The organism is Amycolatopsis speibonae, assembly GCF_042647925.1.
In the GTDB taxonomy this organism is placed as follows: domain Bacteria; phylum Actinomycetota; class Actinomycetes; order Mycobacteriales; family Pseudonocardiaceae; genus Amycolatopsis; species Amycolatopsis speibonae.
In genome coordinates this window covers 1-57,389 of sequence record NZ_JBHRWK010000058.1, presented here as the reverse complement: position 1 = coordinate 57,389, position 57,389 = coordinate 1, and the positions used below count along the sequence as shown (strand labels likewise).

The 57,389-nt window shown below is 69.0% G+C and carries 51 protein-coding genes and 1 riboswitch (1 of these 52 running past the window's edge); of the genes, 12 read left to right on the top strand and 39 right to left on the bottom strand.

All coding sequences use genetic code 11. The features are described from left to right. The 5 genes in view from ACFOSH_RS31050 to ACFOSH_RS31030 are tightly spaced (at most 38 nt apart) and all read right to left on the bottom strand, a layout consistent with a single transcriptional unit that may run on beyond the window. On the bottom strand, positions 1–643 hold the beginning of the coding sequence (locus ACFOSH_RS31050) for a sugar ABC transporter ATP-binding protein (RefSeq protein ID WP_378242922.1). The gene continues 878 nt to the left of window position 1, outside the view; only the first 643 of its 1,521 coding nucleotides appear in the window; the start codon lies at positions 641–643; its stop codon lies off the left edge, out of view. Beyond that, positions 640–1,683, bottom strand: coding sequence for a sugar ABC transporter substrate-binding protein (locus ACFOSH_RS31045; RefSeq protein ID WP_378242920.1), 1,044 nt, complete (start codon positions 1,681–1,683; stop codon positions 640–642). Before ACFOSH_RS31045 ends, ACFOSH_RS31050 begins: the two co-directional genes overlap by 4 nt. 38 nt (positions 1,684–1,721) lie before the next feature. Then, positions 1,722–2,480 (bottom strand): SDR family NAD(P)-dependent oxidoreductase, encoded by a 759-nt coding sequence (locus ACFOSH_RS31040; RefSeq protein WP_378242918.1) that lies wholly within the window; start codon positions 2,478–2,480, stop codon positions 1,722–1,724. Further along, positions 2,473–3,777 (bottom strand): enolase C-terminal domain-like protein, encoded by a 1,305-nt coding sequence (locus ACFOSH_RS31035; RefSeq protein ID WP_378242916.1) that lies wholly within the window; start codon positions 3,775–3,777, stop codon positions 2,473–2,475. The genes ACFOSH_RS31040 and ACFOSH_RS31035 overlap by 8 nt, the downstream gene beginning before the upstream one ends. Further along, complete coding sequence (locus ACFOSH_RS31030; protein ID WP_378242914.1) at positions 3,777–4,637, bottom strand: fumarylacetoacetate hydrolase family protein; 861 nt, start codon at positions 4,635–4,637, stop codon at positions 3,777–3,779. The genes ACFOSH_RS31035 and ACFOSH_RS31030 overlap by 1 nt, the downstream gene beginning before the upstream one ends. Positions 4,638–4,867: 230 nt before the next feature. On the opposite strand from ACFOSH_RS31030, the gene ACFOSH_RS31025 reads away from it, so the two are divergent. Next, complete coding sequence (locus ACFOSH_RS31025; protein WP_378242912.1) at positions 4,868–6,115, top strand: Bcr/CflA family multidrug efflux MFS transporter; 1,248 nt, start codon at positions 4,868–4,870, stop codon at positions 6,113–6,115. 74 nt (positions 6,116–6,189) lie between these two features. Here the strand turns inward: ACFOSH_RS31025 and ACFOSH_RS31020 are convergent, their stop codons facing one another. Continuing rightward, complete coding sequence (locus tag ACFOSH_RS31020; protein ID WP_378242910.1) at positions 6,190–7,413, bottom strand: NAD(P)/FAD-dependent oxidoreductase; 1,224 nt, start codon at positions 7,411–7,413, stop codon at positions 6,190–6,192. 195 nt (positions 7,414–7,608) lie between these two features. Between ACFOSH_RS31020 and ACFOSH_RS31015 the strand changes: the two genes are divergently transcribed. The 3 genes from ACFOSH_RS31015 (at position 7,609) to ACFOSH_RS31005 (ending at position 11,782) form a co-directional block, all read left to right on the top strand. Continuing rightward, complete coding sequence (locus ACFOSH_RS31015) at positions 7,609–7,827, top strand: hypothetical protein (RefSeq protein WP_039922712.1); 219 nt, start codon at positions 7,609–7,611, stop codon at positions 7,825–7,827. Between the two features lie 58 nt (positions 7,828–7,885). After that, positions 7,886–9,859 (top strand): SDR family oxidoreductase, encoded by a 1,974-nt coding sequence (locus tag ACFOSH_RS31010; RefSeq protein WP_378242908.1) that lies wholly within the window; start codon positions 7,886–7,888, stop codon positions 9,857–9,859. Between the two features lie 114 nt (positions 9,860–9,973). Beyond that, positions 9,974–11,782 (top strand): hypothetical protein, encoded by a 1,809-nt coding sequence (locus ACFOSH_RS31005; protein WP_378242906.1) that lies wholly within the window; start codon positions 9,974–9,976, stop codon positions 11,780–11,782. Between the two features lie 4 nt (positions 11,783–11,786). On the opposite strand, the gene ACFOSH_RS31000 is transcribed toward ACFOSH_RS31005, so the two are convergent. Beyond that, a complete protein-coding gene (locus ACFOSH_RS31000; protein ID WP_378242904.1) occupies positions 11,787–13,103 on the bottom strand; it encodes an aminotransferase-like domain-containing protein in 1,317 nt (438 codons plus the stop codon). A 142-nt stretch (positions 13,104–13,245) separates the two neighbouring features. On the opposite strand from ACFOSH_RS31000, the gene ACFOSH_RS30995 reads away from it, so the two are divergent. Further along, positions 13,246–14,073, top strand: a complete 828-nt coding sequence (locus tag ACFOSH_RS30995; RefSeq protein WP_378242903.1) for an ABC transporter ATP-binding protein — start codon at positions 13,246–13,248, stop codon at positions 14,071–14,073. 75 nt (positions 14,074–14,148) lie between these two features. Then, complete coding sequence (locus tag ACFOSH_RS30990; protein WP_378242901.1) at positions 14,149–14,805, top strand: O-methyltransferase; 657 nt, start codon at positions 14,149–14,151, stop codon at positions 14,803–14,805. 175 nt (positions 14,806–14,980) lie between these two features. On the opposite strand, the gene ACFOSH_RS30985 is transcribed toward ACFOSH_RS30990, so the two are convergent. From ACFOSH_RS30985 to ACFOSH_RS30930, 12 genes are all read right to left on the bottom strand, one after another. Then, the gene (locus tag ACFOSH_RS30985; protein WP_378242899.1) at positions 14,981–16,921 is read right to left on the bottom strand and encodes a transglycosylase domain-containing protein; all 1,941 of its coding nucleotides are present in this window, start codon (positions 16,919–16,921) and stop codon (positions 14,981–14,983) included. A 71-nt stretch (positions 16,922–16,992) separates the two neighbouring features. After that, entirely contained in the window at positions 16,993–17,703 is a 711-nt protein-coding gene (locus ACFOSH_RS30980; protein WP_378242897.1) for a FadR/GntR family transcriptional regulator, read from the bottom strand. Positions 17,704–17,792: 89 nt separating this feature from the next. Beyond that, the gene (locus tag ACFOSH_RS30975; RefSeq protein ID WP_378242895.1) at positions 17,793–19,166 is read right to left on the bottom strand and encodes an L-serine ammonia-lyase; all 1,374 of its coding nucleotides are present in this window, start codon (positions 19,164–19,166) and stop codon (positions 17,793–17,795) included. Positions 19,167–19,182: 16 nt separating this feature from the next. After that, positions 19,183–20,184 (bottom strand): lipoyl synthase, encoded by a 1,002-nt coding sequence (gene lipA, locus ACFOSH_RS30970; RefSeq protein ID WP_378242893.1) that lies wholly within the window; start codon positions 20,182–20,184, stop codon positions 19,183–19,185. Then, positions 20,181–21,449, bottom strand: a complete 1,269-nt coding sequence (glyA, locus tag ACFOSH_RS30965; protein WP_378242891.1) for a serine hydroxymethyltransferase — start codon at positions 21,447–21,449, stop codon at positions 20,181–20,183. The genes lipA and glyA overlap by 4 nt, the downstream gene beginning before the upstream one ends. Position 21,450: 1 nt before the next feature. Further along, a complete protein-coding gene (gene gcvH / locus ACFOSH_RS30960) occupies positions 21,451–21,828 on the bottom strand; it encodes a glycine cleavage system protein GcvH (RefSeq protein ID WP_378242889.1) in 378 nt (125 codons plus the stop codon). Between the two features lie 17 nt (positions 21,829–21,845). Further along, positions 21,846–22,937, bottom strand: a complete 1,092-nt coding sequence (gene gcvT / locus ACFOSH_RS30955; protein WP_378242887.1) for a glycine cleavage system aminomethyltransferase GcvT — start codon at positions 22,935–22,937, stop codon at positions 21,846–21,848. A gap of 8 nt (positions 22,938–22,945) precedes the next feature. Further along, positions 22,946–25,777 (bottom strand): aminomethyl-transferring glycine dehydrogenase, encoded by a 2,832-nt coding sequence (gene gcvP, locus ACFOSH_RS30950; RefSeq protein WP_378242885.1) that lies wholly within the window; start codon positions 25,775–25,777, stop codon positions 22,946–22,948. A 43-nt stretch (positions 25,778–25,820) separates the two neighbouring features. Then, a riboswitch (glycine riboswitch) is annotated at positions 25,821–25,922 on the bottom strand. A 348-nt stretch (positions 25,923–26,270) separates the two neighbouring features. Beyond that, the gene (locus tag ACFOSH_RS30945; protein ID WP_378242883.1) at positions 26,271–27,038 is read right to left on the bottom strand and encodes a 3-oxoacyl-ACP reductase; all 768 of its coding nucleotides are present in this window, start codon (positions 27,036–27,038) and stop codon (positions 26,271–26,273) included. Next, positions 27,039–28,403, bottom strand: coding sequence for an aldehyde dehydrogenase family protein (locus ACFOSH_RS30940; protein WP_378242882.1), 1,365 nt, complete (start codon positions 28,401–28,403; stop codon positions 27,039–27,041). After that, positions 28,400–29,113 (bottom strand): gamma-glutamyl-gamma-aminobutyrate hydrolase family protein, encoded by a 714-nt coding sequence (locus ACFOSH_RS30935; protein WP_378242880.1) that lies wholly within the window; start codon positions 29,111–29,113, stop codon positions 28,400–28,402. Before ACFOSH_RS30935 ends, ACFOSH_RS30940 begins: the two co-directional genes overlap by 4 nt. Then, entirely contained in the window at positions 29,094–30,458 is a 1,365-nt protein-coding gene (locus ACFOSH_RS30930) for a glutamine synthetase family protein (RefSeq protein ID WP_378242878.1), read from the bottom strand. Before ACFOSH_RS30930 ends, ACFOSH_RS30935 begins: the two co-directional genes overlap by 20 nt. A 227-nt stretch (positions 30,459–30,685) precedes the next feature. On the opposite strand from ACFOSH_RS30930, the gene ACFOSH_RS30925 reads away from it, so the two are divergent. Next, positions 30,686–31,210 carry a general stress protein gene (locus ACFOSH_RS30925; protein WP_101609779.1) on the top strand — a complete coding sequence of 175 codons (525 nt, stop codon included), beginning with the start codon at positions 30,686–30,688 and terminating at the stop codon, positions 31,208–31,210. Between the two features lie 92 nt (positions 31,211–31,302). On the opposite strand, the gene aspS is transcribed toward ACFOSH_RS30925, so the two are convergent. The 5 genes from aspS to ACFOSH_RS30900 form a co-directional block, all read right to left on the bottom strand. Further along, on the bottom strand, positions 31,303–32,394 hold the full coding sequence (gene aspS / locus ACFOSH_RS30920; RefSeq protein ID WP_378243030.1) for an aspartate--tRNA(Asn) ligase: 1,092 nt from the start codon (positions 32,392–32,394) through the stop codon (positions 31,303–31,305). 260 nt (positions 32,395–32,654) lie between these two features. Further along, positions 32,655–34,280, bottom strand: coding sequence for a helix-turn-helix transcriptional regulator (locus ACFOSH_RS30915; protein ID WP_378242876.1), 1,626 nt, complete (start codon positions 34,278–34,280; stop codon positions 32,655–32,657). Beyond that, positions 34,235–34,627 carry a hypothetical protein gene (locus ACFOSH_RS30910; protein ID WP_378242874.1) on the bottom strand — a complete coding sequence of 131 codons (393 nt, stop codon included), beginning with the start codon at positions 34,625–34,627 and terminating at the stop codon, positions 34,235–34,237. Before ACFOSH_RS30910 ends, ACFOSH_RS30915 begins: the two co-directional genes overlap by 46 nt. 169 nt (positions 34,628–34,796) lie before the next feature. Beyond that, positions 34,797–36,023 (bottom strand): DUF1700 domain-containing protein, encoded by a 1,227-nt coding sequence (locus tag ACFOSH_RS30905; RefSeq protein ID WP_378242872.1) that lies wholly within the window; start codon positions 36,021–36,023, stop codon positions 34,797–34,799. Further along, on the bottom strand, positions 36,020–36,343 hold the full coding sequence (locus tag ACFOSH_RS30900; RefSeq protein WP_378242871.1) for a PadR family transcriptional regulator: 324 nt from the start codon (positions 36,341–36,343) through the stop codon (positions 36,020–36,022). The genes ACFOSH_RS30905 and ACFOSH_RS30900 overlap by 4 nt, the downstream gene beginning before the upstream one ends. Positions 36,344–36,506: 163 nt before the next feature. Here ACFOSH_RS30900 and ACFOSH_RS30895 point away from each other — a divergent pair, with 163 nt between their 5' ends. Genes ACFOSH_RS30895 through ACFOSH_RS30885 form a run of 3 tightly spaced genes read left to right on the top strand, consistent with a single transcriptional unit; the run spans position 36,507 to position 38,454 of the window. After that, complete coding sequence (locus ACFOSH_RS30895; RefSeq protein WP_378242869.1) at positions 36,507–36,884, top strand: GntR family transcriptional regulator; 378 nt, start codon at positions 36,507–36,509, stop codon at positions 36,882–36,884. After that, a complete protein-coding gene (locus ACFOSH_RS30890) occupies positions 36,881–37,768 on the top strand; it encodes an ABC transporter ATP-binding protein (RefSeq protein ID WP_378242867.1) in 888 nt (295 codons plus the stop codon). The genes ACFOSH_RS30895 and ACFOSH_RS30890 overlap by 4 nt, the downstream gene beginning before the upstream one ends. Continuing rightward, complete coding sequence (locus ACFOSH_RS30885) at positions 37,765–38,454, top strand: ABC transporter permease (protein ID WP_378242865.1); 690 nt, start codon at positions 37,765–37,767, stop codon at positions 38,452–38,454. The genes ACFOSH_RS30890 and ACFOSH_RS30885 overlap by 4 nt, the downstream gene beginning before the upstream one ends. Positions 38,455–38,666: 212 nt before the next feature. Here the strand turns inward: ACFOSH_RS30885 and ACFOSH_RS30880 are convergent, their stop codons facing one another. The 14 genes from ACFOSH_RS30880 to rsmD all read right to left on the bottom strand — a co-directional run bounded on the left by ACFOSH_RS30880 (position 38,667) and on the right by rsmD (position 49,538). After that, positions 38,667–39,851, bottom strand: a complete 1,185-nt coding sequence (locus tag ACFOSH_RS30880; protein ID WP_378242863.1) for an MAB_1171c family putative transporter — start codon at positions 39,849–39,851, stop codon at positions 38,667–38,669. Further along, the gene (locus ACFOSH_RS30875) at positions 39,848–40,411 is read right to left on the bottom strand and encodes a hypothetical protein (RefSeq protein WP_378242861.1); all 564 of its coding nucleotides are present in this window, start codon (positions 40,409–40,411) and stop codon (positions 39,848–39,850) included. Before ACFOSH_RS30875 ends, ACFOSH_RS30880 begins: the two co-directional genes overlap by 4 nt. Continuing rightward, positions 40,412–40,852 carry an XRE family transcriptional regulator gene (locus ACFOSH_RS30870; RefSeq protein ID WP_378242859.1) on the bottom strand — a complete coding sequence of 147 codons (441 nt, stop codon included), beginning with the start codon at positions 40,850–40,852 and terminating at the stop codon, positions 40,412–40,414. A gap of 68 nt (positions 40,853–40,920) precedes the next feature. Continuing rightward, the gene (gene mutM / locus ACFOSH_RS30865; protein WP_378242857.1) at positions 40,921–41,781 is read right to left on the bottom strand and encodes a bifunctional DNA-formamidopyrimidine glycosylase/DNA-(apurinic or apyrimidinic site) lyase; all 861 of its coding nucleotides are present in this window, start codon (positions 41,779–41,781) and stop codon (positions 40,921–40,923) included. Between the two features lie 330 nt (positions 41,782–42,111). Next, the gene (locus tag ACFOSH_RS30860) at positions 42,112–43,473 is read right to left on the bottom strand and encodes a polysaccharide lyase 6 family protein (RefSeq protein WP_378242855.1); all 1,362 of its coding nucleotides are present in this window, start codon (positions 43,471–43,473) and stop codon (positions 42,112–42,114) included. Positions 43,474–43,584: 111 nt separating this feature from the next. Then, on the bottom strand, positions 43,585–44,331 hold the full coding sequence (gene rnc, locus ACFOSH_RS30855) for a ribonuclease III (protein WP_378242853.1): 747 nt from the start codon (positions 44,329–44,331) through the stop codon (positions 43,585–43,587). A 15-nt stretch (positions 44,332–44,346) separates the two neighbouring features. Beyond that, positions 44,347–44,529: a 50S ribosomal protein L32 gene (rpmF, locus tag ACFOSH_RS30850; RefSeq protein ID WP_005160412.1), complete on the bottom strand. Its 183-nt coding sequence runs from the start codon at positions 44,527–44,529 to the stop codon at positions 44,347–44,349. Between the two features lie 72 nt (positions 44,530–44,601). Further along, positions 44,602–45,219, bottom strand: coding sequence for a YceD family protein (locus ACFOSH_RS30845; RefSeq protein WP_378242851.1), 618 nt, complete (start codon positions 45,217–45,219; stop codon positions 44,602–44,604). A 183-nt stretch (positions 45,220–45,402) separates the two neighbouring features. Further along, positions 45,403–46,128, bottom strand: a complete 726-nt coding sequence (locus ACFOSH_RS30840; protein ID WP_378242849.1) for a DivIVA domain-containing protein — start codon at positions 46,126–46,128, stop codon at positions 45,403–45,405. Between the two features lie 127 nt (positions 46,129–46,255). Further along, on the bottom strand, positions 46,256–47,059 hold the full coding sequence (locus ACFOSH_RS30835) for a hypothetical protein (protein ID WP_378242848.1): 804 nt from the start codon (positions 47,057–47,059) through the stop codon (positions 46,256–46,258). Beyond that, the gene (locus ACFOSH_RS30830; protein WP_378242846.1) at positions 47,059–47,574 is read right to left on the bottom strand and encodes an RNA polymerase sigma factor; all 516 of its coding nucleotides are present in this window, start codon (positions 47,572–47,574) and stop codon (positions 47,059–47,061) included. The genes ACFOSH_RS30835 and ACFOSH_RS30830 overlap by 1 nt, the downstream gene beginning before the upstream one ends. A gap of 67 nt (positions 47,575–47,641) precedes the next feature. Next, positions 47,642–48,331, bottom strand: a complete 690-nt coding sequence (locus ACFOSH_RS30825) for a ribonuclease domain-containing protein (RefSeq protein WP_378242844.1) — start codon at positions 48,329–48,331, stop codon at positions 47,642–47,644. Between the two features lie 99 nt (positions 48,332–48,430). Beyond that, on the bottom strand, positions 48,431–48,913 hold the full coding sequence (gene coaD / locus ACFOSH_RS30820) for a pantetheine-phosphate adenylyltransferase (RefSeq protein ID WP_378242842.1): 483 nt from the start codon (positions 48,911–48,913) through the stop codon (positions 48,431–48,433). A gap of 52 nt (positions 48,914–48,965) precedes the next feature. Continuing rightward, positions 48,966–49,538: a 16S rRNA (guanine(966)-N(2))-methyltransferase RsmD gene (rsmD, locus tag ACFOSH_RS30815; protein ID WP_378242840.1), complete on the bottom strand. Its 573-nt coding sequence runs from the start codon at positions 49,536–49,538 to the stop codon at positions 48,966–48,968. A 104-nt stretch (positions 49,539–49,642) separates the two neighbouring features. Between rsmD and ACFOSH_RS30810 the strand changes: the two genes are divergently transcribed. Next, a complete protein-coding gene (locus tag ACFOSH_RS30810) occupies positions 49,643–51,757 on the top strand; it encodes a HelD family protein (RefSeq protein ID WP_378242838.1) in 2,115 nt (704 codons plus the stop codon). 194 nt (positions 51,758–51,951) lie between these two features. On the opposite strand, the gene ACFOSH_RS30805 is transcribed toward ACFOSH_RS30810, so the two are convergent. Beyond that, the gene (locus ACFOSH_RS30805; protein ID WP_449224196.1) at positions 51,952–55,767 is read right to left on the bottom strand and encodes an nSTAND1 domain-containing NTPase; all 3,816 of its coding nucleotides are present in this window, start codon (positions 55,765–55,767) and stop codon (positions 51,952–51,954) included. Positions 55,768–55,941: 174 nt separating this feature from the next. Between ACFOSH_RS30805 and ACFOSH_RS30800 the strand changes: the two genes are divergently transcribed. Next, complete coding sequence (locus ACFOSH_RS30800; RefSeq protein ID WP_378242836.1) at positions 55,942–56,937, top strand: LLM class flavin-dependent oxidoreductase; 996 nt, start codon at positions 55,942–55,944, stop codon at positions 56,935–56,937. Positions 56,938–57,389: the final 452 nt, after the last annotated feature.

Here is a 57,389-nt window from a genome sequence, read left to right as displayed (position 1 = left end):
CCTCGTACACCTCGTGGAGGTGATGCGAGATGAACAGGAACGTCACCCCGTTCGCCTGCAGCTGGCGCATCCGGTCGAAAAGCCGCTCGATCGCCTGGCTGTCCAGTTGCGCCGTCGGCTCGTCGAGCACGATGAACCGGGCGCCGTAGGAGAGTGCCCTGGCGATCTCGACGAACTGCCTGTCCTCGACCGAAAGCTCGCCCGCCGGGGTGTCGACGTCGACACCCACGTCCCAGGAGTCGAGCAGTTCCCTGGCCTGGCGGCGCAACCGCTGCCAGCCGATCGCGAACCCCTTGCCGGACTGGCGGTTGAGGAACAGGTTCTCCGCGACGGTCAGCTGCGGGACGACCATCGCGTGCTGGTAGACACAGGCGACGGCGCGTTTCCAGTCGTCCTGTTTGGACAGGGGAGGGGCGGGGACGCCGCCGAACTCGACCGATCCGGTATCCGTTTTGGACAGTCCGGTGAGGATCGAGACCAGCGTCGACTTCCCCGCGCCGTTGCGCCCGACGAGCGCGTGCGACTCGCCGGGGTTGACGGTGATGCTGACGTCGGACAGCGCTACGGTCGGGCCGTAGCGTTTACCGACGCCCTGTGCGCTGACCACCGGCACGGCGGCGGACCCGGCGGGCAGCGCGCTCACAGGTTGTTCCCCCACAAGGCCTTGTCGTCCACGTTGTCCCTGGTGACGACAGGCGCCGGAAGCTGGTCTTCGAGGATGCCCGGCCGGACCTCGACGATCGTGCTGCCGTGGTCGGTCGGCCCGGCCTTGAAGGTCTCCCCCGCCATCGCCTTCTTGACCCAGTACATGCCGTACTTGGCGTAGTCGTCGGCGGGCTGGGAGACGGTCGCGTCGAGTTCGCCCGCGCGGATCGCGGCCAGTTCCTGCGGGATCCCGTCGTTGCTGACCAGCACGACGTGCTTCGGGTCGCCGACCGGGAAGTAGAGGTTCTTGCGTTTGAGCGCCTGCTGCGTGGGCGCCAGGTAGACGCCGCCCGCCTGCATGTACACGGCCTTGATGTCCGGGTTGGCGGTCAGCAGACTGTCCAAACCGGACGAAGCCTTGTCCGCCTTCCATTCGGCGGCGACCTCCAGCACCTGCACGCCCGGGAACTTCGCCTTCATGCATTCCCGGAACGCTTCGGACCGGTCGCGGCCGTTGACCGAGGCGAGATCGCCCATGACCTGCACGACCTTGCCCGACGTGACCTTCGCGCCGATCGCCTCGCAGGCCTTGGTGCCGTACGCCTTGTTGTCCGCGCGCACCACCATCGCGACCTTGCCGCTCTCGGGCGCGACGTCGACAGCCACGACCGGGACACCCTTGTTCTCCGCGGCCTTGAGACCCGCCACGACGGCCGCGGAGTCCAGCGGCGTCACGACAAGACCCTTGACGCCCTGGTTGAGCAGGGTGTTGACGTCGGTGATCTGCTTCGCCGAGTCGCTGTCCGCGTTGACCGTCGGCAGCGCGTCGACGCCCTGTTCCTTCGCCTTCAGCGGTACGTAGTTGTTGTAGGCCTGCCAGAACGGCGAGGTCAGCAACGGGATCGTCGCGCCGACCTTGCCGCCCTGCGCTCCACCGGCACCCGGTTTCGGAACGTTGTCCTTCGTGGACCCACAGGCCGACAGGGCCAGCCCGAGCGCGGTGGCCGCGGCGGCCACCTTGATCACCCTCGTACGCACCGCATCCTCCTTGATGACAGCCGGAACCGGGTAGGGAGCTACTGCTGGACCGGGCCGCGCGGGCGCAGCCCGTACATACCGCCGTCGACGGCGAGCGCCGTGCCGGTGGTCGAAGCCGAAAGCGGACTGGCGAGATACACGATGGCGTTCGCGACCTCGTCCGCGGTCACCAGCCTGCCCATCGGCTGGCGGGCGGCCAGCGCGGCTCGCTCGGCCTCCGGGTCGCCGGCGGAGTCGAGGAGCCTGCCGACCCACGGGGTGTCCGCGGTGCCGGGGCAGACGCAGTTGACCCGGATCCGGTCGGCGAGGTGATCGGTCGCCATCGCCAGGGTCAGCGAGAGCACCGCGCCCTTGCTGGCCGAGTACAGCGCACGGTTGGGCAGGCCCGCCCACGCGGCGATCGAACAGGTGTTGACGATCGCGGCCGACGGCGAGTTCTTCAGATGCGGCAACGCGGCCCGCGCGAGCCGCACCATGCCGACGACGTTGATGTCGAGCACCCGATGCCATTCGTCGTCGCTGTTGGAGGCGACGTCGCCCTGGGCACCGATGCCCGCGTTGTTGACCAGGACGTCGAGCCTGCCGAAACGCTCGGCGACCGCGTCGATCGCCGAACGGACCTCGTCGTCGGAACCGACGTCGCAGCGGAACCCGGTGAGCCCTTCGGCGAGGTCGTCCGGTTTCAGGTCGAGCACCGCGACCGTCGCCCCGCGCGAGGCGAGCAGATCCGCGGTCGCCCTGCCGATGCCGGAGGCACCGCCGGTGACGGCGGCGACGAGGCCTTCGAACTCACTCACTGTCGATCTCCGTCCATTCTGGACCGTCGGGGAAGGTGAACCGGCGCAGGGTCGCGTCGTGCATCCGTGCCGAGAAGCCCGGCGCGGAGGGCGCCAGGTAGCGGCCGTCGGTCACGACCGCCGGGTCGGTGAAGTGCTCGTGGAGGTGGTCGACCCACTCGATGGACCTGTCGACGTCCGAGCCGGACACGGCCGCGAAGTCGAACATCGACAGGTGCCGCACGAGTTCGCACAGCCCGACCCCGCCGGCGTGCGGGCACACCGGGACGTCGAATTTGGCCGCCAGCAACAGGATCGCCAGGTTCTCGTTGAACCCGCCGACCCGGGCGGCGTCCAGCTGCAGCACCGAGATCGCGCCCGCCTGCAGCAGTTGCTTGAACACCACGCGGTTCTGGACGTGCTCACCGGTGGCCACGCGGATCGGGGCGAGCGCCTTGGCGATCGCGGCGTGCCCGAGCACGTCGTCCGGCGAGGTGGGTTCCTCGATCCAGTACGGGTCGTACGGCGCCAACTCGGTCATCCAGGCGATCGCCGACGAGACGTCCCAGCGCTGGTTCGCGTCCACGGCGACCCGGATGTCCGCGCCGACGGTCTCGCGGGCGATCTTCATCCGGCGGACGTCGTCTTCGAGATCACCGCCGACCTTGAGCTTGATCATCTCGAAGCCGTCCGCGACGGCCTGTTCGGCGAGCCGGGCGAGTTTCGCGTCCGAGTAGCCGAGCCAGCCGGGGGAAGTGCTGTACGCGCGGTATCCGTCGCGCTCGATCTCGGCGATCCGCTCGGCGCGGCCGGGCTCGGCGGCGCGGAGGATGTCGAGCGCCTCCTGCTCGGTCAGCGCGTCGGACAGGTAGCGGAAGTCGACGAGGGAGACGAGGTCCTCGGGCGACATCTCGGCGGCGAAGCGCCAGACAGGGAGCCCGGCGATGCGCGCGGCGAGGTCCCACGCGGCGTTGACCACCGCGCCGATCGCCATATGCGAGACGCCCTTTTCCGGGCCGAGCCACCGCAGTTGCGAGTCGCCGACCAGTGCCCTCGACAGTGCGCCGAGCGCGGCCGCGTCGGTCGGCACGCCCAGGCCGACGACGTGCGGTTCCAGCGCGCGGATCGCCGCGGCCTGGACGTCGTTGCCGCGGCCGATGGTGAAGGCGAGGCCGTAGCCGTCCGGGCCGCCGTCGGTGTGCAGCACGACGTACGCGGCCGAGTAGTCCGGGTCCGGGTTCATGGCGTCCGAACCGTCCAGCTCCCGCGACGTGGGGAAGCGGACGTCGAGCACCTCGATGCCCACGATCTTCGCCATCACGCCTGCCTGACGGTCTGGCGCTGGCGGCCGAGGCCGTCGATCTCGAGCTCGATGACGTCACCTTCCCGCAGATACGGCTTGGGATCGGGCTGACCGAGCGCGACGCCCTGCGGGGTACCGGTGTTGATGAGATCGCCAGGGCGAAGCACCATGAACCGACTCAGATAATGCACGATCTCGGCGACCGTGAAAATCATGTCCTTGGTCGACGAGTCCTGTTTCTTCTCGCCGTTGACCCACAGCCGCAGGCCGAGGTCCTGCGGATCGGGCACCTCGTCGGCGGTGACCAGCCATGGGCCGAGCGGGTTGAAGTTCTCGCACGACTTGCCCTTGTCCCAGGTGCCGCCGCGTTCGAGCTGGAACTCGCGCTCGGACACGTCGTTCGAGACGGTGTACCCGGCGACGTACTCAAGGGCTTCTTCGGCGCTTTCGAGGTAGCGCGCGGTCTTGCCGATGACGACGCCGAGCTCGACCTCCCAGTCGGTCTTGGTCGAGTCACGCGGCACGAGCACGTCGTCTTCCGGGCCGACGACGACATCGGCGGCCTTCATGAAGACGACCGGCTCGGTCGGGACTTCGGCGCCGGACTCCTCGGCGTGCTGCCGGTAGTTGAGGCCGACGCAGACGACCTTGCCGGGCCGCGCGATCGGCGAGCCGACCCTGGCCCCGGCGAATTCGGGACCGGCTTCGGGCAGCTCACCGGCGGCCAGCGCGGCCGCGACCCTGGCGACCCCGTCGCTCGCGAAGAAGCTGCCATCGATGTCGGCGGTCAGCCCCGAGAGGTCGCGCACCGTGCCGTCCCCGGCACGTACGAACGGACGCTCACTTCCCGGCTCCCCGAGTCGCAACAGCTGCACGGATTTTCCCTTCCGGCCGAACCGTCAACAATCAACGGCTCCAACAGCAACGAACAGACATCCGATGTATACCCGACGACCTCCGGCAAGATCTAGGGGTCGCCGGGATTTGTGTCGAAAATTGATCGGATCAGTCTTGCGAAGTCCGGGTGGCGAGACTCACAGCGGGAATAGTTACCTACTCTAAGCAAGTTGTTCCTCGCGGAACCGTGTCTGGGGAAGGAAAGAGCATGACCATCGCGCCCGAGCGAGTGGAAGAAACCGTCGCGCAACGACCGCCCATGACCGGACGCGCCCGGTTCGTCCTGATCCTCGGCGGCCTGTCCGCCTTCGGGCCCCTGTCCATCGACATGTACCTGCCCGCGCTGCCGCAGATGGCGGGCGAACTGCACGCGGCGGACGCCACCGTCCAGCTCACGCTCAGCGCGTTCATCATCGGGCTCGCCCTCGGCCAGCTGATCCTCGGACCGCTGTCCGACGCGATCGGCCGCCGCAAACCGCTCGTCGCCGGGCTCGCCCTCTACATGGTCGGCTCGATCCTGTGCGCCGTCGCCCCGACCGCCGAACTGCTCATCGCCGCCCGCGGGGTCCAGGCCTTCGGCGCCGCGGCCGGCATCGTGATCGCCAGGGCGACCGTGCGCGACTTCTACTCCGGCACGGCGATGACGAAGTTCTTCTCGCTGCTGATGCTGGTCAACGGGCTCGCCCCGATCCTGGCGCCGATCATCGGCGGCCAGATCCTGAACTGGACCTCGTGGCGCGGCGTGTTCGTCTGCCTGACCGTGTTCGGCGCGATCCTGCTCGCCGTCGTCTTCTTCCTGCTGCCGGAACCCCTGCCCGAGGAACGCCGCACGCCGGCGCGCTTCGGTTCCGTGATGCGGAAGTACGCGAGCCTGCTCCGCGATCGCCCTTTCCTCGGCTACGCGCTGGCCTCCGGGCTCATGTTCGGCAGTCTGTTCGCGTACATCTCCGGCTCGTCCTTCGCGCTGCAGGGTGTCTACGGGCTCAGCCCGCAGGCGTACAGCCTGGTGTTCGGGCTCAACGGCATCGGCATCGTGCTCGTCGGCCAGCTGAACGGACGCATCGTCGGACGTTTCCCGGAGCGGACGCTCCTGACCGTCGGCCTCGTCATCGCCGGGGTGGCCGGGTTCGGCGTGCTCGCCGCGACCGTGCTGGACCTCGGCCTGATCGGGCTGCTGATCCCGCTGTTCATCCTGGTGTCGAGCATCGGCATGGTGGCGCCGAACGCGAGTTCGCTGGCGCTCGCCGAACAGGCGCGGTCCGCCGGTTCGGCGTCGGCGCTGCTGGGCGTGCTGCAGTTCGTCGTCGGCGGGCTGGCGACGCCGCTGGTCGGGCTGGGCGGTCCGGGTACGGCGGTCCCGATGGGGATCGTGATGGCGGCCTTCGGCGTGCTCGCGCTGCTGGCCTTCGGGACCCTGACGCGGCCTTCGGCGGCTTTGATCGCTCAGGCGGCTTGAGGGCTCCACAAGCGCAATGAAGGGGCCTTTCATAGCAAAATTTGCTATGAAAGGCCCCTTCATTGCATCTTGAGTCACCCCAGCGACTTGAGATCAGCCGTCTCCAACTGCTCCGCGGTCACGGTCGCGCGACCGTCGACAAGGGCCTTCAACGCGTCCCCGTCATCCCACTGGTTGACGTTCATCGCGGCCGTCACCTGCCCGTCCCGCGTCCAGAACGCCGTGAAATCCCGCGCCGCGAGGTCCCCGCGCACCACCAGCTGATCGGTTTCGGGATCGGCGAGGCCACGGTATTCGCAGCCGAGGTCGTACTGGTCCGAGAAGAAATACGGACTCTTCAGGTACGGCTCGTTCTCCCCGAGCAGGTTCCCCGCGACGTGCTCGCCCTGCCACTTCGCGTTCGACCAGTGCTCGACGCGGACGCGTTTCCCGTAGCGGGGATGGAAATGCGCGGCGATGTCGCCGATCGCGTAGACGTCGGGCGCGGCCGTCCGCAGACCGGCGTCGGCGCAGACACCGCCGTCGTCGGACAGTTCCAGCCCGGCGGCGTGCGCGAGATCGATCCGCGGGGCGGCGCCCACGGCGACCAGCACGACGTCCGCGGGAAGCTCGTCACCGCTCTGGAGACGAACGCCGGTCACCCCGTCGGATCCGCCGGTGAACCCCGCGACACCTTCACCCAGCCGCCAGTTCACCCCGTGCGCGGTGTGGAGGTCCTTGAAGACGTCGGACACCTGCTCGCCCAGTACCGCGAGCAGCGGCGAGCCGACCTGGTCGACCACCGTCACCTCGGCGCCGTGTTCCCGCGCGGCTGCCGCGGCTTCGGTGCCGATCCAGCCCGCGCCGACGATCACCACCTGTTCGGCGTCCTTGAACGCCGAACGCAGCGCCAGCGCGTCGTCGAGGGTGCGCAGGGTCCGCAGTCCGGGGAGGTCGCCGCCGGGCACTGGCAACGAGCGCGGCTCGGAGCCGGTCGCGAGCACGAGCCGGTCGAAGCGATGCTCACCGCCCGCGTCGTCGTGCACGAGCCGCGATCCGAGTTCGATCTTGGTCGCGGTGACACCGCTCAAGAAAGCGATGTCCTTCTCTTCGTAGAAGCCCGCGTCGTGTACCCAATCGGGTTCATCGGTATTGCCCATCAGGAGCCCTTTGGACAACGGCGGTAATTCGTACGGGCGATGCGTATCGGTACCGAGCAGCAGGATCTCGCCCGCGTAGCCACGTTCTCGCAGCGTCCCGGCGGCCGTCGCTCCGGCCAGGCCGGCCCCGACGATGACGATCTTCCTGGGTTCGGACACCAAGACCTCCCAAGCAGGCTTTCCCTCGGACGCTACTCCGGTTCCCCCACGTCCGGCCTAGCGAAACCGGAAGTCGATCACGATAAGCAGGATCGGTTAACCCATCAGTAGGAATGTGGGGTAACCCGCGTCACGGCCCCGAAACCACCTCGTCCCAGCCACGAACGAGAAAGGGAGATCATGGGATACGGGAGGATGAGGACGTTGGCACCGCGGGACGAATGGTCGGTCGGCTGCCGGGATCTCGCGGGCAGGCGCCGGGACGTGACGGTGTTCGTGAGCAGCGACAAGATCGTGCTCGTGGCTCCGCCCGGCGAGGCCGCCGTACTCGGGCCGCTGGACGTGGGGCGCCTGCGCGCCGCGCTCCGCGACGCCGTGGTCGCGGTGGCCGAACATCCGGATCACAGTGAATGACAACTACCGTTCCTACTTCTGAGTAGGTAGAGTCGGCCCCGTTCGGAAGGAGCCGGCCATGACCACCTACTTTGTGACGGGCGCGACGGGTTTTCTGGGAAAACGCCTGGTCGCACACCTACTGCGGCGACCTGAGACCGTAGCCGTCCATGTTCTCGTGAGGGAGACCTCGCGCGGGAAGCTCCCGAGCCACGAGAAGCTCGTTCCCGTCACCGGCGATCTGACCGAACCCTCGCTGGGCATCGACCCCGCCCGTCTGGGGCACCTCGACCACGTCGTGCACCTCGGCGCGATCTACGACCTCACCGCCGACGAAGCGGCCAACCGCGCGGCCAACGTCGACGGCACCCGCAACGTCCTGGAATTCGCCGCCGCCGCGAACGCCGGGCTCTTGCACCACGTCTCCTCGATCGCGGTGGCCGGGCAGTACGCCGGACGGTTCACCGAGGCCGACTTCGACCTCGGCCAGGGCTTCGCGTCGCCGTATCACGCGACGAAGTTCGAGGCGGAGAAACTCGTGCGACGGCACGGGAAAACGCCGTTCCGCGTGTACCGGCCGTCCGCCGTCGCCGGCGATTCGCGCACCGGCGAGATGGACAAGATCGACGGCCCGTACTACTTCCTCCCCGCGATCTCGCGGCTCTCCGCGCTGCCACGCCGTCTCCCGCTGGCCGCGCCGGATCTCGGCGCCACGAACATCGTCCCGGTCGACTACGTCGTCGAGGCGATGGAACACCTCATGCACATCGACGCGCCCAGTGGCAGCACGTACCACCTCGCGTCGCCGCGCCCCCAGCCGCTGCACGAGGTCTACAACGCCTTCGCGCGGGCCGCGAACGCGCCGAAGATCTCCGCCGTCCTTCCCGCACGACCGTCCGGAGCGCTGAAGCGCGCCGGCACCCGGCTGGCGAAATCCGCGGCCGCCGGATTCGACCGGGTCCCGGGCGGGCGTTCGGCCCGCGAGGCGGTGCTGACGGAACTCGGCATCCCGCTCGAAGTCCTGCCCCATCTGAGCCTGGAGGTCGACTTCGACACGAGCGCGACCACGGCCGCCCTCGACGGCAGCGGGATCACCTTGCCGCCGTTGAAGGAGTACGCCGGTCCGCTCTACCGGTACTGGCTCGCGCACCTGGACCCCGATCGCGGCCGCCGCCGTCCGGGGCCGGAACCGCTCGACGGCCGCAAGGTGCTGATCACCGGCGCCTCGTCGGGCATCGGGCGCGCGTCCGCGCTCGCCGTCGCCGCGAAGGGCGGCGAAGTGATCCTCGTGGCCAGGCGCGCCGACGACCTCGAAGAGGTTCGTGAGCAGATCGTCGCGGCGGGCGGGAAGGCGTCGGCGTATCCGTGCGACCTCACCGACGGCGACGCCGTCGATGCTCTGGTCAAGGACGTGCTCGCCGCGCACGGCGCCGTCGACATGCTGGTCAACAACGCCGGCCGCTCGATCCGGCGCTCGCTTTCGCTGTCCACCGAACGGTTCCACGACTTCGAGCGCACGATGGCGATCAACTACTTCGGTCCCGTGCGGCTGACGCTGGGCCTGCTGCCGTCGATGACCGCGCGCGGGTTCGGCCACATCGTCAACGTGACCACCCAAGGACTGCAGACCGACACACCGCGGTTTTCCGCGTACCTGGCATCGAAGGCGGCGCTGGAGGAGTTCGGGCTGACCGCCGGCCGGGAAACGCTTTCCGACGGCGTCACCTTCACCTCGGTCCGCATGCCGCTGGTGCGCACCGACATGATCACGCCCACCGGCTCCTACCGCGGCATGCCGTCGAGTTCCCCCGAGCGCGCCGCCGCTCTCGTGGTGAAAGCCCTGGAGAAACGACCGGAGATCCTGAACCTGCCCGAAGGCACGGCCGCCGAGTTGGTGACGCTCGTCGCACCGAAGACAGCGCGGTTCTTCGCCCATCTCGTCTACCGCGCGATGCCGGAGTCCGCTCCGGAATCCCGTGGCCTGCCCCGGAAGGCTCCGCTCGCGTCGGTGGCGGGCGCGGTCACCAGGCTGGTCTGGCGCCGTCGTCCCTGACATCCCTGCCGCCGGGCTCGATCGGGGGACGCCCCCGGCCGCTACCATCGGTTTCCGATACGCCGGGGGGTCGGCGGGCACGGGCCGAGGCAGTGACGAGCGGGAAGGGGCAGTGTGGACGTCGCCAGTCCCCCGGTTTCGACCGGACCGGACGTGGCAGTGGTACGTCCGTCCCGGACAGTGCTGCGGCTTTCGCTGCACGCGGCCTGGGTGCTCGCGCTCGCCTTCGCCACCGAATTCCGGGTGGGGCGCTTCGGTTTCCACCCGTCGGATCAGGGCTTCATCCTCGCCCAGGCGTGGCGGGTGCTGCACGGTGAGGTCCCGCACTCCGACATCATCTCCGCGCGGCCACTGGGTTCGGCGTACCTGCACATCGTCGACTTCGTCCTGCCGGGGCCGCTGTTCTTCGTCTCCAGCGTGCTCAGCATGCTGGAGATCATCCTGGCGACCATCGCGTTCGCCGTCCTGGTCACCCGTCGCCGGGTCCGCGACTGGGGCCCGGGGCTCACCGGGCTGACGGCGGCCGCGTCGCTGCTGAACCTCAACGCCTTCCCGCTGATGGCGTGGCACACGATCGACGGGATCTTCCTGACCGCCTGCGGCTTCTGGGCGCTGGATTCCGGGCTGCGCGAAGGCAAGGCGTGGCCGCGACGGCTCGGCCTGGCGCTGCTGGGCGCCGCGGTGTTCGTCAAGCAGAGTTTCGCGCCGGTCCCGGTGATCGCGCTGTGCTGGTTGCTGCTGCACCCTTCGCTGCGGGAGGGCGCGTTCCGCGCCGGCCGCTGGTGGGGACGCCTGGCCTGGGATCTGCTGGCGCTGGGCGCTTTCCTGCTCCTCTACATCGGACTCGTCACCTTCGACGGCGGGCTCGGCGCGATGGCCGAGCAGCTCACCGGCGGCCTTCCCGCGTACGGCCAACGACTTCTCGGTCTGTGGCTGGAAAATCCCGAGACCCTGTTGCGGCCACCGGTGCGGGGCTTGACCTTCTTCGCGATCGCGGGAGCGCTTGTCGCGCTGCTCGGGCGCTTCCGCGACCGCGCCGGATTCACCGGCGCGATCGTCGCGCGGCTATTGCTCCTGGCGGGCGTGGCGGTGGTGGTCGGCACCGTCGTCGACGGGCACTTCACCGGCGCGTCGCGCTGGGCGGACGTCCTCTGGTGGATCCTCGGTGTCGCGCTGCTGGTGAACTGGGCGGCGAAGCGGCGGTTCCCGCGAATGGGCGCGCTGGTCTTCGCGACCGGGTTCATGACCAGCCTGTCCTGGGGGAACGACACCCCGACACTGTTCACCGGGACGCTGGCGCTGACGGCGATCCTGGAGCTGTCGGACGCGCTGCCGCCGCTGCCCGAGCCGCCCCGCCCGGTCGGTCTGCTGGCCGCCACGGCGATGGGCCTGGTCGCGGTGCTGGTGTCGGGCTGGGCCGTGGTCGCGCACCACGACAAGGCCGCGTACTTGGACATGGCGCACGAGAAGCTGACCGGTGACCTCGGCACGGTGACGCCGTCGATGCGCGGGATCCGGACGAACCCGGGCACTTTCACCTACGTCTCCCAGATCCACGACTGCGTCACGCGATTCCCCGCGGGGCGGACGGCGGTCCTGCCCGACAACCCGTTCGCTTATCCCGCCTTCGGCCTGCGCAACCCCTTCCCGCTGGAATGGCCGCTGCCGCTGGAAATCGTCGCCGACGCCCCGCAGCGCATGCTCGCGACGGCCGACGACCTCAACCGCGACGGCGACTACCTCGTGCTGTTCCAGACGGTGAGCATGCCGACCCTGGCCAAGGGCGGGCCGGTGCCCGCCGAGGTCGCGGGCGACGCGCCGATCTTCGACTACCTCGGGCTGGAGAACGCGCTGCGGTCGCGGCTCACCGGGCAGACCGTCACCTGTGGCAGCTTCATCGGCAAGTGGATGCCCCGCCCCTGAGGAGTCAGTCGACGCCGGCGTCTTCGGGGCGCCCGGAAGCGAGACCGGCCAGGACGTCCAGGGCCGCACCGAGTGTCTCGAGAGGCGGCGAAGAGACCGCGAGCCGCACCGCGTTCGGGGCGTGCCCGGGGACGACGGCGAACGCGGCCGCCGGGGTGACCGCGATCCCGCGCCGCGCCGCCGCGGCGACGAAGGTTTCGGCGCGCCAGTGCTCAGGGAGTTCCCACCAGCAGTGGTACGCCGCCGGATCGGCGCGCAGCGTGAACCCCGCGAGGCGTGCCGCCGTTATCCGCTGGCGCTCGGCTGCGTCGAGCCGTTTCGCCCGTTCGACGGTTTCCAGTGTGCCGCCGGTGATCCAGCGGGTGGCGGCTTCGACGGCGAACCGGGGCGCTACCCAGCCACCCGAGCGCACCGCCGCGGCCAGCCGCTCCGTCCATTCCGCCGGGACGGCGAGGAATCCGGTGGTCAGCCCCGGGGCGAGCCGTTTGGACATGCTGTCGGTGAACACCGTGCGCTCCGGCGCGTACGTCGCGAAAGGAGCGATCTCGGGCCGGAGGAAAGTGTAGATCCCGTCTTCGATCACCGGGATGTCCATCCGGCGCACGGTTTCCGCCAGCTCGACGCGCCGGGCTTCGTCCATTGTGGACCCGAGCGGGTTGTGCAGCGTCGGCTGGACGTAGAGGGCGCGGACGGACGTGGCTTCGAGCGCCTCGGGAATGAGACCCCTGTCGTCGGTTTCGACGGGCACCAACTGGACGCCGAGCCGCCCGGCGAGCGCCTTGACCACCGGGTAGGTGATGGCCTCGACGGCGAGCCGCTCCCCCATCGGCACGAAGGCGGCGATGGCGGCCGCGATGGCTTCGCGACCGCTTCCGGCGAAGAGGATTTCCGGCGCCCAGCCGTCCTTCGCGAACAGTCCGGCGACAGCGTCCCTCGCCTGCTTCGAGCCTGTGACGCTCCCCGGCCGCAACGCCGCTGTCAGGACGTCGTCCCGCAGGAGCGGCTCCAATGCCTTCCCGACCAGCGCCGATTGCTCCGGGAGGACGGCGAAGTTGAGTTCGAGATCGACCGTCGCTCCGCCCGGCTCGGCGAGCGCGGTCTCCAGCGGCGGCCTCCCGGCGCGGACGAACGTGCCCCGGCCGACCTCGCCGACCACGACACCTCGCCGGACGAGCTCGCCGTAGACCCTGGCGGCGGTCGAGTTGGCGATCCCTCGTTCACGGGCGAACCGCCGCTGCGGAGGCAGTCTGTCGCCAGGACGAAGCCTGCCCGCCTCGACATCGGCGGAGATCTCGTCCGCGACTATCCGGTAGTCCTCCATGCCTCCCCTTCGATCGCACCGAGAACACACGCGGAATTGCACCGCGAGAGCGCACTGCGGATGATGCCATCCAAGGGCGATGTGAGCCGACTGCGACCTACGGAACACCACAACGGCGGACTACTAGGTTAGCCTAACCTGCGTGGAGACCGTGGAAACCCTCGCCGAGCAGCGCACGACGTCACGCCTGCACGCGGACGCCCTGACGCTCGCCTACGACGGCCGGACCGTGGCCGAAGACCTCGGGGTGGTCATCCCCGACCGGTCGTTCACCGTCATCGTCGGCCCGAACGCCTGTGGCAAGACGACCCTGCTGCGCGCGCTCGCGCGGATGCTCAAACCCCGCCAGGGCTCGGTGTTCCTCGACGGTCAGGTGATCAGCTCCTTCCCCGCCAAGGAGGTCGCCCGCAGGCTCGGCCTGCTGCCGCAGAGCTCGATCGCGCCCGACGGCATCACCGTCGCCGACCTCGTCGCGCGCGGCCGGTACCCGCACCAGCGCCTGCTGCGCCAGTGGTCCCGAGAGGACGCCACCGTGGTCACGGAGTCCATGCGCGCCACCGGCATCGACGACCTCGCCGAGCGGCTGGTCGACGAACTGTCGGGCGGCCAGCGGCAGCGCGTGTGGATGGCGATGGCACTCGCGCAGGAGACCGACCTCCTGCTGCTCGACGAGCCGACGACCTATCTGGACATCGCACACCAGATGGATATTCTGGACCTGTGCGCGCAGCTGCACCAGGAGCAGGGCCGGACGCTGGTCGCGGTGCTGCACGACCTCAACCACGCCGCCCGCTACGCGACGCACATGATCGCGATGCGGAATGGAGAGGTCCTGGCGACAGGCACGCCCGAAGACGTCGTGACCGCCGACAACGTCGAGAAGATCTTCGAACTGCCATGCCGGGTCATGCCGTGCCCCGAAACCGGGACCCCGCTGGTCATCCCGAAGGCCGGGCGCCGCGCCGCCTGAGGTTCGTCCGGACGACCGCCCCGACGGACGCACGCGTGTCCGGCCCACGGCGCTACGTTGACCTGGGGAGGTTCCATGACTCAAGAAATCTGGTCCGAAGTAGACGAGTACATCTTCGACGCGCTCATCCCGTCCGACCCGACCCTCGAAGCGGCTCTCGCCGCCTCGACCGAGGCGGGGATGCCCGCCATCGCCGTCGCCCCGAACCAGGGCAAGCTGCTTCACCTGCTGGCGAGGATGATCGGCGCCCGCTCGATCCTGGAGATCGGCACGCTCGGCGGCTACAGCACCATCTGGCTCGCCCGCGCCCTGCCGCCCGAAGGCCGTCTCGTGACGCTCGAGTACTACCCGAAATTCGCCGCTGTCGCGCGAAAGAGCATCGACGGCGCCGGCGTCGGCGACCTCGTCGACATCCGTATCGGGGAGGCGCTGGACCTGCTGCCCGGCGTCGAAGGCCCGATCGACCTGACGTTCATCGACGCGGACAGGGTCAACAACCCCGCCTACTTCCAGGAGGCGCTGCGGCTGGCCCGGCCGGGCGGGGTGATCGTGATCGACAACGTCGTCCGCGCCGGGAGGGTGGCCGACGCGTCGAGCACCGCCGACGAGATCGTGGGACTCCGGCGGATGCACGAACTGATCGCCGCCGAACCGCGGGTCGACGCGACCGCCCTGCAGACCGTCGGCATGAAGGGATACGACGGGCTTACCGTGGTCCTGGTGACTTCCTAGGGTGGTGGGTCGGGGTGGTCGCCTGCGGTACGTGAAGGCCTCCTTCACTACCTTCAGGGTAGGCAAGGGGCCCTTCACGGACCGGCCCTGCGAACAACCGCAGCCAGAACCCAGCAGGCCCCAACCTGAACGACCACCCGGCCCACACCGCAAGGCGCGAAGACCAGAGCACCCTTCATCGGCGCGGGCGGGCCGGTGCCGTGGTCCCGTCGGGTGCGGGCCACCGCGACGGCACTCCTTGGTGGAAGGCGTTCATGAAGCGCTGCCACATGTCGGCGGGGATCGTCTTGCCGGTCAGCTTCTGCCCCGCGGCGTCCCGCATCCGGCGCGGCTCGTCCGAGCCGACCCAGACCGCCGTCGAAAGCTGCGGCGTGTACCCGACGGCCCAGCCGCCGGCGTTGTCGTCGGTTTCGTTGTACTGGAAGGCACCGGTCTTCAGCGCCGCCGGGCGATCCTTCAGCCCGGTGGTCAGCACCTGGCTGATCGTGCCGGCGATCCGGCGGCTCAGCGCCTCGTCGCCCTTGAACGCGGGCGTCTTGTCCGCGGGCCGTTCCCATACGACTTCGCCCTTCTCGTCCCGGATCTTCGACACCAGATGCGGGGTGGCGCGCATTCCTTCGGCGGCGAAGGTCGCGTAGGCGCCGGCCATGTCGCTGGGCCGCAAGGGATACCGGCCGACCGCGATGCCAGGGCCGATCAGGAACCCGTCCTTCTCGCGCAGGGTCACCGCACCGTCGACGGTCTCGGGGATCCCTGCCGCACGGGCGCCCTCGCGGACCCCTTCCGCGCCGAGCTTCTTGGCCAGGTCGACGAACGGGCCCTGGGCGTCCCGCCCGATCGCTTCGCGCAACGTGCACTTGCCCTGCTCGCCGCACTGGCCCTGGAACGTGAACTTCTCGCCGAGGAAGTCGACCTGGCCGGGCGACTTCAGCGGTTCGTCCACGTTGACGCCGCGTTCGAGGCCCGCCGCGAGGGTGAACGGGGTGAAGACCGAGCCGGTGCCGTACGGGGTGCCGGCGTAGTCGTGCACGCTCCAGCCGCCGCCGTTGTAGGCGCGGATGGCGCCGGTCCCGGGTTCGACGGCGACCAGCGAGGCCCGGAAGTGCTCCGGCTGCCCCTGCAGCCGCTCCTTGACCACCTTCTCGGCTTCGGCCTGGGCACGCGGATCGATGGTCGTCTCGACCTTCATCGCGCCGCCGCGGAGACGGTCCAGCGGGTAGCCGACCTGTTCCAGTTCGGCGAGGACCTGCTGCTTGAGGTGGTACTTCTCGTAGGTGACCCGACCGGCGCGGGTCTCCGACGGCGCCTGGATCGCGTCCTCCGGATAGGTCTGGGTGACCGCTTCGGCCTGACTGACGTAGCCCCGCGTGACCAGTTTGTTCATCACGTAGGACCAGCGCTTCCTGGCGTGCTCGTGGGAGGAGGCGTACGGGTCGTGCACCGAGGGCGACTGGATCATGCCGGCGAGGAAGGCCGCCTCGCTCCAGGTCATCGAGTCGTCGAGCTTGCGGCCGAAGTAGGCGTTCATCGCCGACGCCGGACCGTAGGTGCCGCGGCCGAACGAGATGATGTTGATGTAGCTCTCGAAGATCTCCTTCTTGGTCTGCTGCTGGGTGATCTTCGTGGCCAGCACCAGTTCGGAGAACTTGCGCAGCAGGGTGGCGTCGTCGTCGCCGGTGGACTTCTTGATGTACTGCTGGGTGATCCCCGAGCCGCCGCCGACACCGGTCACCAGCGCGCGGCCGACTCCGGTGGGGTCGAAGCCCTCGTTCTCCCAGAAGGTCGGGTCCTCGGTCGCGATGATCGCGTCGCGCAGCTTCGAAGGGATGGCGTCGTAGGGCACGAACTGCCGGTCGCCGCCGGGCGGGATCACCTTGAGCAGTTCGGAACCGTCCGCGTTCTGCAGGATGACGGTCTTGTCGAGGTCGGCGAGCACCTCTTGCGGGCTGCGGACGTCGAGCAAGACGTAGGCGAGCCCGAACGCGACCACCGGGATGCCGATCAGGAGGCCGAGCGACCAGGCGGCGATCCGGCGCCACCTGCGTTTCTTCCCTTTCGGCTCAGGGGCTGCCGTGGTTTCCGACTCGGGTGCGGTCTCGTCATCCGGGTTCTCCACGCCAGGTAAGACGCCCGGACGAGTGAAAAGGTTGTGGAAAAATCACCGAATCGTGTTCTTGCCTCCGGGAGCTAGGCGAGGAAAGCGCGAAGCAGCGAAGCGGTGCCTTCGACGTGCTCCGCCATCACCTGGCGGGCCGCCTCGGAGTCGCCCGCGAGGATCGCGTCGACGATGGCCTCGTGCTGGGCGTTGGAGTGCTCCAGGTTCGGTTCGAGCAACGGGATCATGTCGAGCAGCTGGTTGACCCGCATCCGCGCGTCGGCCATCGCCGTGGTCAGCGAGCCGGACGCGGTGACCTCGGCGATCGCCAGATGCAGCCGCGAATCCTTGCGCCGGTAGTCACCGACGCTCGCCGCGGCGGCCTCGGCGAGCGTGCTGGTCAGATGCTGCCTGTCGGCCGGGCTGAGGGACCGCGACGCCGCCATCTCGGCGGCGCCGGTCTCCAGGACGTGCCGCAGGCCGAGCGCGTCCTCCAGGACGGCGTTGTCGACGTTCCGGCCGTCGGCGGCGGGCGGATCGGGCAGGATGTCGTTGACGAACGTGCCGCCGTAGCGGCCTCGCCGCGACTCGACGTAACCCGCGTCGGCCAGCGCGCGGATCGCCTCACGCAGCGTCACCCGGCTGACCCCGAGCCGCTCGGCGAGCTCGCGTTCGGAAGGCAGCCGCTCGCCCGCGCCCACCACGCCCAGCCGGATCGCCTGGAGCAGCCTTTCGACGGTCTCCTCGAAGGCGTTGCCCGCGCGCACCGGGCGGAACAGCGCGTCACCCGCTTTCGACTCCACCACCCGAGTTTAGGCCGCCCGCAATTCGGCACCTGGTTGCGGTACTTGCGCATGCATACATCGCAAACAGGTGCCGAATTGCGAGGATGTCAGCACTCGATGACGTTGACGGCCAGGCCGCCGCGCGCGGTCTCCTTGTACTTCACGCTCATGTCGGCGCCGGTCTCACGCATCGTCTTGATCGCCTTGTCCAGCGTCACGACGTGCGAACCGTCGCCGCGCATCGCCATCCGCGCGGCGTGGATCGCCTTCGACGCGCCGACGGCGTTGCGTTCGATGCACGGGATCTGCACCAGCCCGCCGACCGGGTCGCAGGTCAGCCCCAGGTGGTGCTCGACGCCGATCTCGGCGGCGTTCTCCACCTGCGCGGGTGACCCGCCGAGGACCTCGGTGAGCCCGGCGGCGGCCATCGCGCTGGCCGAGCCGACCTCGCCCTGGCAGCCGACCTCGGCGCCCGAGATCGAGCCCGTCTGCTTCAGGATCGAGCCGATCGCGCCCGCGGTGAGCATGAAGGTCACGATGCCGTCGTCCGACGAGCCCCGGATGAACCGCTGGTAGTAGTGCAGCACCGCCGGGATGATCCCCGCCGCGCCGTTGGTCGGCGCGGTGACGACGCGGCCGCCCGCGGCGTTCTCCTCGTTGACGGCCAGCGCGTACAGGCTCACCCAGTCCATCGCGTACAGCGGATCGCCGACGCCGTCTTCGGCGAGCAGCTTCTCGTGCAACGCCTTCGCGCGGCGCGGCACCTTCAGCCCGCCCGGCAGGACACCCTCGTGCTCGCAGCCGTTGTGCACGCACTCCACCATGACCTGCCAGATCTCCAGCAGGCCCTCGCGGACCTCCTCACGCGTACGCCACGAAAGTTCGTTGCGCAGCATGACTTCGCTGACCGAGAGCCCGGTGTCCTCGCAGTGCTTCAGCAGATCCGCGCCGGTGCGGAACGGGAACTCCAGTTTCGTCGAGTCCTCGACGACGACAGTGTCCGTCTCGTAGGACTCGTCGCGCACGAAGCCGCCGCCGACGGAGTAGTAGGTCCGCTCGCGCAGCACCTTCCCGTCGGCGTCGAACGCGCGGAAGATCATCCCGTTCGGATGCGCGGGCAACGACTTCCGCCGGTGCATCGTCAGATCGGTGTCCTCGGTGAACACGATCTCGTGCTCGCCGCGGACCTTCAGCAGGCAGGATTCGCGGATCTCCGCGATCTTGCCCGCCACCGTGCCGGTGTCGATCTCCTCCGGACGCTCCCCGGACAGCCCGAGCAGCACGGCCTTGTCGCTGCCGTGCCCGAACCCGGTCGCGCCGAGCGAGCCGAAAAGCTCGCTCTGGACACGCGTCGTGGCCGTCAGGTCACCGTCGGCCGCCAGACCGTCCACAAAGGTCAGTGCGGCGCGCATCGGGCCCACCGTGTGGGAGCTGGAGGGGCCGATGCCGATCGAAAACAGGTCGAAGACGCTGATCGCCATTGATCTGCCCTCCTTCCTATCTGGCCAGCAGTGAGCTGGCTTCTTGGGCCGCGGGCCCTTCGGCGGCGAGATGGGCCAAGTTCTCCGACAGTGCTTCGCCGCGGTGAGCCTTCGTCTGAGCGAACAGGCGACCGGCCCGATACGACGAGCGTACGAGCGGCCCGGCCATCACACCAGCGAAACCCATCGCTTCGGCGGCCTTCGAATGCTCGACGAACTCTTCGGGCTTGACCCAGCGGTCGACCGGGTGGTGCCGGGGCGAGGGGCGCAGGTACTGGGTGATCGTCAGGATCTCGCAGCCCGCGTCGACCAGGTCCTTCATCGCGGGCGCGACCTCGTCGGGGGTCTCGCCCATGCCGAGGATGAGGTTCGACTTCGTCACCAGACCGGCCTCACGAGCCTTCGTGATGACCTCCAGCGACCGCGCGTACCGGAAACCAGGACGGATCCGCTTGAAGATCCGCGGCACCGTCTCCACGTTGTGCGCGAGCACCTCCGGCCGCGAACCGAACACCTCGGCCAGCTGCTCCGGATCCGCGTTGAAGTCCGGGATCAGCAGCTCGACACCAGTACCCGGGTTCATCGCGTGGATCTGACGGACGGTCTCCGCGTACAGCCACGCGCCACCGTCTTCGAGATCGTCACGCGCGACACCGGTCACCGTCGAGTAGCGCAAACCCATCGCCTGCACCGACTCCGCCACCTTGCGGGGCTCGGTCGTGTCCAGCGCCTCGGGCTTGCCCGTGTCGATCTGGCAGAAGTCACACCGACGGGTGCACTGGTCGCCACCGATCAGGAACGTGGCCTCGCGGTCTTCCCAGCATTCGTAGATGTTGGGACAACCGGCCTCCTCGCACACGGTGTGGAGGCCTTCCCGCTTGACCAGGCCCTTGAGCTCGGTGAACTCGGGGCCCATCCGGGCGCGCGTCTTGATCCACGGCGGCTTCTTCTCGATCGGGGTCTGCGCGTTGCGGACTTCGAGCCGGAGAAGTTTGCGCCCCTCGGGGACCGCGCTCATCGGTTGAGGTCCGCGTACAGCGGGTGCTTCTTCGCGAGGAGTTCGACCCGGGCGGACAGCGACCGGCGCAGGGCCTCGTCGAAGTCCGGGCGCAGCGCCTCGGCGATGATGTCGGAGACCTCGGCGAAGTCCTCGGCGCCGAAGCCGCGGGTCGCCAGGGCAGGGGTGCCGATGCGCAGGCCCGAGGTGATCATCGGCGGACGCGGGTCGAACGGGACGGCGTTGCGGTTGACCGTAATGCCGACCGAGTGCAGCCGGTCCTCGGCCTGCTGACCGTCCAAAGCGGAGTTGACCAGGTCGACGAGCACCAGGTGCACGTCGGTGCCGCCGGTCAGCACGCGGACGCCCGCTTCGGAGCAGTCCGTGCGGGAGAGGCGGTCGGCCAGGATCTTCGCGCCTTCGAGGACACGCTGCTGACGCTCGCGGAACTCCTCGCTCGCGGCGATCTTGAGCGCGACGGCCTTGGCGGCGATGACGTGCTCCAGCGGGCCGCCCTGCTGGCCGGGGAACACCGCCGAGTTGATCTTCTTGGCGAGTTCCTGGCGGGACAGGATGATGCCGCCGCGCGGACCGCCGAGGGTCTTGTGCGTGGTCGTGGTGACGATGTCCGCGTACGGCACCGGGCTCGGGTGCAGCCCGGCCGCGACGAGACCGGCGAAGTGCGCCATGTCGACCATGACCTTCGCGCCGACCTCGTCGGCGATGCGGCGGAACTCGGCGAAGTCGAGCTGACGCGGGTACGCCGACCAGCCGGCGATGATCAGCTTCGGCTTGTGCTCCTTGGCGAGGCGCTCGATCTCCTCGACGTCGACGATCCCGGTCTCCTTGTCGACGTGGTACGCGACGACGTTGTAGAGCTTGCCGGAAAAGTTGATCTTCATCCCGTGGGTCAGGTGACCGCCGTGGGCGAGGTCGAGACCGAGGATGGTGTCGCCGGGGTTGAGCACCGCGACCATGGCGGCGGCGTTGGCCTGCGCGCCCGAATGCGGCTGGACGTTGGCGTGCTCGGCGCCGAACAGCGCCTTCGCGCGGTCGATCGCCAGCTGCTCGATGACGTCGACGTGTTCACAACCGCCGTAGTAGCGGCGGCCGGGGTAGCCCTCGGCGTACTTGTTGGTCAGCACCGAACCCTGCGCCTCGAGCACGCCCACCGGGGCGAAGTTCTCCGAGGCGATCATCTCCAGGGTCGACTGCTGCCGGTCGAGTTCGGCCGCGACGGCGGTGGCGACCTCGGGGTCCACTTCGGACAGGGCAGCGTTGAACATGTCAGTTCTCCTGGGTGAGCACGGCGTAGGCCTGGGCGTCGAGCAGGGCGGGCACGTCGCCGGACAGACGCACCTTCAGGAGCCATCCTTCGGCGTACGGGTCCGAGTTGACGATCTCGGGGGTGTCCGTTGTGGCCTCGTTCACCTCGACGACCTCGCCGTCCACGGGTGCGTACAGCTCGCTGACCGACTTGGTCGACTCGACCTCGCCGAACACCTCGCCCGCGGTGACGGTGTCGCCGACCGAGGGAAGCTGGACGAACACGATGTCACCGAGCGATTCGGCGGCGAAGGCGGTGATGCCCACGGTGGCGACGCCGTCGACGACGTTCAGCCACTCGTGTTCCTTCGTGTACTTCAGGTCCTGGGGGATGCTCATGATGGTGAAAGGGCCTTTCAGGCGCGGGAGTAGAAGGGCAGGGCGACGACCTCGACGGGCTCGATACGGCCCCGGATGTCGACGGAAAGCTCGGTGCCGGGCTCGGAGTGCTCCCGGTCCACATAGGCCATGGCGATCGGGTAGCCCAGGGTCGGCGACAGGGCGCCGCTGGTGACCTCGCCGATCTCGGTCTCGCCGGACAGGACGGTGTAGCCGTGGCGCGGCGCGCGACGGCCGGAGCCCTTGAGCCCGACACGGACGCGGGGGACGTCCTTCTTGGACAGCTCTTCGAGCGCGGCCTTGCCGACGAAGTCGTTCGGCTTCTCGAACTTGACGACGCGGCCGAGACCGGCTTCGAACGGGCTCAGCTGGAGGCTGAGTTCGTTGCCGTACAACGGCATTCCCGCTTCGAGACGCAGCGTGTCGCGGCAGGCCAGACCGGCCGGGAGCAGGCCGTGCGGCTCACCGGCCTCGGTGAGGATGCGCCAGACGGCGGGCGCCTCACCGGCCGGGACGTACAGCTCGAAGCCGTCCTCGCCGGTGTAGCCAGTGCGGGCGAGCAGGACGTCGTGACCCTTCACGACGGCCGGGACGCTCGCGTAGTACTTGAGCGCGCCCAGGTCGGCGTCGGTGACGGCGCCGAGGATCTCGACGGCCTTCGGGCCCTGGACGGCGATCAGCGCGACGTCCTCGGACCTGTTGTCGACGACGGCGTCGAATCCGGCGACCCGCTCGGCCAGCGCCGCGGCGACCACGGCGGCGTTGCCCGCGTTGGCCACGACCAGGAACTTCTCGTCGGCGAGACGGTAGACGACCAGGTCGTCCAGCACGCCGCCGGTCTCGTCGCAGATCATCGTGTAGCGCGCCCTGCCCGGCTTGACGCCGGACAGGTTGCCGACCAGCGCGAAGTCGAGGACGTCGGCTGCCTGCGGGCCGGTCACCTCGATCTCGGCCATATGGGACAGGTCGAACAGGCCCGCGGTCTCGCGGACCGCCTTGTGCTCCGCCAGTTCACTGCTGTAGCGGATCGGCATCGACCAGCCCGCGAAGTCGGTGAACAGCGCACCCAGTCCTTTGTGGACTCCGTGCAGGGACGTCTCTTTCGACATCAAGTGCCTCAGTTCTCGTAGGCGTTGAGCGGCGGGCAGGAGCAGACGAGGTTACGGTCCCCGCGCGCACCGTCGATGCGACGCACCGGGGGCCAGTACTTGGCCTTGCGGTTCACCCCGGCGGGGTACACCGCGAGTTCGCGGTCATACGGCAGGTCCCAGTCGCCGACCAGGGTTTCGGCGGTGTGCGGGGCGTTGCGCAGCGGGCTGTTGTCCGCGGCCCACTTGCCCTGCGCGACGGCGTCGATCTCCGCGCGGATGGCGATCATCGCCGCGATGAAGCGGTCGATCTCGCCGAGGTCCTCGGATTCGGTCGGCTCGACCATCAGCGTGCCCGCGACCGGGAACGACATGGTCGGGGCGTGGAAACCGTAGTCGATCAGGCGCTTCGCCACGTCGTCGACGCTGACACCGGTCTCCTTGGTGAGCCCGCGCAGGTCGAGGATGCACTCGTGCGCGACGAGGCCGTCCTGGCCGGTGTAGAGCACCGGGTAGTACTGGTTGAGGCGCTTGGCGACGTAGTTCGCGGCGAGCACGGCGACCTGGGTCGCGGCGGTGAGCCCGCCGGCGCCCATCATGCGGACGTACGCCCACGAGATCGGCAGGATCGACGCCGAGCCGTACGGGGCGGCGCTGATCGGGCCGACGCCGGTCGAGGGACCGGCCTTCTCCAGCAGCGGGTGGTTCGGCAGGTACGGCGCGAGGTGCGCGCGGACCGCGACCGGGCCGACGCCGGGGCCGCCGCCACCGTGCGGGATGCAGAAGGTCTTGTGCAGGTTCAGGTGCGAGACGTCGCCGCCGAACTCACCCGGCTTGGCGAGCCCCAGCAGGGCGTTGAGGTTCGCGCCGTCGACGTAGACCTGGCCGCCCGCGTCGTGGACGATCTTGGCCAGCTCGTCGATGCCGTGCTCGTACACGCCGTGCGTGGACGGGTACGTCACCATGATCGCGGAGAGCGTTTCGCGGTTCGCGTCGACCTTGGCGCGCAGGTCTTCGAGGTCGACGTTGCCTTCGGCGGTGCACTTGACCACGACGACGCGCATCCCGGCCATCACCGCGGAGGCGGCGTTCGTGCCGTGCGCGGACGACGGGATCAGGCAGACCTCGCGCTCGGCCTGGCCGTTCGCGTGGTGGTAAGCACGAATGGCCAGGAGTCCGGCGAGCTCGCCCTGGCTGCCCGCGTTCGGCTGCAGCGACACCTTGTCGTAGCCGGTGACCTCGGCCAGCCAGGTCGACAGCTGCTCGACCAGCACGTGGTATCCCTCGGCCTGGTCAGCGGGGGCGAACGGGTGGATACCCGCGAACTCGCGCCAGCTGATCGGCTCCATCTCGGTGGTGGCGTTGAGCTTCATCGTGCAGGAGCCGAGCGGGATCATGCCGCGGTCGAGCGCGTAGTCCAGGTCGGACAGGCTGCGGAGGTAGCGCAGCATCGCGGTCTCGGAGCGGTGGGAGTGGAAGACCTCGTGGGTGAGGTACTCGCTCTCGCGGTGCAGGCCGGTGGGCAGGGCCTGCGCGTCTTCGGCCTTGTTTTCGACGCCGAAAGCGTTGAGCACCTTGGCGATGATCGCGGGCGTGGTGACCTCGTCGACGGCGATGCGGACGTGGTCGGCGTCGACCGGGCCGAGGTTGATCCCGTTCTCGCGCGCGACGGCGACGACCGCTTCGGCCTGTCCGGGCATGCGGGCGAGGACGGTGTCGAAGAAGCCCTCGTGGACGACCTCGACGCCGCCCGCGCGCAGCGCGTCGGCCAGTCCGGCGGCGAGCTCGTGGACGCGGGCGGCGATGCGCTTGAGGCCGTCCGGACCGTGGTAGACCGCGTACATCGCGGCGAGCACGGCGGGCAGGACCTGCGCGGTGCAGATGTTGGAGGTCGCCTTCTCTCGGCGGATGTGCTGCTCGCGGGTCTGCAGGGCGAGGCGGTACGCGGGGTTGCCGTCGGCGTCGACCGAGACGCCGACGAGGCGGCCCGGCAGCGAACGCTCGAGCCCGGCGCGGACGGCCATGTACCCGGCGTGCGGGCCGCCGTAGCCGAGCGGGACACCGAAGCGCTGGGTGGAACCGGCGGCGATGTCGGCGCCGAACTCGCCCGGCGCGGTGACCAGCGTGAGGGCGAGCAGGTCGGCGGCGACGGTGTACAGCGCACCGGCGGCCTTCGCGGTCTCGGAGATGGCGGAGTAGAAGCCCGCGCCGCGCAGCACGCCGGAAGCGCCCGGGTACTGGACGACGACGCCGAAGAACTCCTCCGGCAGCCCGGTGAGCAGGTCGCGGACCTCGACCTCGACGCCCATGGCCTCGGCGCGGGTGCGGACTACGGCGATGGTCTGCGGCAGGCACTCGGCGTCGAGGACGACCTTGTTCGACTTCACCTTCGACGCGCGGCGCATCAGCATGACGGCCTCGGCGACCGCGGTGGACTCGTCGAGCAGGGAGGCGTTCGCGGTGGCGAGACCGGCCAGTTCGGAGACCATGGTCTGGAAGTTGAGGAGGGCTTCGAGACGGCCCTGCGAGATCTCCGGCTGATACGGCGTGTACGCCGTATACCAGGCCGGGTTCTCCAGCACGTTGCGGCGGATGACCGCCGGGGTGACCGTGTCGTGGAAGCCGAGGCCGATCATCTGCGTCATCGGCTTGTTGAGCGCGGCGAGCGCGCGGAGCTCCGCGATGGCGTCCTCTTCGGACGCGGCGGGCGGGAGTTCGAGGTCACGGGTGACCCGGATCGCGGACGGCACCGCGGCCTGCACCAGGGCATCGAGACTGCCGTAGCCGACCTCGGCGAGCATCTTGGCCTGCTCGGACTCCGAGGGGCCGATGTGCCGGTCGTCGAAGGACGTACTGGTCAAGGGAGCTCCTTGGGTCAGGCGCCGGATAGACCGGTGCGCCGGGAACTCCCCCTCTGTCATGGCACCTGAGAGTTTCACCACCGTTGAGGGTGGCTTTCACCTTGGGTGAGGCGCACTTGCGCGCCTGCTTTCCAGAGTGGCCTCGCGGAAGCGGTAGTGGATACCTGAGAGATTCCGGGGAGTTTGCTCCTTCGGTGCCCCACCACGTTCGTGAGGGCTCTCCCGCTCCAGCTCGACGGCCCGATCTGCAGTTGTGCGCACACCGTACCTGGCGTGTTCAGCGCACGTCTACTTCTGGCCGGGCACGTCACTTCTCCCGTTCGCCCGGACACCCGGCGTGCCCGGACGACCGGGTCCGGTTCAGGCGTTCTCCATCAGTGACGAAGCCTCGGCAGTCCGTGAAGGCCTCCTTCCCTACCTTGAGCGTAGGGAAGGAGGCCTTCACGGACCTCGCGAGCAGGCAAAACGCATTTAGAGGACGAAATGCGGCAGGTCAGAGGGGGGTGACGTAGGCGCCCGAGATGCCGCCGTCCACCAGGAACTGCGAAGCGGTGATGAACGAGGCGTCGTCGCTCGCCAGGAAGGCGACCGCGCCCGCGATCTCCTCCGGCTCCGCGAACCGCCCGACCGGCACGTGCACCAGCCGCCGCGCGGCCCGCTCGGGGTCCTTCGCGAACAGTTCCTTCAGCAGCGGCGTGTTCACCGGCCCCGGGCACAGCGCGTTGACCCGGATGTTCTCCCGCGCGAACTGCACGCCCAGTTCCCGGCTCATCGCCAGCACGCCGCCCTTGGACGCGGTGTAGGAGATCTGCGACGTCGCCGCGCCCATCACCGCGACGAACGAAGCCGTGTTGATGATCGAGCCCTTGCCTTGGCGCCGCATATGCGGCAGCACCGCCTTGCAGCACAGGTACACCGAGGTCAGGTTGACCTTCTGCACCTTCTCCCACGCGTCGATGCCGGTGGTGAGGATCGAGTCGTCCTCGGGCGGGGAGATGCCGGCGTTGTTGAACGCGACGTCGACCGAGCCGAACTGGTCCACAGTGGTCTGGAACAGGGCCTCGACCTGGTCGGCGTCGGTGACGTCGGCCTGCACGAACAGGCCGCCGACCTCGTCGGCCGCGGCTTCGCCCGCCTCGGCGGAGATGTCACCGATGACGACCTTCGCGCCCTCGCTCGCCAGCCGCCGCGCGGTGGCGAGGCCGATGCCGCTGCTCCCGCCGGTGATGACCGCGACGCGGCCTTCGAAACGCTGCACCATTTAATCCTCCGTGCTGATAAAGACGTTCTTGGTCTCGGTGAAGGCGTCGACAGCGTCCGGCCCGAGTTCACGGCCCAGCCCGGACTGCTTGAATCCGCCGAACGGCGTCCAGTACCGGACGGACGAATGCGAGTTGACCGAAAGGTTCCCGGCTTCGACGCCACGCGCGACGCGGAAGGCGCGGCCGACGTCGCGGGTCCAGATCGAGCCGGACAGGCCGTACTCGGTGTCGTTGGCCATGGTCACCGCGTCCGCCTCTTCGGCGAACGGGACCACCGCGACGACGGGGCCGAAGATCTCGTCCGACGCCAGCGGATGCCGCAGGTCCGGCGGGGTGACGACGGTCGGCGCGAACCAGTACCCGGGCCCCACGGGCGCGCTGCCCCGGAAGGCGACCGGCGCGGAGTCGTCCACATAGGACGAAACCTTCGCGTGGTGTCCCGCCGAGATCAGCGGCCCCATCTCGGTCACCTCCAGCCGCGGATCCCCGACGACGACGCCGTTCACCGCGGGTTCCAGCAGCTCCATGAACTTCTCGTACACGCTCGCCTGGACCAGGATCAGTGACCGCGCGCAGCAGTCCTGCCCGGCGTTGTCGAAGACGCCGTACGGCGCGGTGGCCGCGGCCTTCTCCAGATCGGCGTCGGCGAAGACGATGTTCGCGTTCTTGCCGCCGAGTTCCAGGGTCACCCGCTTCACCTGCGCGGCGCAGCCCGCCATGATCTGCTTGCCGACCTCGGTGGAGCCGGTGAACACCACCTTCCGCACCGCCGGGTGCTCCACGAACCGTTGCCCCACCACAGATCCCTTGCCTGGGAGCACCTGGAAGACGTCCGAAGGGATCCCGGCCTCGCGGGCGAGTTCGCCGAGGCGGATCGCGGTCAACGGGGTGAGTTCGGCGGGTTTGAGCACGACGGTGTTCCCGGCGGCGAGCGCGGGCGCGAACCCCCAGCCCGCGATGGGCATCGGGAAGTTCCACGGCACGATCACCCCGACCACGCCGAGCGGCTCGTGGAACGTCATGTTCACCCCGCCGGGGACCGGGATCTGCTTACCGCTCAACCGTTCGGGTGACGCCGAGTAGTACGTCAGCACATCGCGGACGTTGCCCGCCTCCCAGCGCGCGTTGCCGATCGTGTGGCCCGCGTTGACGACCTCAAGCTGGGCGAGGTTCTCGATGTCGGCGTCGACGGCGTCGGCGAACCGGCGCAGCAGCCGCGCCCGGTCGCCGGGGGCCACCGCACGCCAGGCCGGGAACGCCGCGTGCGCGCGGGCGATCGCCGCGTCGGTCTCCTCGGCCGAGGTCAGCTCGACCGACCTCACCACCTCTTCGGTAGCGGGGTTGATCACCTCGAACGTGGTCATTCTCGCTCCTTCGCAGCTGTTACGAGTGCCTCGAAAAGCCTTGTGTCGTCAGGGTTCTGTTCGGGATGCCATTGGACGCCGAGTACGAACTCCTCGCCGGGCAGTTCGGCCGCCTCGATGGTCCCGTCGGCGGCCCAGCCTGTCGCGACCAGCCCGTCGCCGAGCCTGTCGATGGCCTGGTGGTGGTAACACGGCACCTTGGTCTCGGTGCCGAGGATCGACGCGACCCGGCTGCCCTCGGCAAGGGTCACCGTAGTGGTGCCGAAGGTCGCGGGCGCGGGCTGGTGATCCTTGCTGTCCACAGTGTCCGGCAGGTGCTGGGCGAGCGTCCCGCCGAGCGCGACACTCAGCACCTGCAGCCCGCGGCATACGCCCAGCACCGGCTTGCCACTGTCCAAAGCAGACCGCAGCAGCCCGAACTCGAACGCGTCCCGGTTCGGCCGGACGTACGTCGTCGGGTGCTGCTCCTGGCCGTAGCGCGCCGGGTCGACGTCGGCGCCGCCGACCAGCACGAGACCGTCCACAGCGGACATCAGCCGATCGTGCGCCCCGCTCACCGGCGGCAGCAGGACCGGTACGCCGCCCGCCGCGACGATCCCGTCGACGTAGACCCGGTGCAGCAGCGCGGCTTCGGTCTCCCAAACCAGGAACTTCGCGGGCTCCAGATAGGACGTCAGCCCGATGATCGGTTCAGAGGCGCTCGAAGCCACGGATCCTCTCCCAGTCGGTGACGGCGGCGTCGTACGCGGCGAGTTCGACCTTCGCCGCGTTCAGGTAGTGGTCGACGACCTCGTCCCCGAACGCTGTCCTGGCGAGTTCGCTCCGGTCCAGCAGGGCCGCCGACTCCCGCAAGGTCGTCGGCACGGTCGGCTTGTCGGAACCATAGGCGTTGCCGTGGAACTCCGCCTCCAGCTCCAGCTCGTTCTCGATGCCGTACAGCCCGGCCGCGATCAGCGCGGACACCGCGAGGTACGGGTTCACGTCGCCGCCGGGGACCCGGTTCTCGGTGCGGAGCGAGTCTCCGTGCCCGACGACGCGGAGCGCGCACGTGCGGTTGTCGGTGCCCCACGCGACGGCTGTCGGCGCGAAGCTGCCGGGGACGAAACGCTTGTAGGAGTTGATGTTCGGCGCGAAGAAATACGTCAGCTCGCGCAGCCCGGCGAGCTGACCGGCGAGGAAGTGCTCCATCAGCGGCGAGAACCCGCCGGGGCCGTCGCCCGCCAGGACGGCTTCACCCGCGGTGGAGCGCAGGCTGATGTGGATGTGGCAGGAGTTGCCCTCGCGTTCGTTGTACTTCGCCATGAACGTGAGGCTCTTGCCCTCCTGCGCGGCGATCTCCTTGGACCCGGTCTTGTAGATACTGTGGTTGTCGCAGGTGGTCAGCGCGTCGGCGTAGCGGAAGGCGATCTCGTGCTGGCCCGGGTTGCACTCGCCCTTGGCAGACTCGACGTACAGCCCCGCGCCGCCCATGTCGTTGCGGATCCGGCGCAGCAGCGGCTCGATCCGCGAGGTGCCGAGCATCGAGTAGTCGACGTTGTACTGGTTGGCCGGGCGGAGGTCCTGGTACCGCTTGTCCCAGGCCGACTCGAAGGTGTCGTCGAAGACGATGAACTCCAGCTCGGTGCCGACGTACGCGGCGAGACCGAGGGCGGCCAGCCTGTCGAGCTGGCCGCGCAGGATCTGACGCGGCGAGGGGGCGACGGCGCCGCCCTGCACCCGTTCGAGGTCGGCGAGGACGAGCGCGGTCCCTTCCTGCCACGGGAGCAGGCGCAGTGTGTCGAAGTCCGGGCGCATGACGAAGTCGCCGTAGCCGGTCTCCCAGGACGACATCGCGTAGCCGTCGACGGTGTTCATGTCGACGTCGACGGCGAGGAGGTAGTTGCACGCTTCGGTGGCGTGCTCGACGACCTCGTTGAGAAAGTATTCGGCGGCGCAGCGTTTGCCCTGCAGCCTGCCCTGCATGTCGGTGATCGCCACCAGCACCGTGTCGACGGTGCCGTCCTCGACCAGTTCCCGGAGCCGATCCAGCGTGAGCATGCCGCGCCTGTTCGCCATCAGCCTCACCTAAAGGTTCGAAGCGGTACCTTTGCGGCTTCTTCCTACCGGGTCGGCCCGACACGGTCAACTCGGTCAATGGTCTAGTTTGTTATCCATTGCGGACTGTAGTTGATCCCTGGGCGGATTGTCTGCGATGCCCGGCTGAGAAGATGCTGTGAATCCCGCCGGACGGGAGGAGATCCGTACCTCCGGAACGTTGTACGGATCAAGAGAGGTGAGAAGGAATGACACAGGCATTCACGCAGCAGACCACGTTCACCGAGCCCCAGGGGCGGGCTCAGCTTCCGACGCTGCCCAGCGGGTGGCCGATCGGCTCCTACGAGTCGTACTCCGATGCGCAGCGTGCGGTCGACCACCTCGCGGGAACGGACTTCCCGATCACCGACGTCACCATCGTCGGTGTCGAACCGATCCTCGTCGAGCGGATCGCCGGGCGGATGGGCTGGAGCAAGGTGCTCACCAGCTCGGCACTGTCGGGCGCGATGTTCGGTGTGTTCCTCGGTCTCGTGCTGAGCCTGCTGAACCCGGGGGCAGGGCTGGTGCCGATCCTCGTCGGCCTCGTCGGCGGTATCGGGTTCAACCTGCTGTTCGGCGCGCTGGGGTACGCGGCTTCGAAGAACAAGCGCGGGTTCATCTCGCAGAGCCAGCTGGTCGCCCGGCGCTACGACGTCCTGGCACAGCCGCGCAACGCCGAGAAGGGCCGCGCCTTGCTGGCCGACCTGGCCGCCAGGAGCGCTTTCATCCACTGACGCGGTTCCGCTGAGTTCGATCGCTGGGCCGATGTGTCATGAAGGGTCGTTCAGGACGAAAAATGTCCTGAACGACCCTTTCATGTCATCCGCTAGGGGGTCAGGCGGTGCAGGTCGCGCGGGAAGAGCGTCGTCTGGCGGACATTGGGCAGCCCGAGCAACCGGGCCGTCCAGCGTTCGAGACCGAGCGCGAACCCGCCGTGCGGCGGCATCCCGTGCGCGAAGACGGCCAGATAGTCCCGATACGGCTCCGGCGACTCCCCGCGAGCGGCCAGCGCGGCGGCGTAGTCGGCGTGCCGGTGCAGCCGCTGGCCCCCGGTCACCAGTTCCAGCCCGCGGAAGAGCAGGTCGAAACTGTTGGAGTACTCCGGCCGTGCCGGGTCCGGATGCGTGTAGAACGGCCGCTTCACCATCGGATATCCTGTGACGAACAGGAATTCCGACCCGTGTTCGCGCAGGGCCCAGTCCGAAAGCAGCCGCTCGTGCGCGGGTGCGAGGTCGGGCTCGCCACGGGGGTCTTCGCCGGACAGCCGCGCGATCAGCTCCTGGGCCGCCGCGAAGTGGATCTCCGGAATCTCCTCGGGCACCACGACCCCGGTCTCCGGGACGGCGTCGGCCATTCCCGCGATCGCTTCCCGCAGCACAGCCATCACGTCGTGGTGGCCGTCGATGAAGCCGAGTTCGGCGTCGAGGCTGGTGTACTGCGCGAGATGCCGCGCGGTGTCGTGCGGTTCGGCTCGGAAGACAGGGCCGACCTCGTAGACCCGCTCGAACACCCCGACCAGCGCTTGTTTGTAGAACTGCGGGGACTGCGCCAGGAACGCCCGCTTCCCGAAGTAGTCGATGCCGAAGACGTTCGCCCCGGATTCGGTGGCCGACGAGACGATCTTGGGCGTCTGGGTTTCGGTGAACCCGAGCCGGTCCAGCGCCGACCGGAACCCCGCGACGCTCGCCGCCGCGATCGTGAACACCTCCTTCAGTCGCGGATGCCGCAACGCGACGGCGGCGTTGTCCAGCACCGTGGGCAACGCGGCAGGCACCGTCGGCCGGTAGAGGTCGAACGGCGGCGGTTCGGCGGGTTCGGAAAGCAGCCCGACCGACGGCTCGGTGAGCTCCAGGCCGCCGGGTGCCTGGGGGTTGGCGGTGACGAGGACACGCGAGATCATCACAACTCCTGTACGGATATGCGCGACCCCTTGGGAGTGCGGGCGAGAAGGGAACTCGCGGTACCACCGCACTTTCGCCGCCGCCCTGGACGAGCGGCGGCCTCGAAGGCCCGGTGACGGGGGCCGGACGGCGGGGCATGAGGCGCGGACGCCGTTCCTCCCCGCACTCGGGAGGGTCTTCACCGAAGGGCGCGAGGCCGCCTTCTCAGCTACCGGCGGCTCTCTGGGTCTCGCGGGTTCCTTGGCTACTCGTCTCCGTCAGCGTGTTGCCCGGGAGGTTACGTCCTCCGGCGCCGTTCCCGCATCCGGAATTCCGCGCGGGCCAGCTCGCGCCGCCCGGCGATGCCGAGCTTCGTGTAGATGCGCTTCAGCTGGTTCTCGACCGTTTTCGGGGTGACGAACAGATCCTGCGCGATCTCGCGGTTCGCCTGACCGGACGCCGCCAGATCCGCGACCCGCCGTTCGCTCGCGGTCAGCGACGACGGGTCGGCGACGCTCATCCGCCGGGGCCGGTCCCCCAGCGCTTCCAGTGCTTCGACGGCGCGGATGCGCAGCACGACCGAACCGCATTCGGCGGCCAGTTCGATCCCGCGGTTGAGCGGGATCCGCGCGTCCGCGCGCCGCCGGGCGACCCGCATCGCCTCGCCGAGGTCGATCAGCGAACGGGCGAGGTGCAGCCGGGCGGGAGACCGCTCCAGCACCCCCACCGACTCGGCCAGCAGGTCCAGCCGCCGGTCGCCGTCGGCGTGCGCGAGCAGCCGCAGCGCGGCGCCGATCTCCGTCGTGGTCCCCCACTTCCGAGCGATGTTCACCTGCTCCTCGGCCAGTTTCAGGGCGTGGTCCGACTCGCCGAGCAGCAGCGCGGCGCGCACGGCGGGCACCCGCCACGGGATGGTCGGCGGGTCGACGCCCACCGCGCGCATCTCGTCGCGCTGAAGGAACGCCTGTGTCCTGGCGAGCACGGGATTCCCGATGGCGAGCGCGATCAGCGCGCGGGGTTCGTGCAGCCACATCGTCGGCATCATGCTCGGGCCGTCGCCGTGGTCGCCGTCGAACCGCGCCAGCATTTCGGCGGCGGCTTCGAGATCGCCCCGTTCCATCGCGGCGTTGGTGACCATCGCGAACTCGACGGGCGAACCGTGCGCCCGCACCCGCTGCCTCGCGCGCTCGATCTCCCACCCGGCGTCGTCGATCCCGTCGGCGGAGATCAGCGCGAACATCGCGACCACCCAGCCGACCATCACGTCGATGCTCCCGGTGGCGTCTTCGAAGTAGGCCCCGTTGGCCAGTGCGCGGCAGGCTGTCGCGGCGACCTCGTCCGCGGGCCGGACCTCGTAGCGCCCCATCTGCGCGAGCAGTCCGAGCAGGGTGCGCTCGTCGGGGGTGCCGCCGCTCAAGCTCGCGTACGCGCGCAGGTGATCGGACGCCGTCCGGCGGTGGTGCGGCAGGAACGAGCGGATCACCGCGAGCCGCGCTTCGAGGTGCATCCGGCCGGGATCGCGCGGGCCGCCGGGGCGGGCGGCGATAGCCTCGCGGAGTTCGGCGTCGGGCACGCCGTCCGCCGCCATCAGGAGTTGCCGCAGCGCCGCGTCGTCCGGGCTCTCCTCGACGGCCCGGCGAAGGTGCGCGGCGACCGTCCTCGAGCACCGGCCGAAAGCAGCGAAGCCGCGGCCTCGCGCAGGATCCCGGCAGGGTGTCCCTGGACGCGCGGACGAGATGTGCGGCGACCCGATCCGCCGGGGCTTTCGCCGCCCACAACGCTTTCGCCGCGTCGCCGTGCAGGGCGCCGCGGGCGATCGGGCCCAGATCCGCGAGAACGGCCTCACGACGGCTCCGGCGTGCGCGTCGTCGACCGTGATCAGCAGCGGCCGGGACCACGAGAGGTCGGCCGCGACCCACCACAACGCGTGCAGCGTCCTGGCGAGTTCGGCCTCGCTCGGATCGGCGGCCGCGGCGTCGAGCGCCCGGAGCGCGGCGCCGGCCGGGCCGGAGCGGCTTTCCCCGCTGTGGCGCGAAAACGAATACCGACCAGCTGACGGATGACACCCCAGGCCATCGCCCCTTCGAGCGCGTCACCGACGGCCTCGAGCCTGCCGAAACCACGGCCTTTCGCCAAGGCCCGGCTCTCCTGGACCCACCGGGTCTTGCCGATCCCCGCCCGGCCCTCGCCCGCCGTGGCGGAATCGAGCGCCGCTTCGATCCTCGCGAGTTCCCGCTCGCGCTCGAGAGTCGGCTCGTCGCGGTGACGCATCCGAAAAGGGTAGCGGCCGCGATGTGGCCTGAAAGAACTCCGGCAGGTCACAAAAAGGAAATGCCGCGAAAGCCACTTTCTCGATCCCCGAGGTCTTCGAAAGTGACTTTCGCGGCTCTCCCCGAATCGGGTGGAGGCGGCCCCCGACGCCCTCCTCCACCCGGACCACCTAGCGCGTCGGCTGGGTGGAGTTCGACGGCGGCGCCTGGGGTGTCGCGGAAGGCGGTACCGGGGCACCCTTCGGGATCGCCGCGCTGAACGGGACGTCGGCCCTTTCCTCGCAGTAGGCGCGGTAACCGTTGTAGCCGTCGCGGCTCCCCTGACCATCCTGGACACCTCGCTCGACGCGCGGGCGCGGATAGCGGTTGTCGTCGCCGACCTTCCGCTTCTCGCCCGTGCTCTTCTCACAGGCGTACCGGGTCGTGCTGAGCGGACGGCCGTTCTCGTCGTAGAGGTAGATCTCGCTCAACGGCTTGCCCTCGGCGTCGAAGGCGTAGATGTTGTCCACGCCCTGGTTGCCGTACATCAACTGCGGATTGCCGTAGGTGTCGTTGTAGTTCGGCGTGTAACCGCTGTTGTAGGAACTGCCGCCGTAGGACCGTTTCGCGATCAGATCGACGGCCGCGCCCGCCCCGCCGAGCATGCTGCCGATGACGAACGCCGAGATCGGCACGGCCAGCCACAACAGCCGCCGGTCGGTCTTCAGCTTCGACCCCGCCCAGACCACCGCGACGGCCGCCAGCAACATCAACGGCAGCAACAGAACGGCCTCGGCGTCGCGAAGCACGAGCAGCAGGCCGAACACGACCAGCACCGCCGCGCACAGCACCCACCACGCCGGCTTGAGCGTGCGGAAGTAGCTCAGTCCCTTGCCGTTCCGGTTGCTCTGGAACGACGTCACGATCTCGCGGAGCTTGACCACCTCGGGCAGTTCCGCGATCGGGGCGACCCCTCGCCGGACCACGTAGGCCACGCTGATCGCGAGCACGGGGGCGATGAAAAGCAGGCCCAGCAACGGTTCCACCCGGACCCACACCGCGGCCGCGAAGCCGAACAACGCGAACCCGCCCACGGAGAACACCAGTCCCCAGAACGCGAACCGCGCTCCGCCGATCCCGGTCTTCATCTTCAGCACTGTGGTCTTGTCGCCCGCTTCGGCCGGACGCGGCGGATAACCGCCGGACGCCCGCAGTTCGGCGGCGTAGCTTTCAGGGCTGCCCAGCCGCTCGATCAAGGCGTCGACCTTCGGGTTCTCCCCGAGCTCCGCCTCCATTTCGGCGAGATGGGGCCGGACGTCTTCGAGGATCTCCTCGACTTCGCTCTCGGGCAGGTCGGCGAGCGCGCTCCTGACCCTCGCCAGATACACCCGCACGGCGGTCGGATTCTGCGTGCTCATGCTGCCTCTCCCAACAGGCTGTTCATCGTCGTGGCGAAAGTCCGCCAGGTCTGCGTCGATTCTTCGAGGCGCTGGCGTCCCGGTTCGTTGAGGCTGTAGTACTTCCGGTGCGGGCCCTCTTCACTCGGCACCACGTAGGACGTCAGCAGGCCTGCCTTGTACAGCCGCCGGAGCGTCCCGTAAACCGAAGCGTCGCCCACCTCCTGCAACCCCGCGACCCGGAGTCTTCGGAGTACGTCGTAGCCGTAGCCGTCCTCCCCGCGGAGCACCGCGAGAACGGCGAGGTCCAGCACGCCTTTTAGTAGCTGACTGATCTCCACAGTCGCGTCCCTCCCAGTCTTACGCAACAGAAGGTACCACGCATTGCACAGTAGTGCGCAAGGCGGAAGCCACTTGCGTCCACGGGTGGTTCATGGGTTACTTAGTCCAGTAATGAACCACCGCACCCGGAGAGGGTGCACGACGACTGGGAACGGAGGTGTCGTGCTCGACGAAGGAACGCCCCTGTTCGTGCAGATCGCCGAACAGATCGCCGACGACATCGCCGAGGGAAGCCTGGCCGAGGGGGAACGCGTGCCGTCAACCAACGAACTCGCCGCCTTCTACCGGATCAATCCGGCGACGGCGGCCAAGGGAATCAACGTGCTCGCCGACGACGGGCTGCTCGAGAAGCGGCGCGGGATCGGCATGTTCGTCGCCGGTGGCGCGCGGCAGAAGCTGCTCACCGACCGGCGGCAGCGGTTCGCCGAGCAGTACCTCGACCCGATGCTCATCGAAGCAAGGCGGCTCGGCATCGACGACGAAGCCCTGATCTCGCTCATTCGCGGGAACGGACACCGGAACGGAGGACCCGCCGCATGACGCCGACCATTTCGACCACCGGCCTGACCCGGCGCTACGGCGACCACCTCGCGCTCGGCGATGTCTCGGTCGACATCGAAGAAGGCAAGATCACCGGCCTGCTGGGCCGCAACGGCGCGGGCAAGAGCACCTTCCTGCGCATCGTGACCGCGCAGGAGTTCGCCAGCGCGGGCTCGGTCCGCGTGTTCGGGGAGAGCCCGATGGAGAACGAACGGGTGCTGCGGCGCATGGTGCTCGTCCGCGAGGACCAGCAGTTCCCGGACTTCAAGGTCCGCCACGCCCTCTCGGCGGCGTCGTGGTTCTACCCGAACTGGGACGCCGAACTCGCCGACACGCTGCTCCGCGACTTCGATCTGCCGCTGAAGCGCCCGGTCAAGAAGCTCTCGCGAGGGATGCGCTCGGCGCTTTCGATCACGATCGGGCTGGCGGCACGGGCGGAACTCACGCTGCTCGACGAGCCGTACGCGGGCCTCGACGCCGTCGCGCGGCAACTGTTCTACGACCGGTTGCTCGACGACTATTCGGCTCATCCGCGCACGGTCCTGCTCTCCACGCACCTGATCGACGAAGTGGCTGATCTGCTGGAGCACGTCGTGATGATCGACAAGGGCCGCGTCGTCCTCGACGCGCCCGCCGACGACCTGCGCGGCGTGGCCGTCACGGTCACCGGACCCGCCATCGCGGTGGACGACTTCGTCTCCGGCCGCCGGGTGTTGCACCGCCGCAAGATCGGTTCGAGGGCTTCGGTCACCGTCGCCGAGGCCATCGACGCGGCGGCGAAGGCACGGGCACAGGCCCTGCACCTGAAACTCGAACCGCTTTCCTTGCAGCAGTTGATGGTGCACACCTCCAACGGACAGACCGCAGAGGAGGCGTCCGCATGAACACCTTGATCAATGTCGCGCGCTATCACCTGGTGGATCGGCTCCAGTACCTGGTCCTCCCGGTCGGTGTCACGTTCTTCGCCTTCGGGGTGAACCTCGCGATCTTCTCGCTGATCCCCGACAAACCCGAGGACAACTACTCCGGCGGCCTGTTCACGTTGTTCGTGTTCATGCTCGTCTGCGGTGCCATGAGCATGACGAAGTCGCTGCCGTTCGGGCTGGCGCTCGGTGTGTCGAGGCGGTCGTACTACCTGGGCACGGTCCTGCTGGTCGCCGGGCTCTCCGCGCTGTACGCGGCGGGGATCACCGTGTTCCAGGCGATCGAAGAGGCGACCGGCGGCTGGGGGCTCGGTCTCAACTACTTCCGGGTGCCCTGGCTGCTCGACGGCCCCTGGTACCTGACGCTGCTCACGTCGTTCGTGTTCCTGACGCTGATGTTCCTCTACGGCATGTGGTACGGCCTGATCTACCGGCGCGCTTCGGTGCTGGGCGTGGTCCTGTTCTCCGCCGCGCAGGTCCTGGTGCTGCTGGGTTTGGGGCTGGTGCTCACCTGGACCGATTCGTGGTCGAAGCTCGGCACGTTCTTCGGCACGCTGACCGTCGGCGGCCTGACCGGGGCGCTCGCGATCCTGGTCTGCGTCGCCGGTGCCGGCGGGTTCGCCACGATGCGCCGCGTCACGGTCTGAAAGTCCTTCGCATTAAGGATTTCCGTGACAGCCGCGATCTTCGCCGTACTGGGGGTGGCGAAGGTCCTGCGTCGGCCGTCACCGGGATCTTTCAGTCGCCCGGCCGAACTCGCGTGATCAGACAGCGATCACGCGTGATTAAAGGCGGAACTCGCGTGATTGAAGGCGCGACACGCGTGTCACGTGTTCGATCACGCGAGTTCCGGCCCCAATCACGCGAGATCGGGTTTCCGGGCCCGGTCCCGGATGCGGCCGACCACTGTGGACCGTCGCCAGGCGTGGGTGACTTCCACCAGCCACGCCGCTTCGGTGGCGATGTCCGGCTCGTCGAGGTAGGTCGCCGGAACGTCGTCGGGGGCGTACCGGCGGCCCGCTTCGGAAGCGACGAGCGCGGCCGCCAAGGCCGCGGCCTCGATCGTCGCGGGGACGCGGGCTTCGGGGACCTTCGCCTTGCGGGCCTCGGCTTCCGCCGCCGTCGGGACGTCCGGATCGAAGTAGGGGCGCAGCGCGAGATGGCCGTCCCGGATCTCGATGACCCTGCGGTACAAGGCGAATTCGACACCGCCCGGCATACCGGGACCCGGGTCCAGCGCGATTCCCGGGACGGCTTCGCGCAGCGCTGTCCACAGCGGCTCGATCCGGCGGTACGTCCGGTACGTGCCGATCAGGCGGAACGGGGTGGCCAGCGCGGGCCCCCACACGCTGAGCGTCGCGCCCGCCCCGGCGAGCCCGACGCTCAGCGCCGCCAAGATCGCCGAGAGGGTGTCCTCACCGGCGTCGACCGCACCGGTGGTGGCGAGGACGTAGATGTCGTCGACGTCCCAGAAAGTCCAGGCCAGCGCGGAAACCCCGCCGCCGACGAGCAGCCACAGCCCGGTGCGAAGCGGGCCGGGATCGGCATGGTGCGCGAAGCGGGCGAAGACGATCGAGAAGGTCAGCAGGCTGATCAGGCCGTAGACGAGGAAGAGGACGTTGTACGCGACGAACCAGCCGAGCCTGCCCGGCCCCGCGGCGGTGTGCTCGCCGACGCGGTAGCTGTCGGAGAGGAAGAAGAGCGCGATCTCCGCGGCCACGACGACCCAGGACAGCATCGCGTGCCAGCCGATCCGCTTGCCCTCCCCCAGTTTCAGCGAATGCGCGAACGCGACCGCGAAGGCCATCGCACCGATCTTGAGCACGTCCGCGGCGAGGTTCAGGAGACTGCCGACGGGCTCTTCGACGCCGACGGCGTTCTCCATCGCAGGCGTGAGCAGCATGATGCCGCCCGCGATGCACATCCCGAAGGCACTGAGGAACCACATCCGCCGCAGCGGCTGGGTGTGCCGGGCCTGGATCAGCTTGTACCCGAACCCCGCGCAAGCCACCACGCAGCAGAAGTACGCGATGGTCTCGGTCACGGCCGGCGTCGCTTCCGGCTGCCGAAGAGGTTGCCGACCCTGGCCAGCCCGCCGGCGAGATCGCTCCCGCTCTCGTCGAGGTGCGCCGCGCCGCCCGCCGCCGTCCGGGAGACACGCTGCGCCAGCAGGCTGGCGAGCAGCTCGGCTTCCTGTTCCTCGACGGCGCTGTACCCCGTGCGGCCGAGGACGCGGCGGACGAGTTCGGGCGACAGGTTCGGCATGAGGGTCTTGCTGGCGGCGGCGTCGAGCGCGATCCCGTCGGCTCCCGCGTCCGACCCGACATGGCCGCACAGCAGGTGGCCGACCTCGTGCAGGAGGATATGCCGCCGGTGCAGGGCCGTGGTGTTGGTCGGGTAGAGGATGTAGTCCGCGCGCTCGGTGCTCATCAGCAGCCCGCACGGGCCACTGGAGGGGACGCTGACCTGCATCAATTCGATCGGACGAGCACGCTCGGCGGCCAGTTCGGCGATGAAGGCCGCGGCGTCGAAGGGTTCGGGAAGGGTGACACCGTCGGCGAGACGCCGGCAGCGGCGCCACAACTCTTTACGGCGGCGGTCCACTCACGCCTCCCTCTTCTGGCCGCCCCGTCCGGATTCCCTGCGGGCGATCGCGTCGATCATGTCGCTGATGGTGTCGAGTCCATCGGGTGAAAGTGTTACGGCCCGCAGCGCGACGTCGCGGACTCCGGCGTCGCGGAGGGCTCCCAGGAGCGCGAGCTCCTCGGCGATCTTCGCGCTCTGCTCGTCGTCGAAGAAGTACGCCGGCGAGACGCCGAAGAACTGGGCGAGCGCCTCGAGGTGGCGTTTCGTGGGGTTGTCACGCCGGCCGGTGCGCAACTGCCACAGATACGTCGTCGAGAAGCTCTCGCCGGTCGCCTCACGGCAGGCCTTGGCGACCTCGTCGTGGCTGTACGGCTCACGATCGGGTCTCAGCACGATCTGGAACAGCTTGTCGATCTTTTCGGCGAGCGTCGTCTTGCCGGGCTCGGTCGCGGCCACCATCCCACTCCCTACATGTCGTGCCCGTTCATGCTAGTTGACTACAAGCCCTCATTCATACACGTCAGTTTTCACCTCGCACGCGGACGCGGCTGGCATCGCGGGCAGGAAAACGACGAACGGTTCATGAAGGGGTCGCGCCGGATGGCCGTCCCACACCGGCCGCAAGGCAGTCCTTCCTGGCCGTAGGCGTCGAGCGACCGGTCGAAGTATCCGGACTCGCCGTTGATATTCACGTAAAGCGCGTCGAACGACGTCCCGCCCGCGACGAGCGCGGCGGCCATCACCTCGGTGGCGGCGGTGAGCACGGTGCGACCGTGGGCCGCGGTGAGCCTGTCGGTCGGGCGGGCCCAATGGAGCTTGGACCGCCAAAGGGCTTCGTCGGCGTAGATGTTGCCGATACCGGAGACGAGGGTCTGGTCGAGCAGGGCGCGTTTGAGCTCGGTCCGCCTCGACCGCAGCGCGCGGACGGCCTGGTCGAGGTCGAAGCGCGGGTCCATCGGGTCGCGGGCGATATGCGCGATGGTGCTCGGCAACGCCGTCCCGTCGACTTCGGTGAGTTCCGCGAGCGCGAGACCGCCGAAGGTCCGCTGGTCGACGAAGCGCAACTCCGGACCGTTGTCGGCGAAGCGGAACCGCACGCGAAGGTGCTTCTCGTCAGGCGTGTCTCCGGGCTGGACGAGCATCTGGCCGCTCATGCCGAGGTGCGCGAGCATGGCCTGGCCGTCGGAGAGCTCCAGCCACAGGTACTTGCCGCGACGGCGGGCGGCGGTGATCTTGGTGCCGGAAAGCCGTCCGCCGAAGTCTTCGGCGCCGAGTTCGTGGCGGCGGATCGCGCGGGCGTGCAGGACTTCGACGTCGGTGATCGTCCGGCCGGAGACGTGTGCCTCGAGCCCGGCACGGACCACCTCGACCTCGGGGAGTTCGGGCATGCCGTCGATTCTCCCACTGGCCGCGGACTCCCTCGTGAGTGGTAAGTGTCGTTAGAACGGCACTTACCACTCACGACCACGGTGAGGGGCGCGGTCTGCGAGCAGGCCTTGGTCGTGAGTCTCGCCAGACCGGACCGGTATTGCCTACCTGTCGCTGACCCGCACGAGACTGACGATCCCAGCGGATGCCCGATCGACGGTGAAGGAATCAGGACACTCGACGTCCCAGTTCCTTCACCGTCACGAGTGACACGACCTGGGGCAGGCGGGTAAGCAATACCGGTCCGCTAGAGCCCGAACCGCCACTCACGAGGGGTTCGGGGGCGGGGTTCAGGGGGCGAGGGGCCCGACGTCCGCCTTGGTCAACGCCTTCCGCGTCCCACCGGGCAGCAGCTCGTCGGCCCCGACGTCGAACTTCCCGGACCGCGTCTGCAGGTCGAAGTCGGTCCCCGCGTAGGGATAGGACCCGACACCGGCGTCGACAGCCGGGCTTCCCGCGGACAGCCGGTACAGACCGTCCTGCTGCACCAGCTTGGGATCGACGGCCTTGTATCCGCCGGAAGGCATCCCCGCCGCCCCGCCCCAGGCGATGTTCCCCTCGTACTTCACGTCCGAACCGCCCGGCATGCTCACGAGCGTTCCCGTCCCCCGCAGGATGTTGTTCGCCAGCACGCAGTCCTTGGGCTTGAAGTCACCGCCGTCGCCGTGGATGCCGTCGGTGGTCCCGACCACGGTGTTGTACGCGACCACGACCCTGTCCGGCCGGTCGTGGAGTTTGCTGTCCGGCCCGCTGTCGGCCTCGTTGCCCGAACCGAAGACGATCCCGCGGTTCGCCGTGGTGTGCACGTAGTTGCCGACGATCTTGTGATCGTTGCCGTGGAAGCGGATCCCGGACTTCCCCAGCAGGATGTTCCCCTCCACCACACTGCGGTCCCCGTGGCGCAGCACGATGAAACCGCGGCTGTCGCGGATCGTGTTGTAGCGGATGACGTTGTCCGAAGACTTCACGGAGATCGCCTCGGAATCGCCGTCGGCCTTCTCGAACAGGTTGTCCTCGACGACGCCGCCCGCCTTGTACTTCTGGCGGCTGCTCAGCCCGAACCGGATCGACTCGCCACCGTTCGAACCGGTGAACCGGTGGTTGGAGAAGTAGTTGTGGTGCACGCGCACCCGCTTCGCCATGTCGTTCGACGGCCCGAGCACCTGCAGGAAAACGCCCTGGCTCGTGCGGTTCTGCAGCACGTTGTGGTCGAACTCGGTGTCGTCACCGCTGAGCGTGACCCAGTTGCCGCCGCTGGTGAGCTGGACGTCGAGCCGGGTCAGCCGGTTGTGTGTACTGCCCGCGGGCACGCTCAGGGCACCACCGTGCCGGAGCTTGAATCCGCGCAGCACGACGTTCGACGCGCTCGAAGAGAACGAGAACCCCGCGGAGCCCTTGATCTCGGCCTTGCCGACGTGTTCCGCGGTGATGGTGATCGGCGCGTTCGCCGATCCCGACCGGTTGACCGAGATGGCGGAGCCCGCCGAGTAACTTCCGTCGGCCAGTCTGATCTCGTCGCCGGGAACGGCCTTGTCGATCGCGGACCGCAACGCACCGAGCGAAGTCACCCGGACGACTTGGGCGGCCGAAGCCGTGGCGGGGGCGGCCGCCAAAGCCAAAGCCGTCGCGGTGACAAGACAGAAAGCACGCATCCGCCGACCTCTCGACAGGCGACCTGAACGGTCGCGTCAGTGGCGGCGGACTGCGTTGATGTTACTGATTCACCGACTGAAGCGTCAACGAACCGTCCCGCTGAAGAGGACTCAGGTCGTCTTCGGCGGCTGCTCGATGTCGAGCTCGGCCGAAAGCTGGCGCCAGGCCGTCTCGGCGGCCTTCTGCTCGGCTTCCTTCTTGGTCGTCCCCGAGCCGTAACCGAGTTCACGCCCGCCGACGAGGACGGTGGCGCTGAACTCCTTGCGGTGATCGGGACCGGTGTCCTCGACCTTGTACTCGGGTACGCCGAGCCCTGCCGACGCGGTCAGCTCCTGGAGACTGGTCTTCCAGTCCAGGCCGGCACCGCGCAGCGGCGCTTCGGCGAGCAGGCCGTCGAACAGGTGGTGCACCAGCTGGCGCGCGAGTTCGATGCCGTGCTGCTGGTACGCGGCGCCGATGACGGCTTCGAGCCCGTCGGCGAGGATGCTCGCCTTGTCCCGGCCGCCGGTGAGCTCTTCGCCCTTGCCCAGCAACAGGTGCTTGCCCAGGCCGCCTTCGCCGAGGCCGCGCGCGACCCGCGCCAGTGCGTGCATGTTGACCACGCTGGCACGGAGCTTCGCGAGCTGACCTTCGGCCAGGTCGGGATGGGTGTTGTAGAGATGGTCGGTGACGACCAGACCCAGCACCGCGTCCCCGAGGAATTCCAGGCGCTCGTTCGGCGGCAACCCACCGTTCTCATATGCATAAGAACGGTGGGTCAGCGACAGCGTCAGCAGCCCGGGTTCGATGGTGATCCCGAGCGCTTCGAGCAGTGGTGCGGGGTCAGCGGGCGGTCCACCGGCCGATTTGCCCCCCATGTCGTCAGCTGCCGATCAGGCGGGCTCGACGACCTGGCGACCGTTGTGCTGGCCGCAGGCCGGGCACGCGATGTGCTGGAGCTTCGGCTGCTTGCAGGCGCGGTTGGAGCAGGGCACCAGCTGAACCGGAGCCGCCTTCCACTGGCTGCGGCGCGCGCGGGTGTTGGATCGCGACATCTTCCGCTTCGGGACGGCCACGAGTAGATCTCCTTCAGACGGTCTGCCCGCGGTCGCGAGCGAACTTGCTTCTCCGGAACGAGCTGGTGCTCGTCAGGCTTGCTTTCCGGGGCCATCAGCCTGGTCATCGGTCGTTTCGTCGCCGAAACGCTCCACCAGTGTGGCCCACCGAGGGTCTATCTTCTCATGCCCGTGCCCGGGCTCGAGATCGGCCCACTTGACACCGCATTCGATGCACAGACCCTGGCAGTCCTCGGTGCACAGCGGGGCCAGCGGCAACGCCAGCACCACCGCGTCGCGGACTGTCGGCTCGAGGTCGATCCGGTCGTCCACCAGCCGGGGGATCTCGTCCTCGTCGGTGGTCTCCTCGGTCGCGGAACCCGGGTACGCGAACAGCTCGGTCAGGTCGACCTCGACGTCCTCGGTGATCGGGTCGAGGCACCGCGAGCAGTGCCCCGTCGCGACGGCGGACGCCGTACCGCTGACGTACACACCCTCGACGACGGACTCGAGTGTCAGGTCGAGTCCGAGGTTGGAGCCGGCGTCGATGGTGATGACGTCGGGCACCCCGAGCGCGGTCTCGACGGGCACGGTGCGTTGGACGGCCTTGCTCAGGCCGGCGTGACGGCCGAGTTCGCGGGTGTCGAGCACCCACGGGCTCCGGTCGTGCAGTTGCGCAGGCCTGGCCTGCGGCGACTTGTTCTCAGACATCGGTGACCAGGGTACGCAGTGCCCGCCACTGGTTTACGCCTGGTAGGCCAGTCGACCCGGATAAGGGGTCGCGAGAGAGATCGGCGTGCCTGCGGAGCCCTCGGCGAGCGCTATGAAAGGTCCTTTCCTTGCCAAATTTGCCAGGAAAGGACCTTTCATAGCGTCCGTGAGAGGGCCCCGAGGTCAGGACTGGTAGTCGTAGAGCGACGTGCGGCTGTTGCCCGGCAGGTTGACCGGGGACCGCAGGTGGTTGCGCCCGGAGTCGACCGTCCGCAGCGTGGTCGCCAGCAGTTCGGAGAACTCGGCGAGCTTGCCGTCGACGTAGGCGTCGCAGTCACCGCGCTGCTTGTCGGCCTCGACGTGCGCCTCGTCGACGATGCGCGCCGCTTCGCCGTGCGCGGCCTGGACGACCTCGGTCTGCGCGACGAGCCGGGCCTGTTCGGCGCGCCCGTCCTCGATGGCGCGCTCGTAGGCGTCGCGGCCGGCCTGGATCATCCGCTCCGACTCGGCACGGGACCGGTCGGTGAGGCTCTGGAACTCGGCCTGTCCGGCGGCGACCATGCGCTCGGCCTCGCCGTGCGCGTCGCCCATCATCTGCTCGGCGCGGGCGCGGGCGTCGGCGAGGATGCGCTCGGCCTCGGCCTGCGCGTCGGAGACCGTGCGGTCGGCCTCGGTGTTCGCCGTGGTGATCGTCTCCGCCGCCTCGGTGCGGGCGGTCTGGATCAGCTGATCACGTTTGTCGAGGACGTCCTGCGCGTCGTCCACTTCACCCGGAAGGGCGTCGCGGATGTCGTCGAGCAGTTCGAGCGCCTCCCCGCGCGGGACTACGCAACTGGAGGTCATCGGCACGCCGCGGGCTTCCTCCACGATGGTGACGAGCTCGTCGAGCGCCTCGAAAACCCGGTACACGGCCACTCCCTACCTACAGCGATCCCCACATTCCCTGAGCTCAGTTTGCCCGCACCGGCGCTGTAAGCGGTGAAAGCGCGCGGTACCGGGCGTGTCCCGCCCGGTACCGCCCGCCACCGCCCGCTCCTTACCGGAGAGTGAGCTCCGGATCCGTGACCAGCTTGATCAACTGGTCGTCGGCCGGACGCGAGCCCCCGTCGCCCCCGCCGGCGGACACGGCGACCGACGTGCCGTCGGCCCGGTACGCGGTAGCGTGGCGACTCGGCTCGACGTCGCCGGGAGGCAGTGACGGGACGATGCCGGTGACGACGACGGTGCTCCCGTCCGCTTGGGGCAGCTTCACGCAGTCCACCGGTTCCCCGCCGGTCACCCCGCCGATGTCCGCGCCGAAGTCGCCCCGGGTCTTGCGGCCCGGCTCACAGCTGTCCTCGAGCGAGAACCCTCGCTTGGCGGACTCTGTCCCGAGAAGCGTGACGACCAGCGAACGGTCGGCGCCGGAGACGTCCCGGTAGCCGATCATGAAGATGAGGACGTCCCACGTCCGCAACTGATGGACGGAGTGGATCCGGATGTCCTTCACGCCGGTGAGCACGCCGGGCAACGCGGTCGACAGATGCCCGGTGAGCTTCGCCTTCTGCGCCGTCAGGTCCACGGTCTCCGAAACCGGTGGCGGCGCGCTGCTCGGCGACGGCACGGACAGGACCGGTGGCCGCGGCGGCGGCCCGGCGGGGGCGACGGCCGGGCCCTCCCCCGGCGCCACGAACACCGCCGCCGTCGCCGCGATCACCGCCAGCGTCGCGGCCCCCGTCGCGAAGACCGCCCGTCGGCTTCGCACCTTCTTCGCCGCCGTGCCGGCGACCTCGTCCGGGTCGAAGCCGAGCGGGGGCTCGGCCAGTGTGATCCCGCGCAGCCTGTTTTCGAGTTCGTCCATCACGCGCTCCTCCCGGAGACAGCCTCGTCGTGCTGTCTCTGCAGGGCCGCGCGGAGGACGTCGAGCCCCCGCGCGGCCTGGCTCCTGACCGTCCCTTCCGAACAGCGCAGCGCGACGGCGACCTCCGCGACCGGGAGATCGGCGCAATAGCGCAGCACGACGGCGGCGCGCTGTTTCGGCGGAACTTCGGCGAGGGCTCGAAGCAGTGAATCCGAGATCCCGGCATCAGCCGGGGCTGTGGGCTCTTCGGGGACGACGCCGTCGCGGTTCTCTTTCCGCCGCCATGGTCGTCGCCGCTCATCGAGCCAGCAGCGCATCAGGATCTGCCTCGTGTAGTTGTCGACGGGGCCTTTCCGGCGGACCTTCGGCCAGACCCGGTAAAGGCGTATCAGCGCGGTTTGGACCAGATCCTCCGCGAGATGCCAGTCGCCGCAGAGCAGGTACGCCGTCCGCCGGAGCGGCAGCGCCTTGTCTCTGGCGAACTCCCTGAAGCTCGCATCGTCCCCAGACCGCATCGTGCCTCCTCATCCGTGTTCCGGTGTATCTCACGGATGAGGAGGCACGAAACGTTGCATGGGTGGTTCAGCCGGCGAGATTCACCGACTTGAAGGTCGCGTAGCGGTCCGGCGTGTAGATGATCTCGCCGCCCTTGCCGGAGATCACGCGATCGCTCGTGCCCACCGGGAACAGCTGGTAGTAGCCGGCGGCGCACGACGGCAGCACACCTTCGCGGTTCTCGTAGACCGTGCCGGTCGCGCCGCCGCGCGCGGAGTCCACCACGGACTTCGCCGCGGAGGACAGCGTCGAGTAGCCGACCTTCGTCAGCTTCGAGGTGTCACCGCAGGACGGCGAGGGTGTGCCCTTGACGTCGACCACGGAGAAGGTCTTGTAGTGGTCGCCGGTGTAGAAGTACTCCCCGCCGGTCCCGGTGACGATGCGGCGCGTGCCGCGGTTCGACGAACCCGGGGTCGGGACGGTGTACTCGTGGTAGTAGCCCGAAGCGCACTTCGGGAGGATGTTCTCCCGGTTCGAGAAGACCGTTCCGTCGTTGTCCGGGTACGGGTACGGCCCACCCTTCTGGATGAGGTTGTACGTCGTCGTCGCCTCGGCGGGCAGCGACGAGAGCGATGTGTGCTTGAAGCCGGTGAGATCCCCACAAGGGTTCTGCTGAATGGAGACGGGCGTGGCGGCCTGCGCCGCACCGACCCCGCCGAAGAACGTGACAAGCAGAACGAGCAGCGCGGCGGCGGCCCGCGATCGTTTGTTGGTCATTTTCGGACCGTAACCCGATCGCGTGTTCGCCAGAAGGCGTCGAGATGAACTCTCCACCGCCGCTCACCGCTGACCGACCAACGGCCTCGGCCGTTCGGGTCAACCTCGTTCGGAGTACTTCTCCGAGAGGCGTTTGAACACTATCGGCGGTACCAGGTGCTCGATGTCGCCACCGAGCGCGGAGATCTCCTTGACCAGCGAGCTCGACACGAAACCGTACGCCGGGTTGTTCGCCATCAGCAGCGTTTCGAGCCCGGTCAGCTCACGGTTCATCTGGGCCATCTGGAGCTCGTAGTCGAAGTCGCTGACCGACCGCAGGCCCTTCGCGACCGCGATGATGTCGTTCTCGCGGCAGTAGTCGACCAGGAGGCCCTGCCAGGAGTCGACGCGCACGTTCGGCAGCTTCGCGGTGATCTCGCGGAGGATGTCCATCCGCTCCTCGGTGGTGAACAGGCCCTTCTTGCTCTTGTTCACCCCCACCGCGACGACGACCTCGTCGAACAGCCTCGCCGCCCGCTCGATGATGTCGAGATGTCCATTGGTGGCCGGGTCGTAGGACCCGGGACAGACCGCACGCCGCATGGCGCGGACGCTATCAAGGAGACGAGTCCCCTGCGCGTTCATCCGTGCGGCGTCACACCTGATATTCGGCCCAGTAGAGCGCGGTGTCGCCGTAGCGCTTCGTCCGCATCGGCTCGAAGCCCGGCGGCCAGTCCGGCTCGCCGTCCCGCGCGGCCCGTTCGATCACCACCAGTGCCCCGTCCTCGACCCACCGGCCCGCCGCGAGCGCGGCCATGACCTCCTCCAGTCGGGTGGAGTCCACGGCGTACGGCGGATCCGCGAGGACGATGTCGAACGTTTCGGGCGCCGGAACGGCGACGACCGACTCGACGGCCCCTGCCCGGACGGTGCCCCCGAGCCCCAGCGCGGCGACGTTCCCCTTGAGCACTTCGACCGCGCGCCTGTCCGACTCGACGAACAGCGCGCCCGACGCACCGCGGGACAACGCCTCCAGCCCGAGCGCGCCCGAACCGGCGTAGAGGTCGAGGACCTTGCTCCCCTGCAGCTCACCGGCGACCTCGAGCGCGTTGAACAGCGCCTCGCGCACGCGCTCCGACGTGGGCCTGGTGCCCTTCGGAGGGACCTTCAACCGCCTGCCGCCCGCGGTCCCAGCCACGATCCTGGTCATTGGAGCATCGTGCCTCAACGGCTTCCGCCGTGACGTTGGACGGGACTTGGTGAAGGCGCCGCCCAGCTCGCGTAGAGTCGTCCTTCGCCCTCGGAGGCGATAGAAGCGTTTAGGAGCGTTGCGTGTCCGAACCTCGGGTCAGACGGGCCGAGATCGCCATCGAGCAAGCCCATGTGGACACCGTCTACACCCGGCTCGCCGAATTGCGAGCCCAGGCAGAGGCCATGCGTACCAAGGGCTATGAGATCGGCCATGGAGCCGGGCGGGAAGCGATCTTCGAGCAGGCGTCGATGCTGTTCGAACGGGACATGATGGTGTACCACGCCAATCAGACCCTCCAGACTCTCGACGCGGAGTACGAGGGGCTGGTGTTCGGCAGGCTCGACCACCTCGACAACGACCACATCTACGTCGGCCGTCTCGGTATCCGCGACGCGGAGTTCGACAACCTCGTCACCGACTGGCGAGCGCCCGCGGCCGCGGCGTTCTACCAGGCGACGGCCGAGGAGCCGATGGACGTCGTCCGGCGCCGGGTGATCCGGTGTTCCGGGCAGAACGTGCTCGACGTCGACGACGACGTGCTGATCGCCGACGCGGTCCCCGAGTCCATGCAGATCGTCGGCGAAGGCGCGCTGATGGCCGCGCTCGGGCGGTCGCGGGGCGAGAAGATGCGGGACATCGTCGCGACCATCCAGAAGGAACAGGACGAGGTCATCCGGGCGCCGTGGCGCGGTGTCACGGAGATCACCGGCGGTCCCGGCACCGGCAAGACCGCGGTCGCGCTGCACCGCGCGGCGTACCTGCTCTACCGCTACCGCCGCCAGCTCGGCGGCGCCGGCGTGCTGGTGATCGGTCCGTCCGGGGTGTTCACCAGCTACATCTCGCGGGTGCTGCCGTCGATGGGTGAGACGAACGTCGAACTGCGCGCGCTCGGCGAGGTCCTCGACGGCCTCGAAGCGACCAGGCAGGACCCGGCGCCGCTCGCGGCGATCAAGGGATCGCTGCGGATGCGCAAGATCCTGCTGCGCGCGCTGCGGGACACGCCGGCGGAGGCGCCCGAGGACATGAAGATCGTCTACCGCGGCGAGGTACTGCGGTTGAACGCGCGTGAACTCGACAAGGTGCGCCGCAAGGTCCATACCGCGGGCGGGCCGCCGAACCGGTCGCGGATCCGCGCCGCCGAACTGCTGCTCGACGCGCTCGCCGCGAAGGCCGACCAGCACGCGAAGGACGACGGCCGCCAGCTCGACAAGGCCGAGCTGATCTCCGAGCTCGGCGAGCGGATCGAGTTCCACCGGTTCCTGGTGGTGTGGTGGCCGATCCTGTACCCGGCGCAGATCCTGCGGTGGCTGGGCACCGAGAAGCGGCTCGCGAGCGCGGCGAAAGGCCTGCTCAACCGCAACGAGATCAGCATGCTCGCCGCCGACCTGGCCGATCGCTCCCGCGGCTGGACCATCGCGGACATCGCGCTCCTCGACGAGCTGCGCGTCCTGATCGGGCAGCCGCCCAAGAGCCGCCGGGCCCGCCAGCACATCGAGGTCAACCCCGACCGCGGCGGCGCCCCGACCCGGCCCGAGCACTACGACGAGTACTCGCACGTGGTCATCGACGAGTCGCAGGATCTCTCGCCGATGCAGTGGCGGATGGTCGGACGGCGCGGCAAGTACGCGAGCTGGACCGTGGTCGGCGACCCGGTGCAGAGTTCCTGGCCGGATCCGGCCGAGGCCGCGATGGCGCGGGACCAGGCCTTCGGGCTCAAGACGACGCGGCGCCGGTTCACCCTGCGCACCAACTACCGGAACTCGGCGGAGATCTTCGACCTGGCCGCGAAGGTCGTCGCCGGGCACGCCGAGGCCGACGAGCTCCCGCGCGCGGTGCGGCAGACCGGCATCACGCCGGAGGTGCGGCCGGTCGAGGCCGCCGGGCTGGAAGCGGCGACGCAGGCCGCGGTGAAGGAACTGATGGGGTCCGTCGAAGGCACCGTCGGGGTGATCACCGCCATGGACCGGGTGCCCGAGGTCGAGGGCTGGCTCGACGGGTTCTCGGACGAGCGGCTCAAGGTCGTCGGCAGCCTCGACTCCAAGGGCCTCGAGTACGACGCCGTCGTCCTGGTGGAGCCCAACGACCTCATCACGGAGTCGACCACCGGACGCCGGGTGCTGTACGTGGCGCTGACCCGCGCGACCCAGCAGCTGACCGTCCTGGCTTCGAACCCGGACTGGATCCCCGCCGCCTGATCTCTCGCGCGAAAAAAGCTGAAGGGCTCCTTCAGGGCACTGGTGAATGTCCTGAAGGAGCCCTTCAGACCCCCGGTGAGTGAAACGTCTTGGGGACGTATCGCACGTCCAGGGGTATTTCTAGCGCCTATTCGTTGTTCGGTGTCACGGCGGTTTCACCGAACAACAACGCCGAACAACGAAATCGGCGGTGGTCACGGGCACGGAGGCCGGTAATCGAGCCCCGGCAGGTGTTGTTCCCACTCCGCCGCCGTGATCCGCGGGTACACGGTCGCGCAGACGCGTTCGGCGGCGCGTTCGGCGCTCGTCTCCCACAACCGCACGCTGCCGTCCGCCACCGAGCCCGCGAGCGTGTGCCCGTCGGGGGCGAACGCCACCGCGTTGACCCTGTCGACATCCTCGGCCAGGGTCGCCGACTCGCGGACCGAGCCGGGATCGGCGACATCCCATAGTCGCACGGTCCGGTCGTAGCTGCCGGTCGCGAAGGTCTTCCCGTCGCCGCTGAACGCCACCGAGATGACGATGTCGGTGTGCCCGGTCGCCAGCGCGGTCTCCCGGGGGGCGGCCGGATCCGACACGTCCCAGATCCGCGCGGTGCGGTCGGCGCCGCCGGTGGCGGCGAGTTTGCCGTCCGGGCTGAACGCGACGGAGAACACGGTGTCGGTGTGGCCCTTCAGCACCGAAAGCTGCTTCGGCGTCTTCGCCATCGAGACGTCCCACAGCCGCGCGGTGTGGTCCCAGCCCCCGGTCAGGAGGGTGCGGCCGTCCGGGGCGAACGCGAGCGAATGGACGTCGTCCTCGTGCCCGGTCAGGGTCGCGAGTTCGACGGGTTTCCGCGGGTCCGCCACGTCCCACAGCTTCACCGTGTGACCGGTGCCCGCGGTCGCGAGGGTCCGGCCGTCCGGACTGAACGCGACCGCGTCGATCTCCTCCGGGGGACGGCTGAAGACGCCGAGGTCCACCGGCTTGCCCGGATCGGTGACGTCGATCAGCCGCATCGTGTGGTCCCAGGACCCGGCGGCGAGCGTCCGGCCGTCCGGGCTGAACGCGAGACCGCAGACGCCGTTGCCGAAGCCGGTGATCCTGCCCAGTTCACGCGGGTTCCGCGGATCGCGGGCGTCGTTCAGGCGCACCACGCCGTCCTGGCTCCCGGTGGCCAGCAGTTTCCCGTCGGAGCTGAACACCGCCCGGCAGGCCGACCTGGCGGCGCCGCTGATCACGGGCCCCGGCACCTCCCACAGCCGCACCGTCTGGTCGTCGCTCGCGGTCACCAGCGTGCGGCCGTCGGGAGAGAACACCGCCCAGACCACGGCCGCGGTATGCCCGGTGAGCGGCAGTTTCTCGCGCGGCTTCTTCGGCTCGGTGATGTCCCACAGCCGCGCGTTGCGGTCGAAACCGGTCGTGGCCAGCGTCGTCCCGTCAGGGCTGAACGCCACAGACCGCACGATGGTCTTGTGCGCCGGCATCGTCGCCAGCGGAGCGGGCGCCATCGGGTCGGCGATGTCCCACAGGCGCGCCGTCTGGTCGATGCTCGCGGTGGCGAGCGTCTTCCCGTCCGGGCTGAACGCGGCGGCGTGGACCCCTGCGGTGTGCCCCGCCACCACGCCGAGCGGCCTGGCCTTGAGCGGTTCGGCGACGTCCCACAGCCGCGCGGTCTTGTCCGCGCCCGCCGAAGCGAGTGTCCGGCCATCGGGAGCGTAGGCGAGACCGTTGACGTTGCCGGTGTGCCCGGTGAGGGTGGCCACGAGCGTCGGTTTCGCGAGATCGCGGACGTCGAACAGGCGGATCGTGCCATCGCCGTCCGAAGTGGCGAGCACCGGCGCCTTCGGGCTGAACGCGACCGCGTTGACCCGGCTCGGATGCTCCCCGACCACCACCCCCGGACCGGGTTTCGCGGGATCGGCGACGTTCCACAGCCGCGCCGTCTTGTCCCAGCCCGCCGTCGCGACCGCGCCGCCGTCGGCGCTGAACGCCACCGAGTTGACGTTCTCGGTGTGCCCGGACAGCGTGGCCAGTTCGGTCGGGCGGTAGGGATCCTTGACGTCCCACAGCTTCGCCGTCTGGTCCCAGCTGCCGGTCACCATCACCCGGCCGTCGCCGCGCAGGGCGGCCGAGTTGACCCGGTTGGCGTGCCCGGCGACACGGGTCGAATACGGCGACGCGACCATCCCGAGCACGCTGCTCCGGGTCTGCGTGCCCGGATCGACCCGGTACGCCGCCAGCGCGAGCTGCGCGGCCAGTCCCGGATTCGTCGCCCGCATCGCGACGGCCTGCCCGGCGACCTTCTGCGCGAGCGCGCTGTTGCGCTGGCCTGTCGCGGTCTGTTCGGCACGGACGGCGTACACCATCGCGGCCGTCGCCAGCACCAGCAGCACGGCCAGGAGCGCGACCAGCTGGCGCAGCCGCCGGGTGCGGCGGCGTGCGACGGCCTGCTCGTGGTTCTCGATGGCCACGCTCGCGTCGAGGAAGCGGCGTTCGCGCTGGGAGAGCGCGCTGTCGTGCTCGCCTGCCCACTCCACGGCGATGGACAGCCGCGCGCCGCGGTAGAGCCAGCCGTCGTCACGGCCGACCGATTCCCACGCCTCGGTGGCCTCGGTGAGCTGGCGGTGCACGCGCAGGCCTTCACGGTCTTCGGCGAGCCATTCACGCAGGCGCGGCCAGCCGCGGATCAGCGCCTCGTGCGCGATCTCGATGCCGTTGTCGTCGAGGGTGACCAGCCGCGACGACGCCAGCCTGTCCAGCACGACGGCGACGTCGGGATCGTCGGCGTCCACCTCGTCGCGCCTGATGCGGCGTTTGGTGTCCTCGGTGCCTTCGCCGAGCGCGGTCATCCGCAGGAAGATCTGGTTCGCCAGCCGCTGCTGATGGTCGCTCAGCGCGGTGAAGGTGTGCTCGGAGGATTGCGCGACCGAGCGCTCGATCCCGCCGGTGGACTCGTAGCCGGTGAGGGTGAGGGTGTTGCCGTGGCGGCGGCGCCAGGTCTCCAGCAGCGCGTGCGAAAGCAGCGGCAGCACGCCGGGCTGCCCTGTCGCGTCCGCGACCAGCCGCGAGACCAGCGCGTTCTCGACGCGGTACCCGGCGTCGATCGCCGGCCGCGAGATCGCCTGCCGCAGCTCCTCCGTGCTCATCGGGCCGACGAGGATCTGCGCGTCCTGCATGGCCTCGACCAGCTCGGGATGCCGCGCGCAGTGCGTGTAGAAGTCGGTGCGGATGCCGAGGACGACCCTGGTCCGGCTCTCCGGCTCCGCCGTCGCGGTGACCAGCGCGGAGAGGAAGGCCGCGCGCTCCTCGACGTCCTGGCAAAGCGTGAAGACCTCTTCGAACTGGTCGACGACCAGCACGACGTCACCCTCGCGGTCGGCGACCAGCTGGCGCGCGGCGAGACCGAGGTTGCGCGGATGCTCGGTGAACTCGGCGAGCAGCCCGCCGGGCGCGAGCCCGAGCGCGGCGCCGAACTGGACGGCGCATTCCTGCAGCGGCCGCGAACCGGGGGTCATCAGCAGGGTCACGGACTTCTCGGCCGCCACCGGGAGCAGACCCGCCCGGAGCAAAGACGACTTACCGGAACCGGAAGCTCCCAGAACCGCGAGAAATCTTTGCCCCGAAAGCCGGGTAACGAGTTTCTCGACAAGTCGTTCGCGACCGAAGAATCGGCTCGCGTCATCCGCCCCGAATGCGGTGAGCCCGATATAAGGGGCCGATTCCCCATTCAGCGGGGCAACCGGTGAATCGCCGACTCCGGTGCGCGTCCGCTCGGTCACGTCATGCCATCGGGCCTCCCACTCCGCCTCGGGCCCTTCGCAGGCCCGGACGTAGGCCAACGTGACCGCCAAGCTGGGCATCTTCTTCCCACCGGCGGCCTCGGAGAGGGTGCCCGCCGAGTAATGGGCACGCCTGCCCAGCTCGCGGTACGTCGGGTTTCCGGCCTTCTCGCGCAATCGCCGGAGATCGGCGGCGAACTCGAGCAACGGATCGTCCCCGGGGTCCAAAGGTCGCTCCGGACGCGGCACCCTCAATCCTTTCTTTTCAGTGGTTTTCCCACGGTCACATTCGGGGGCAACCGTACCGTGAAAACAGCGGAAGCCTGCCCGATACCCGGTACATCACGTCGGTTAATTTCGATCGATCGACAGGTGCTGGATGTCACGGGAAGGGATCGAGGGCGGGCGGCGTTGTACCGGTACGTGACCTCTTTGCCTGACATCCCGCTGTCCGTGCTCGACCTCTCGCCCGTCGTGGCCGGGGGCGGCGTCGGCGACTCGCTGCGCAACACCCTCGACCTCGCCCGCCGGACCGAAGCACTCGGCTACCACCGGTACTGGCTCGCCGAGCACCACAACATGCCCGGTATCGCGAGTTCCGCGACCGCCGTGATGATCGGCCAGGTCGCCGCGGCCACCGAACGGATCCGGGTCGGCTCCGGCGGGGTCATGCTGCCGAATCACGCTCCGCTGGTGGTGGCCGAGCAGTTCGGCACCCTGGAGGCGTTCCACCCCGGCCGGATCGACCTCGGCATCGGACGGGCCCCGGGTACCGACCAGCGGACCGCGCTGGCGCTGCGCGGCCCCGGCGGGCTCACCGCGGAGAACTTCCCGCAGCAGTTCGCGGAACTGCTGGCCTACTTCGAGCACTCCGACCAGCGCGCTGTCAACGCCGTGACCGCCGAGGGCAACAAGCCGCCGGTGTGGCTGCTCGGGTCGAGCGGCTTCAGCGCGCGGATGGCGGGCGAACTGGGCCTGCCGTTCTCGTTCGCGCACCACTTCAGCGCCGAGAACACACTGCCCGCCGTGGCGCTCTACCGCGACGCGTTCAAACCGTCCGACGTCCTGACCGAGCCGTACGTGATGCTCGGCGTCTCCGTGGTGGCCGCCGAGACCGACGAGCGGGCCCGGTACCTGGCCGCGCCCAGCGGACTGACGTTCCTCAGCCTGCGCAAGGGGCGGCCCATCCCCCTGCCGACGCCGGAAGACGCCGCGGCCTACCCGTACACCGACATCGAGCGCGTGTTCATCGAGGACCGGGCTTCGAGCAGCATCATCGGTTCGCCCGAGACGGTCCACAAGGGACTCGAGACGCTGCTGGCCGACACGGGCGCGGACGAGCTGATGATCACGACCATGGTGCACGACCAGGCGGACCGGGTTCGCTCCTATGAGCTGGTGTCCGACCTGGCTCGCTGACGCCGCCGGTATTTGCGCGTGAAGGCCCCCCTTCCCTCGGCTGAGCCGAGGGAAGGGGGCCTTCACGCGCTTGGCGCCAGGTGCGGGCCGCGCTATGAAAGGTCCTTTCCTTGCCAAATTTGCAAGGAAAGGACCTTTCATAGCGTTCGAAGACGGGCAGGGAGGACGTGGCGACCGACGGGCGACGACAGGTAGCCCTCCTCTCGGGGGTCGTGAGCGGCGATTCGTGTTCTAACCCCACTTGCCACTCACGACCCCAGTGACCATGTCGCGAAAGCCACTTTCGGGACATCTATTGAGATGTAAGGCGAACGTGTCGGGCTGGTGAAGGGGACTTTCGCCGCATCGCAGAGGCTGTTGCGTTTTGGGGCGACCTGCTGGTGATGATTTTGGTGTGGGCTGGTGATGCTGGGAGAATCCTGGTGTGGCTATGGGTTTTCGTCCGGTGGATC

Bases quoted from the DNA above. Each gene is read 5' to 3' on its own strand.
- ACFOSH_RS31035 (WP_378242916.1), bottom strand. From the start codon at position 3,777: ATGGCGAAGATCGTGGGCATCGAGGTGCTCGACGTCCGCTTCCCCACG.
- ACFOSH_RS31025 (WP_378242912.1), top strand. From the start codon at position 4,868: ATGACCATCGCGCCCGAGCGAGTGGAAGAAACCGTCGCGCAACGACCG.
- ACFOSH_RS31015 (WP_039922712.1), top strand. From the start codon at position 7,609: ATGAGGACGTTGGCACCGCGGGACGAATGGTCGGTCGGCTGCCGGGAT.
- ACFOSH_RS31010 (WP_378242908.1), top strand. From the start codon at position 7,886: ATGACCACCTACTTTGTGACGGGCGCGACGGGTTTTCTGGGAAAACGC.
- ACFOSH_RS31000 (WP_378242904.1), bottom strand. From the start codon at position 13,103: ATGGAGGACTACCGGATAGTCGCGGACGAGATCTCCGCCGATGTCGAG.
- ACFOSH_RS30990 (WP_378242901.1), top strand. From the start codon at position 14,149: ATGACTCAAGAAATCTGGTCCGAAGTAGACGAGTACATCTTCGACGCG.
- ACFOSH_RS30975 (WP_378242895.1), bottom strand. From the start codon at position 19,166: ATGGCGATCAGCGTCTTCGACCTGTTTTCGATCGGCATCGGCCCCTCC.
- lipA (WP_378242893.1), bottom strand. From the start codon at position 20,184: ATGAGCGCGGTCCCCGAGGGGCGCAAACTTCTCCGGCTCGAAGTCCGC.
- glyA (WP_378242891.1), bottom strand. From the start codon at position 21,449: ATGTTCAACGCTGCCCTGTCCGAAGTGGACCCCGAGGTCGCCACCGCC.
- gcvH (WP_378242889.1), bottom strand. From the start codon at position 21,828: ATGAGCATCCCCCAGGACCTGAAGTACACGAAGGAACACGAGTGGCTG.
- gcvT (WP_378242887.1), bottom strand. From the start codon at position 22,937: ATGTCGAAAGAGACGTCCCTGCACGGAGTCCACAAAGGACTGGGTGCG.
- ACFOSH_RS30945 (WP_378242883.1), bottom strand. From the start codon at position 27,038: ATGGTGCAGCGTTTCGAAGGCCGCGTCGCGGTCATCACCGGCGGGAGC.
- ACFOSH_RS30940 (WP_378242882.1), bottom strand. From the start codon at position 28,403: ATGACCACGTTCGAGGTGATCAACCCCGCTACCGAAGAGGTGGTGAGG.
- ACFOSH_RS30930 (WP_378242878.1), bottom strand. From the start codon at position 30,458: ATGGCGAACAGGCGCGGCATGCTCACGCTGGATCGGCTCCGGGAACTG.
- ACFOSH_RS30925 (WP_101609779.1), top strand. From the start codon at position 30,686: ATGACACAGGCATTCACGCAGCAGACCACGTTCACCGAGCCCCAGGGG.
- ACFOSH_RS30910 (WP_378242874.1), bottom strand. From the start codon at position 34,627: ATGCGTCACCGCGACGAGCCGACTCTCGAGCGCGAGCGGGAACTCGCG.
- ACFOSH_RS30905 (WP_378242872.1), bottom strand. From the start codon at position 36,023: ATGAGCACGCAGAATCCGACCGCCGTGCGGGTGTATCTGGCGAGGGTC.
- ACFOSH_RS30890 (WP_378242867.1), top strand. From the start codon at position 36,881: ATGACGCCGACCATTTCGACCACCGGCCTGACCCGGCGCTACGGCGAC.
- ACFOSH_RS30885 (WP_378242865.1), top strand. From the start codon at position 37,765: ATGAACACCTTGATCAATGTCGCGCGCTATCACCTGGTGGATCGGCTC.
- ACFOSH_RS30870 (WP_378242859.1), bottom strand. From the start codon at position 40,852: ATGGTGGCCGCGACCGAGCCCGGCAAGACGACGCTCGCCGAAAAGATC.
- mutM (WP_378242857.1), bottom strand. From the start codon at position 41,781: ATGCCCGAACTCCCCGAGGTCGAGGTGGTCCGTGCCGGGCTCGAGGCA.
- ACFOSH_RS30860 (WP_378242855.1), bottom strand. From the start codon at position 43,473: ATGCGTGCTTTCTGTCTTGTCACCGCGACGGCTTTGGCTTTGGCGGCC.
- rnc (WP_378242853.1), bottom strand. From the start codon at position 44,331: ATGGGGGGCAAATCGGCCGGTGGACCGCCCGCTGACCCCGCACCACTG.
- ACFOSH_RS30845 (WP_378242851.1), bottom strand. From the start codon at position 45,219: ATGTCTGAGAACAAGTCGCCGCAGGCCAGGCCTGCGCAACTGCACGAC.
- ACFOSH_RS30835 (WP_378242848.1), bottom strand. From the start codon at position 47,059: ATGGACGAACTCGAAAACAGGCTGCGCGGGATCACACTGGCCGAGCCC.
- ACFOSH_RS30830 (WP_378242846.1), bottom strand. From the start codon at position 47,574: ATGCGGTCTGGGGACGATGCGAGCTTCAGGGAGTTCGCCAGAGACAAG.
- ACFOSH_RS30825 (WP_378242844.1), bottom strand. From the start codon at position 48,331: ATGACCAACAAACGATCGCGGGCCGCCGCCGCGCTGCTCGTTCTGCTT.
- coaD (WP_378242842.1), bottom strand. From the start codon at position 48,913: ATGCGGCGTGCGGTCTGTCCCGGGTCCTACGACCCGGCCACCAATGGA.